This window comes from Pyxidicoccus trucidator (assembly GCF_010894435.1).
GTDB lineage: Bacteria > Myxococcota > Myxococcia > Myxococcales > Myxococcaceae > Myxococcus > Myxococcus trucidator.
On sequence record NZ_JAAIXZ010000004.1, the window covers coordinates 566,482 to 624,152 of the forward strand.

Here is a 57,671-nt window from a genome sequence, read left to right on the forward strand (position 1 = left end):
AGCGGGCCGTAGGGGCCGGGGCCCGGCTGGGGGGCCGTGGCGTAGACGTTCCGCCAGAAGCCGAGGCTGCCCAGGGCGAGCGTGCCGCCTCCGAGGGCGGTGAGGCGCAGGAAGTGACGGCGTTGCATGAGGACGCTTTGTCGCTCAGGTCGAGTCCGCGGGGAAGCCCCTCGCGAGGGACTCGCCAGGTTCGTTGCGGCGCCCCGCGTCAACCCCGCCCGCAGGGCAGGCAGGGGTTCAGGCCCGGCGCATGGCGAGGTGGAGGCAGGGCGGTGCGAAGGGGCCGGGCCGTCAGGGCTCACGGCTCAGCCAGCCCATGCGCTTCAGCGGGCGTGAGGCGAAGGTCTCTGTTCGCGCCGGCCGTCAGGACTCACGGGACAGTCGGTCCACGCGGTTCAGCAGGGTGGGGATGCGCGAGTGCCCGTGCATGCGACGGACGCAGTCCGCGGCGGTGGCGGGGTCGATACCGACGGCGGTGACGAAGAGGGGACGCAGGCTCTGGCCTCGCAGCACGAGCACGGCGGGGCCGGTGGAGTGGTACGCCGTCTTCGCCACGCCGATGACGGGCACGGTGCGGTTGAGCGCCTCGTACAGATGCGCACCCAGGCCGGGCTTGTCCTCGCCGAGCCACACGTAGCCGTCCACGACGATGGCCTCCAGCGGCTCCTGCACACCGGCGAGCACGCGCAGCAGGTGGGGCAGCTCCCGGCGGTAGAACTGGCCGGGCTCGTAGGGCGCGGCCGGAGGGCCCCGGTCGATGAGGTGTGACGCCTCCGTGCCGTGCGTCCATTCGCGGAAGAGGACACACACGGCCACGGTGACGTCGGGTCGGTAGTCCACATCCAGGCAGGCGAGCATCCAGTCTCCTTGGGGGCGCGGCCCCTCTCGCCGGTGCTGACGTGGAGTCGTCAGGCCGGCTGACCGCGAGGACTCGACGGCCCGCCCAGGCAGGTCCCCGGGGCTCGCGTACGCCCCGGAGACGGTGGGACTCTACCCCGGCCCGTGAGGCCGCGGCGTCACAGCTCCAGGAACGTGAGCAGCGCGCCGAGGTCCGCGTCGGACAGGGCCTCCACGCTGTATGGAGGCATGTTGCCGCCGACGCCGAAGAACTGGCCGTGCCGCACCTTCTCGATGACCACCAGCGACGGGGGCACCCCGGGGAACAACTCCCCGTAGTCCGCCGTCACCTCCGGCAGCACCGAGGCCAGCTCCGTCAGCCGACCCGCGCCCGTGTGGGGCTCGCCGTGACAGTCCTGGCACGCCGCGCGGTACACCTCCTGCCCGCGAGTCCTGTCGCCACGCGCCACCTCGACGGTGTTCTTCACCACCGTGAAGGGCAGCGGTGGAGCGTCCCGGTTCGGGCTGATGCTCACGAGGTACTCGTAGAGCGAGCGGCTCTGGGGCGAGTCCTCCGGCAGCGGCGCCACGCCGCGCATGAAGTTGACGTAGCAGAAGTTCACCGCGTCCAGCAGGCGCGTCTCGTACCCGCCCCACCACGTCTTCCGGAAGGCCGAGTCATACAGCGTGTAGCCCGAGTCCATCCGCCCGGCCGGAGGCGTGAGCGTCGTCGCGTGGCACGTGGCGCACGAGAAGCTGTTGAACGCGCTCTCCGACAGCCGCGCGTCGTTGAACAGCCGCTCACCGTACTCCGCCGCGGGCACCGGCCCGTCCTCGCCATCGCAGGCCGACGCCAGCACCACCAGCGCAGCGAGCGCCCCGAGGGCACCACCCACGCGCCTCATGGCTGCCCCCGGAGGATGCTCACCGAGTCCGGGAAGATGCCCACCCGCACCGTGCCCACCACCGTGCCCTCGGCCAGGTCCACCGCGTGCAGTGTGCCCGGACCCTTGTGGTCGCCCTCGCAGACGACGAGCCCATGACGCTCATCCGGCGTCAGCGTCACCTGGTGCGCGTTGAGGCAGCCGGCCGACGCCAGGTCCACCTCGCGCAGCACGAGTCCCGTCGCCGGGTCGATGACCAGCAGCCCGTCCCCGAGCTGGTAGGGCAGGTACAGCGTGCGCCCGTCCGAGGTGAAGGCCCCGAACATGGGCGGGCCGCGCAGCCCCTGCACCGTGCGCGTGGCGTCCATGGTCCGCGTGGTGGGGTCGAGCACCTGCACCTGTCGGCTGGCCATGGAGCTGACCCACGCCTCGCCCGTGGTGGGCGACAGGGTGAGCGCGTACGGCTCGTGCCGAGGGCTCACCGCCGTGCCCGCGTTGAGCGCCACCTTCACCTTCTGCACCCCGGGCGGGCTCGTCGTGAGGTCGACCACCGCCACCTCGTCGGACCAGCACGCGACGTACGCCGTGCGCTCGTCCGCGGACAGGCGCACCGCGTGCGGCGCCGGGCACACGGGCACCATGGCCTTCCGGGTCATCGTCGCCGCGTCGATGATGGCCAGCCGGGCGACCATCTCCGCCTCGGGGCCGCCCCGCCGCGCCACCTCGGCAATCTTCAAGGTGTCGAAGTGCGTCTGGTACAGCGTGCGCCCGTCCCTGCTGACGATGACGTCACCGGGGTTGGGGTCCACGCGCACGGAGCCCACCAGCCGGTTGTCCCGCGCATCCAGCTTGAGGCAGTAGCCATCCTCCGAGCCCGAGCCGTGCGTGCCATGGGGCCCCGAGCCTCCGCCCGGCACGTAGTTGGAGATGCCGACGTAATAGAAGGCGCCATCCGGTGACACCGCCGTGTGGTGCGGCCCCTCCAGCTCGACCGGGTTGAGCCCCACCGGCACGCGCGCCAGCTCCTTGAAGTCGGGCGTGCCCACGGTGTCCAGCTCGATGAGGCTGAGCGTGTCGTCCAGGCTGTTGGTGATGAGGATGCGGCCCCCGGGCCCGGGCGGTGGAACGACGGTTCCTTCCGGCCACGGGTCCGGGTGCGCGTACTCGAGGTCCTCGGGCGGCGTCACCCCGTCCTGCTTCCCCGGGTCCTCGCTGCACGCGGCCAGCGCCAGCGCGAGCGCCGGCACCCACCGGCGGGCCCGCGTCATCGGGCGCCCACCACGCGGATGGTGCGCGGCGCCTCCAGGCGGTACGGGCCCTCGCGGAGCCGGTTCTGCACCAGGTACGCGCTCGTCACCTGGACGGACAGGTCCTGGTCCACGAAGCCACGGAGCGTGTCCCACGTGGCCGCGTCCAGCTGCCACTCCAGATTCGAGGTGAGCAGCTCCACCGGGCACTCGCGCCCCGGCACCGTCACCTGCACCCAATAGATGTCGCCGGTGAAGGGCGGCAGGTGCGCCTCGGCCGAGGGGAGAAGCAGGTTCCCCAGCCACGCCAGCATGGAGCGGCCCCCATCGCGCGGGCGCGACGGCGCTGACGGAGTGCCCTCGGGTTCCAGGCCCGGGAGCCGCGACGCCAGCGGGGACGTCCACCGCCACGTGGGCGGCGCGTCGATGGAGGAGTACGTCTGTCCCTGGGCGGGCGACTCCAGCGTCACCGCCTGCGAGCTGTCCGCCGGCTGGCCCTTCGCGTCCACGAGCGTGCGCCAGGCCTCGTCGGTGGCGTCGCCGCCATAGAGGGGCTCGCCGCACTCCGACTCCGGGTCGTCGTTGTCACAGGCGGGGGCCAGCGCCAGCAGCGCGGCCGAGAGGGACGTCCACAGCAGCTTTCGAGAGAGGGTCTTCATGAGGTGCCTACGCGTCCGAGCGCCGCCGGCCGCGGCGCCACAAGGTGAGGGTCGAGAGAAGTACCAGGGCGGGCGCCGCATTCCCGGACGCAGCGCCGCAGCCACCAGACTTCGCGGGCGGTGACGGCGCGGGCTCCGGAGTCCCCGCGTCGGGCGTGCCCGCGTCCACCGGCGGTGGCGGTGGCGGTGGCGGTGGCTCCTCCACGCCGCCGTCCGGGTACGGCTCCGCGCCGAGCTGGTCCGCGAGCGACGGCCACAGCGCCGGGCAGATGCTCCGCACCGGCGTGCCCGCGGGGCAGTGCTGGGTGCCCTGGATGCCGTAGAGGGTGAACAGGGGCTCCCAGGTGGTGCCCTCGTCGGGGCTGCGCGCCAGCGCCCAGTCGTGCAGCCACGTGGAGCCGCAGGCGTAGAGCGTGCTCCCCGTGCGCAGCACGCACGCGTTGCCGGTGGGCAGCGGCTGCTTCTCCAGCGGGCCGGCGCGGGGGCCGCGGAAGAAGAAGTTGAGGGTGCCCACCCAGACGGTGGTGCCGTCGGCGGACAGCTCCATGTTGATGAAGACGTCGTCCAGCGCGTGCACCTGCGTCAGCGTGCGGCCGCCGTCGTCGCTGCGCAGCAGGTGCGTGTAGCCCTGCGCGGACACCCGCACCCACACCGCGTCCGCCGAGGCGGGGTCCACCGCCGTCACCACCAGGTCATACGGCCGCAGCAGCCCCGGCAGCGTGTGGGGGAGCTCCGTCCAGGTGGCGCCCGCGTCGTCGCTGCGGAAGAGGAGCAGCCGGCCCGCCTCCTCGCCGGAGGCGTAGATGCGCCTCGGGTCCACGGGCGAGACGCGCACGGTGTTGAGCACCAGGCCCACGCGCAGCAGCGGGGTGGGCTCCCACGTCTCGCCCCCATCCCCCGAGCGGTATACCCCGTTGGCCAGCCCCGTCCGTCCGGTGACGGCATAGAGGATGCGGTCATCGGTGGGGTGTGCCGCGAGTCCCGCCACCCAGTTGCTCTTGAAGTAGGGGTGCGTGTTCCAGCTGCACCCACCGTCGGGCGAGCGCAGCAGCGCGCTGCCGGTGGCGGCGATGATGTCCCCGGCCTCGCGCCACAGGAAGGACTCGGGGCGCCAGCCGCCGTAGCCCATGGCGTCCGGGCATATCCACCGCCACGACTGGCCGCTGTCGCGCGAAATCACCGCGCCGAACGTCGCGCCCACGAAGAAGTCCTCGGGGTGGCCGCGGCGCACGGTGACGTTGGACGTCTCCGGCAGGCCCGCGTGCGCGTGCGCGGCCGAAGCGGTGCCCAGGGCCAGCAGCGAGGCGAGGACTCTCCCTGTAACCGTGTTGCGAGAATCCATCTCCAAGACTCCAAGGAAGGTGCCGGCCCCGGGCACCACGATAACGCTCCCCGCGCCCGGGCATAGCGGTCAGCGTGCACGAAGGTCGCGATATGCGCGCGCTCCCCCGCTCGTTCACCGGAGGAGCAGGAAGGACGGACCGCGCGGCCGGGCGTGGCCCCTGGAGCTCGCAATCACCATTGGGAGGAAGGTCGCGATGAAGTCGTGGATGCGAAGCGCGTGGGGCGTGGTGCTGACCGGAGTGCTGGGCGTGACGGCGGGGTGCTCGGGTGAGCTGGTGACACCTGAGACGGTGAGGCCGGAAGTGAAGCCCTGGGTGGTGGACGGCCCGGACTGGGAGCACACGGGGCGCCTGGCCGGGTGCAAGCCGGCGGCGGACACCCAGGCCCCGTGCGGCGCCTATGAGTCCTTCGACCTGTCCGCCTGCAATGTCGCCTCGCTGGGCAGCGTCAAGGGGGCCGGCGTCTACACCGCGCACGTGGTGTTGGACCCGGACACGGCGGAGCCAGACGCCTTCCCGTCCGCGATGCGGGTGAGTACGGACGGCGGCGTCTCCAACTTCGGCAACGTCGTCTTCAGCGAGCAGCAATTGGAGGACAACCGCTTCTACCTGGCGGTGACGGCGAACCTTCCGAACGGAGTCTCGTCGGCGGCGGTGGTGGTGGGGTGCGAGGCCAGCGCGGACGGGCTCACGCTGAAGGGCTGCTACCAGCATTGTCGCAACGGGAAGAACCTCTTCGCCGGCACCTTCGAGGCCGCGCGCTCGGAGCGCAGGGCGGGGGAGCCCGAGGGCTCCGGAATGGCGCTGCTGTCGGAGTCGCAGGTGGGCCCGGGGACCGCCGCGGACGTGTACGTGACGAAGGGGCATGCCTACGTCGTGTCCGTGCCGCTGGGCGCGCGGCCCGGGGGGCTGACGGTGCTCGACGTGAGTGACGCGCGTGCGCCGGTGGTGCGCAAGTCCATTGTCTTCCCGCAGGACAACTACTGGAACGGCGTCTGGGCGAAGGACGACGCGCTGTACGTGGCGAGCGCCGACTCGGGCCTGCTCGTCTTCGACATCTCCCAGCCGGCGGACCCCCAGTTCCTGCGCTCGCTGCCCGGGGACGAGGGGCCCATCGACGTGCACACCGTCATCGTCGAGGGGGACCGGCTGTACGCCATGTCGCCGTACCCCAACGCGGAGACGCTCATCTTCGACGTGAAGGACGCGAAGGCGCCCCGCCTGCTCACCCGCTACACCGTGACGGGGGTGGACCCGTCCCGCGGCGACCAGTTCCCGCATGACGCCTTCCCCTTCGAGGAGCGGCTCTACATCAGCCACTGGCGCGCCGGTTACATCATCGCGGACGTGACGGACGCCGAGGCCGTGGAGCAGGTGGGGCAGTACGTCTACCGGCGCTCCACCAGCCACACCAGCCGGGTGATGCGCCAGGGCAGCCGGCTCATCGCCTTCGAGGGCGGCGAGGACTGGGGCGCGCACCTGCGCGTGCTGGACGTGACGGACGTGACGGAGCCGCGCCTGCTCGGCGAGTACCGGCTGCGGCCGGGCATCTCCATCCACAACATGGAGCTGAAGGGCCACCGGCTGTACCTCAGCCACTACCAGGAGGGCGTGCGCGTGCTGGACGTGACGGTGCCCTGGCTCCCCCGTGAGGTGGGCTACTACAACACCTTCCAGCCGGACCACCCGAAGACGGGCCGGTCCTTCTACGAGGGCGCCATCGGCATCCGCGTGCCGGGGGACGGCCACGTGTACGTCATCGACACCGCTCGCGGCCTGCTCATCTTCCCCGAGGTCTGAGCGGCGCCAGGGGGTGTTTGGAAGGTTGTCCAGCCGTCACAACCCCTGGGGCCAGTCCGCCCCGGGGGTGGTGTGTGCCGCGCGCGGGGCTCGCCTCCCTCCCTCCGGTCTGCTACGGACGCGGGGATATCCGGCACGTGGGCCGCTCCCGGGGAGCGCTCCCGTGGATGTCTTCGGGGGAGTGCGAGACATGGCGGGGTCCACCTTGGAGCCCAGGCTCATCGACGTCGGTGCGGGGCGAGGCGATGTGCCCGCCGGAAGCGCCACGCGTGCCGTCTGGGATGCGGTCATGCAGGGCGCGGTGGACGTGGCCGTCCGGGCCTACGAGGACCTGGCGGCTCCGCAGCGGGAGCGCGTCCTGGAGGAGTCCTCGAGCATGCCCGGACCGACGCGCTCCTCGCTGGTGGACGTGCTGCGGCGGGCGCGCGACTTCGCGGGCGCCGCGCGGCTGCTGGAGGCGGACGGGGCGCACGCGCAGGCCGCGCCCCTCCATGAGCAGTCGGGAGCGCTGCGGCAGGCGGCGGAGGCGTGGCTGCGCGCCGGAGAGCGGGGCCGTGCGGCGTCGGCCTTCGAGCGCGCGGGCGCCCTGGAGCGCGCGCTGGAGCTGTACCAGGCGCTGGACGCGCGCGAGTCCATGGCCCAGTGCCTCACCCGGCTGCAGCGGCTCCTGGAGGCAGCGGCGGTGTACCGCGAGCTGGGCAACGCGCACGCGGAGCTGGAGTTGCTGCGCGCGGTGCCACCCGGGCACCCGCGGCGGCGCGAGGCGGTGCTGCGGATGAGCGCGCTGCTGGACGCGCAGGGAGACTCGTGGCGGGCGCTGGTGCTGCTGGCGGACGCCCTGCGCGAGTCCCCGCAGGCGCACGATGACGGCGCGCTCCAGGCGGAGCAGGCGCGGCTGCTCCGGCAGCTGGGGCTGGACGCGGCGCCGACGGAGCCGGAGCGTGTCCCCACGCCCGCGCCGCCGCCGGACGGCTACGAGTACCTCAAGGCCATCCCCATCTTCGGGGAGCTGCCCATGGAGGACATGAAGGACCTGTTCCGCATGGCGCAGCAGGTGCTCATCCCCGAGGACACCACGGTGCTGGAGAAGGGCGCGCGGGGCACGGGGCTGCTGGTGCTGCTGGATGGGACGGTGGACGTGTACAGCGGCTCGGGGCATGAGGCGCGGCGGCTCAACACGCTGGGGCCGGGCGCGTTCCTGGGCGAAATCTCGCTCATCCTGGACGGGCCCACGTCCGCGCGCGTGCGCTCTCGCACGGCGGTGCGGGCGCTGCGGGTGACACGGGTGGACTTCCAGCACTACCTGGAGACGCACGAGGCCGCCGCGCTGCGCATCTATCGGCTCTTCACGGAGAACCTCGCGGAGCGCGTGCGCGCGCTGAGCGCGTAGGTGGAGGCGGCCATGGCGGACACGCGCGGCGTGAGCAGGGAGCGGGCCGTCCAGCTCGCCAGTGAGGGGAAGCTGGAGGCCGCGCTGGCCGAGTACCAGGGCGTGGCGAAGGCCTCCCCGGACGACGCGGACGTCCGCCAGAAGGTGGCGGAGCTGCAGGAGTGGTTGGGCCATCAGTCGGAGGCGGCGACGGCGTACGAGGCCGCCGCGCTGGCCTGGGCGAAGAGCCATCAACCCCTGCGCGCCGTGGCCGCGTGTGTCGCCCTGTCCCGGCTGGGTGCGTCCTCCACCGCGAAGGGCCACACCGCCCGGGCCCTGGCCGAGCGCTTCGCCCTGGCACCCATGGCCGCGGCGGCTTCGTCGGGTGCGGCGGCCGCGCCGGGGACCATGGCGCCGGTGCCGGACGCCGAGGCGCCGGGCGCGCTGCCCATCCTCTCGCACCTGAGCCGCGAGGCCTTCGTCGCGCTGCTGGAGGTGCTGGACGTGCGCGCCTTCTTCCCGGGGCAGGCGGTGGTGGAGGAGGGGACGCAGGGCGCGTCCATGTTCGCCATGGTGGAGGGCCGGGCGGACGTGCTGCGCACGCTGGAGGGCGGCGAGCGCAAGTCGGCGGGCACGGTGGCGCCGGGGGACTTCTTCGGAGAGCTGGCGCTCGTCTCGCAGGGGCCCCGGCTGGCCACGGTGGTGGCCACGGAGCGGGCCGTGCTGCTGGAGCTGACGCGCGAGCGCATGGAGGCGGTGGCCGTGCGCTACCCCCAGGTGGGCGCCGTGGTGGAGGCCTTCTACCGGCGGCGCATGGTGGAGAACCTGCTGCGCAGCAACCCGCTGCTCAGCAAGCTGACGCCGGAGCAGAAGGCCGCCGTGTCCCGCGACTTCCAGCTGCGCACGGTGAGCGCGGGCGAGGCGCTGCTGACGCAGGGCCAGCCCGGGGACGCCTTCTACGTGGTGCTGCGCGGGCGGTGCACGCCCTGGCTGGAGCAGCCCTTCGGACGGCGGGTGGCGCTGGCGGAGCTGCGTGAGGGAGACGTCTTCGGCGAAATCTCCCTGCTGCTGGACAAGCCCGTGTCCGCCACGGTGTGCGCGGACGTGGAGGGGGTGATGCTGCGCCTGGAGCGCGCCGCCTTCGAGAAGCACCTCCTCAGCCAGCCCGGCCTCAAGGGCATGCTGATGCGCATGGGCACCGAGCGCCTGCAGCGCACGGCGCAGGCGCTGGCCTCCGGCCGCGTGCTGCACGACGGCGATTTGCGCGTCTGACGCGCGGCCCCTCCAGAAAACGAAACGCCCGGGCCCCCTGAGGGAGACCCGGGCGTGGGCACCGCCAGGGGCTCCCCAAATGGCGCGCACCCCGTCGGGCCGACCTCCGTCCCGTCCCGTCACGCCGCCGTCACGCTCGCTTGATACGGAGTGCGGGTGCCTGAAGGCCGCCGCATCAGGCCACGGCTTCGACGGCCTCTGGACAAGACGCTTGCGGCTGGCGTGATTCCACGCACCAGCGAAGCCCTCACCAACTCCCCAAGCTCTCTGGAGCTGTACTCTTAGTGCGTCTGGAATAGGGCGGTTTGAAGTGGCGACACCTTCGGCACCCGGCGATGAGCGTCAGTCGTCAGGTGCCGACCGTGGCGGCTTCCGCCATCTCCGGATGATTCAACGAGGCAATTCATGTCACGTCGTCCGTATCTGCGGTGGAGTGTTGCGCTGCTGATTGCGCTTGCGAGCGCCGCCTGCCAGCCCGAAGAGGAGGCCGCCTCTGAGATGGTGCTGGGGCAGGCCCGATTCGCGTCGGAAAACCAGAGCATCTGCGGCCCGGAGCAGATTTCCTGGCCCCTGCTTCCGGATGGAGGCGCGCCGCCCCAGAAGGAAGGGGTCTGCGAAGGTCCCTGGGAGTACACCAACTATAGCGTTTGCCATGCCAAGACGGTCAGCACCAGCTGCCCCATCTCGGGCTATGGCGAGAAGACCTGCACCTGGCCCAAGTTCTGCCGTCATCCGGACTTTGGTGTCCAGCAATACGAGCAGTCGTTGTTCACCGTGGGGATTACGCCGGATAGCCAGACCGTCCAGGAATGTGGCGAAGACAGTCACGGAAAACCGCACTGCTGGAATGAGACATATTATGACTGGCATGCCCCGTGTCTCAGGGCGGCCCAGGCGGAGAAGGCCAAGGTCGATGACCGCTATGAAGCAGGCGTTACGATATATTCATACGCGCCGAACAGCGTGAATAACACGTGTATGTTCTTGTTGACGGGACTGCCTCTCTATAACGAGCGTTACGATGCGGCGCGCTGTGGAGTCACGCCCTACACGTGCCCGGACCCCGAGGCTCCCATCTATGCGGCATGTCGGCATCCCACTCATGGCCTGGCCGCGACCGTGGAGGAGTGCCATGCCGAGAATCCCACTGCAAGTCAGCTCGAGAGCCCGCGCAGGTACTCGACCCCCGGGCTGACCATCAACAACCTGCGAGCGCTTGCTTCACCCCGCGCGGTGCTCGAGGGCGCTGCCGGTCTCGCGCCGCGCTGCACCACTGCCAACGACCTGCAGATGCGCAACGCGACCGAGGTGCGGACGAAGTTCGACGCCCTCATGTCTCAATTGGCGGCATTGGAGGGTTGGGATTCCACGCCCGCAAGTGCTCCCGCCAATGTCAACCGTCCGGTGCTCCGCCAGCAGGTGGTGGACAACGCCAAGCTGCTCTTCGAGTTGAAGGGGGGCCAGTTCGATGACGCGCCAGCCACCACGAGGACCGAGCAGGGGCTGGAGCTCTATGAAGCGTACCCGGAGCAGGGCTCCCTCAAGCTGACGCGCGTCGACCCGTCCGTGGACTTCTCCTGGGGGGAGCTTGCCCCCGTGCCGGAAGTCGGAGCGGACCACTTCGCGGTGCGCTGGACGGGCAAGGTGAAGCCGCGTTTCACGGAGACGTACACCTTCTACACCCAAAGTGACGATGGCGTCCGCCTGTGGGTCAACGGCGAGCTCGTCATCGGCAATTGGACCTTGCACGGGCTCACGGAGAATGTGGGCACCATCGCGTTGACGGCGGATGAGTCCTACGACGTCCGCATGGAGTTCTTCGACTACGGCAGTGTGGCCACCGCGAAGCTGCTGTGGTCCAGCGCGAGCCAGGCGAAGGAGGTCATCCCCTCTTCCCGGCTGGCGACCGCCGGAGGCAGCCCCGGCCTCAAGGCGGAGTACTTCGACCACCGGCGTGTCGAGAGCTGCGGCAATCCGTGGATGCCCCCGGTGCCCGAAGCCACCTGTCCCGCCTCCGCGGACACCAACGGACTCTTCGCCCTGTGCCGGAAGCTGACGCTGGACCACGTGCCGCCCACCTCCGCGGCGCTGGTGCTCGGTCAATGCATCGAGGCCATCACCCAGGCGCAGGCCAACGCCTGCACCCAGGGGCAGTACCAGGAGGCCTACGACAGCATGATTCTGCCCATGCTCAAGGGGCACCTGGTCGCTCCTCACGCGAAGCTGAGCCAGCCCGCGGCCCTGAACGAGGCCCTCCAGCGGAAGCTGGCGTACGTCGACCAGTGGTACCGCACCGCCCGTGCGCAGGTGTACGGCGGAGACCGGCTGGCCACGCCGCTCCAGCAGCGCGCGAGCCAGGTGCTGGGTGAGTTCTGGCGCGGCGCCTACATGTCCGAGCACCCCCTGGGCATGCGGGACGACGAGCTGGAGCTCCCCGTCGAGGCGGTAACGGCAGACGCCCTGCAGAGCCTCTCGGACGACTACCTGAAGGTGGACCGGGCCGTCCTGTCGGCCGCGTTCTCCAACCGGAGCAGTCCGGCGACGCCGCCCCTGACCTCGGCGCCCCTGGCCCTCGTCGTCGGCGATGCCCTGCGCGGCATGTCACAGCGGCTGGGCCAGGTCGCCGCCGGCCATGACCTCGCCTGCCGCTTCCGGGACTGCTCGGCGGGCAGGGTCTCCTCCGAGGTGAGCCAGCTCTGGCGGTTGATGGGCACCCTCCCCGATGCGAGCTCGTTCACCACGCTGCTCGCGAGCTCCCCGAAGGTCAGCCCGGAGTGGCGCACCACGCTCGGACAGCTGAGCAGCCGCCATGATGTCCTGCGGCAGTCCATCGAGGATGGGCTCGGGCTCTCCCCGGGGACCTACCAGGCCGGGACGCTGGATGCGCGGGCCGCGGAGACCCATCCCGCCCTGCTCAAGGAGCTCGTGGAGCGGGTGAGGGATGCGCGCCAGCGAATCACCAGCTTCGACCAGACGGGCGTCTTCAGCCCCGCGCTGCGCAATGTCCTGCACACCGGCATGAACAGCGAGAAGCAGGCGGAGATCGACGCCAGGCTGAGCAACGCGCTGGATGACCTCACGTCCGCCATCAACGCGTACGAGTTCGGGCGCGAGGGTCTGGTGACGACGTATCTCCAGGAGATGCGCGCCGAGAGTGAGCAGGACCGGACGATGAACCTCATCCGGCAGCGCCTGTTGCGGATGACGCAGCTCGACACGGACCTCGCGGGAATGCGCCACAACGCCCGGACCGCCGACGCCCGCCAGGGCGAGTTCGTTCGCACCTTCGAGACGCTCGCGAGCCTGCCCCAGGTGGCCGACTTCCAGGTGGCGGTCGAGCTCCCGGAGACGGTCTCCGTCTCCGGCCTGGATGCGCTGTACGCGAAGCCCGCGCCCCAGACTCCCGTCATCACCGACAATGTCCGCGCGCTCGCGGCCAAGGGGTGGGTGCGGCAGGCGGAGGCGGGTGACATCCTGCGCATCGAAATCGGCCCCCAGGCGAGCTGGTCCCCCACCTGCGCCTTCCGGGCGCCCCAGGCGCGGCTGCTCCAGCCGGGGACGGGGCAGCTGATGCCCGTCAACATCACGGGCGTCACGACCGGGCCCGAGGGCTTCTCGGTGTCCGAGTCGAGCGGCACGTACACGGCGAAATCCGTGGCCTCCACCAGCCAGAGTGGAACCTATGAGACGCTGGCCGCGACCCAGGACGTCTGCGCCGGAGTCCGCGCCCAGGTGAGCTCACCGTTCAGCGCGATTTCGGGCACGGGGGTCACCGTCTATGCGGAGGCCAGGATGTGCGCGAGCCACTCGAGCTCCGGGCAGTGGTCCGAGACGGAGAGCGAGACCAGCACGGACGGGCAGGAGCGGCGCAGCTCCGCCTCCTTCACCGCGGGGCTGCGGCTGCCCAATACGCCCTTCCCGAGGCTCCCCGCCGGCAGCCTGCTCCTCGTGGAGCTGGAGCGTGGCGGCACCTCGCGAGGCGACATCGTCCAGATTCATCCGCTGCAGCGCTCCCTCAACACCGTCCTCGTCAACAACGCGCAGTCGGACTTCATCCTCGTTGCCAATGACCGGCAGTGCGGCGAAGCCAGTGATTTGTCGCTCGCCCTGACGGTGCACCATACCCGTCCGCTGCTCACGGGGTCGAAGGCCAGGGATTTGCTCGAGGCCATGGCGATGACCAAGACCGCCATGGAGGCGGAAGGAGAGCTGGCGCTCAAGCAGGGACACGTGAATGCCGCGACGCTCGCCAGCATCCGCGGCGGTGCCATCACCACGCTGCAGACGAAGTGCAGCTGCGCGCTGTCCTCGTACCCGGAGCACCTCCAGTCGCTCTTCACGTCGTGGGTGGACCACGAGATTGCCTCGCTGGCCCGTCACGCGGACATCATCGCGGCGGAGCGGGAGCTGGCCCTGATTGCCATCGAGCTCGAGGGGCTCGGGATGGACCTGACGAGCAAGAAGGAGGAGTCCCGCCTGTTGAAGCTGCTGCCGCTGTGGGCGCTGCGCAACATGGAGGGCGCGGAGCTGGCGGAGCGGACGGAGCAGCTGACGGACATCGTCAACTCCTACCTCTTCCCCATCATCCACCTGCGTTACCCGGAGGTCATCAGCAGCCTGTCGTCCAGCGCGACCGCCTCGGGCGAGCTGGCGGCGCTGATTGATGGCACGGACCTGCTGGTCTCACCCTCGGGTGGCACCACGACGAGCGAGACGTTGAAGCCGCACTGGAGTCGCTCGCGACTGGCGACGGCGAAGATCATCAAGTCCTTCGTCACCCGCGTGAAGACGGCCCTGGCCACCGCGCGGCTCGGCTCGGACAACTCCGCGACGACCTTCCCGGTGCTCGCCATCAGCTTCCCCAAGCCCGGGGTCCACGCGCCGGGGTGGACGTCCAACTACAACATGGCGGACGCGCTGCGCTCCGCCAAGGTGTGGGACGAGCTGCTCAATGGCGAGAAGGCCTCGCTCACGGTGCTGCCGGAAGACCTCTACCATGTCGACGGTGGCGAGAAGATGCTGTGCCATCGGGCGTCGATGGTCATCCGCTCGATGACCCTCTACTTCTCCATCCCGGACATCGGCAACTCGGCGGCGACGATGAACAACCTCCCGCAGAGCACGGGGACGTGGGTGGACCCGTCCATGACGTTCGTGACGAAGAGCGGGCCCGAGGAGTATCAACAGCTCAATTCCAAGTGGCTGGGGCCCGTCTTCTATCCGCTCTTCGGAGAGCCCCACGATGCGAAGTTCTGGTTCCAGGGCCAGAACAGCGACAGACGGCAGTTCCGCTCGGGCAATGGGCTGTCGCCGTTCACCACCTTCGACATCAATCCCAAGGCGTTGCGCAACTGGGTCTACCAGCCGCTCGTGTCAGCGGATGAGGTCGTCCTCCTCTTCGAGGTGGAGACCGAGCCGACGTTCGATGGCGGCAACATGACGTGGATCAAGACGTGTCAGCCGTCAGCGAGTCTGGCCGGGGGCGCGTCGGCCAGCGCCGCCGCGGTGGGTTCGCCGCTGTAGTCCCATCGGTCGGACCTCGAGGCGCACGTCGCGGGCCTGCTCGTGCCGCGGCGTGCGCCTTGTTTCAGGCAGTCCATTCATTTCTCAGGTGCGAGACCGGCCCGGCTGAGGACGCCTTGCGTCCTCATGGCAGGCACCGGGCACCACCGGGTCGTCAGGGAGCAGGAACTTGGTTTCAAGACATTCGACGTTGATGAGGGTGGCGTGTGTCGTGGTGGGGCTCGCCGCGCTGCCAGCAGCCGCGCAGACCGCCACGTCGCTGGACGCGAGGGTGCAGGCGCCGACGCTGGCGGCTCCCGAGCGGGGCTCGCTGGCCGGCCAGCTGGCCAGCACCGCCTTCGGTCCGGCGGACGTCAGCCGTGGCGGGTTCCAGCTCCCCTCCGCGCTGGGGCTGCCCGCGGAGCGCGGCGCCCCGCTGGCGAGCATCCTCCCCACCTACTCGCCGGACCAGGGCTGGAGTGAGTGGGGCCTGGGCTGGCAGAGCGCGCTGGCGCTGACGCGCTGGCGCGTCACGGGAGACCTCGACTACGCCACCGACGAGCTGACGGGGCCCTGGGGACGCATGGTGCAGGGCCAGGATGGGGACTGGTACCCGCTGGGCCTGTCCAGCGCGGTGCGACTGCACGCGGAGCCCACGGGCGCCTGGACGGCCTGGCTGCCGGACGGCTCCCGGTGGACCTTCGGGAGCACCCACCGCGTGGACACCCCGAAGGGCACCTATGCCTGGTACCTGGAGGAGGTGGTGACGGCGCTCGGCCGGAAGATGAAGCTGGAGTACGACGTCAACGCCTCGGGGCGGCGCTTCATGAAGGCGGCCCACTACGGGGGCATCGGGGACGACTTCCAGTACCGGGCGGACTTCGTCCATGAGCTCCTCGCGCGGCCTGGGACGGACCTGCGCTCGGGGGAGGCGCTGGTGCTGGACAGGCGGGTGAAGGACGTCATCGCCTTCGCGAGAAACAGCTCCACGGGCCTGTTCGAGGAGCGCTGGCGCGAGACGCTGACGTACGTGGACGACGCGCCGGGCCCCGCCTTCCACCTCACCGAGGTGCAGCGCACCTACGCCTCCGGCCAGCAGCCGCCCCCGGTGCGGTATGGCTACTCCCTTCCGGGGGAGCAGTTGGATGCGACGGCGTTGCGGCGCACGCCCAAGCTGGACGCGGTGCTCTCCCAGTGGGGAGGGGACGCCACGCAGCCCCACCGCGCCGCCGTCCTCGACGTCAACCTCGACGGCCGCCCGGACTTCGAGCACCACCACGACAACACCCTGCTGGTGCAGGAGGACGCGGGCTTCGCGTCCGAGCCGCTGCCACCCGCCTCCGCCACCGTTTCTCCCGCGTGCCGCCGCGCGCCCGGGGCGCTGAACGAGCCTCGCCTGCTGGCGCAGCTGCGCGCCTCCGAGGACGCCTTCCAGGTGGTGGCCCTGCGCGCCAACACGCCTCGGACCCAGACCACCTTCACCGCCTGCGACCGCGCGGGTGAGCCCTTCTCGTCACAGACGCTCACCGGTGACTGGACGGCCTCCAGCAACGTGCGCCTGGTGGACGTCAACAGGGACCGTCAGCCGGACCTGGTGCGGGTGTCGGCAGGGCGCGTCACCATCCTCCCCAATACGAGCGATGCCTCGGGCTTCAGCTTCGGCGCGGCGAAGGTCGTGACGCTCGCCCCCGTCTTCACGCCGAACACGTCCTGGGTGCATGACGTGAACGGGGATGGCGTGGCGGACATCGTCAGCCGTGGCACCGGCGGCTCGGTCTCCGTCTGGCTGGGCAGGGGGCAGTTCGCCTTCGAGACGCAGGCGAGGAACTTCCAGTTCCGCGGCACCACGGGCATCCCGGTCTCCAGCCTCGGGGACTCCCAGCTCACCTTCCTGGATGCGAACCGGGATGGCCTGGCGGATGCGTTGCTGACGCGCACCAGCGGCACGGGCGCCTACCTCTACCTGAACACCGGCACCGGCTTCTCGCAGGTGACGGTGCCTGCCCTGCAGGCCATGACGAGCACCCTGGGACGTCCCGTGGTGGGGGACTTCGCCGGCACCGGGGACACCGAGGTGGGTTACGTCCTCTCCGGCGAGGCCTACAGCCTCGCCCTGGATGCGCCGCAGACGTCGCTCATGCGCTCCGCCGATGACGGCAAGGGGACGGTGCTGCGCTTCGAGTACGCGCGCGGCCCGGCGACCCCGGGGGTCCTCCAGCGCCAGTCCCTGCTGGCCGCGCTCCAGGTGGAGTCCAGCGGCTACGACACCGTCCGCTACACCTACGACTACGAGCAGCCCACGCTGCACAGCGTCGGGCGCTTCCTGGTCGGCTTCGGCGGTGTCACGCGAACGGCCCCTGGAATGGTCTCCGCGGCCAACTTCCTCAATGGAGATGGCTTTGCCGGACTGCCCTCCTCCGCCACGCAGCACGACATCCTCAGCCCCGGGCTGAACACCTACGAGTACCAACAATATGAAGATGCCCTCTTCCGGGGCATCGCCTGGAAGCGGCTCAAGGTGCAGGGCACCGGCTGGAGCCAGTCCGACGGGCAGGCCGTGGGCGCGCGGACGGAGTACACCGCCTATGAGGCAGAGCTGTGTCCGTCGCGGGTGGTGAACCATTCACCCCACGGCACCCTCACCACGGAGACCTGGCGTGCCTCGGTTCCCGGGCTGGCGGGTCATCTGCACTGCCTGAATGCCGGAACGCGGCTGATGGGCAGTCATGCCGACTCCACGCTCGACTTCCAGAACGAGGTGCGCATCCAGCGCAACGCCGTGGGCCTCATCACCCGGGTGGAGGACGTGGCGGCGTCCGGGGATGTCCTGCCCATGCAGGAGGTGGCGTATCGGCCCGACTTCCTCATCGACCACATCACGCTGCCCGGCAAGGGCACCGCGTACTTCGACTGGGAGCCCGGGAGCACGTCGCAGCTCTGGCGCGTCCGCTCGCCTGACGGGCTCGTGCTCGAAGCCACGGCGCGCCACCCTGGCACCGGCGCCGTGACGGCCCTGACGACCCGGCGGGGGAGCCGGTCCTTCACGCGCTTCTCCCGCTTGGATGGCCAGGAGCGGCTGGTGAAGCAGTGGGACGACCTGGAGGGGGCCAGCGAGGCCCTCCCCAACGTGCAGCTGGCCTACCAGTACGCCACCGGGACCCGACCCGGGCGCATCACCACGACAGGCCTGGTGGATGCCCTCGCGGGTGCGTTCGCCACCCGGGTGGAGTGGCAGACGGCCGCGGGGGAGGGCATCGCCAGCGCGGCCCTCATTCCCGACGGCTGGCGGGTCGAAGGGCTCACCACCCGGAGCCGGAACCTCCTCCAGACGAAGCAGTATGTGCGTGCGCCCCTGGGCGTGAGCACCGACGTGACGAGCGTGGACTACGGCGACCTGCTCCTGGGGGCCAACGTGGTGGGCACGCTGAACACCACCGGCCTGGGCTTCGAGTCCGATGCGCTCAACTACCTGCATGCGAACGTGTCCCAGCACGTGGCGACCCGTCTGTCGGTGCAGGACGGCCTGCTGAAGCAGGAGGCGGTGGAGAATGGCACGCACACGACGCGGCGGTTCATGGACGCGGACAAGCGGCTGGTGGCCTACGAGGACGAGGCCGGCACCCGCTACACGTATGGCTATGACGCGCTCGGCCGGCTGCGCGCGGTCCTGATGCCGGGCGGGAAGGGGCACCGCGTCTTCTTCGACTCACATGGGCGCGTGTCGCGCGTGGTGCGGGACGACGTGGCCCAGGTGGCCTTCACCTACGAGCCCGGCACCGGCTTCCTGGCGTCGAAGAGCTTCCTGTCTCCCGCGGGGCAGCCGGTCCGCAGGGAGGACTTCACCTATGACTCCCAGGGGCGGCAGACGCACGTGCTCCACACCGAGGTCGCCACCAGCGCCACCCGCTCGTACCGCTTCTATTACGACGGCGCGACGCCCTCCTCGGGAGTCATCGCGGAGGACGCGGGCCTGCTGACGGCGGTGCAGGGCGAGGGGTTCCTCAAGCTCTTCATGTACCGGGTGGATGGCAAGCTGCTGCGCAAGACGCTGAAGCTGAAGGACTGGCGCGTGGTGGAGCAGGTGCTCACGTACCGGGAGGACGGGAGCGTGCGGCAGGAGGAGTCCTGGCTGCGCGAGGGCGATGGCACCCTGCTGTCGCACAACGTGCTGGCCAATGCGTCGGACGTGCATGGACGGACCGCCACCATCCACCTGGATGGGGCGCTGCTTGCGGACCTGCAATACAGCAGCGACGGCGAGCTGGGCGCCGCGCAGCTCGCCAGCGGGAGCTGGGTGACGTTCTCCCGTGACTCCCTCACCCGGGCCCCCGTGGGCTTCAGCCAGGCGGCCCCGGGCCTGATGACCGCCACCTCCTGGCGCTTCAACGCGCGGAGTCTCCTCGAGAGCGAGACGATGTCCGTGGGGACCGTGACGCTGGCGCGCACCCATGGCTATTCGGCGCAGCGCTTCCTCACGTCGTCGACGGACGCGCAGCACACGTATGCGTATGAATACGACGTGGAGGGGCTGCCGGGCCGTATCGAGGAGAATGGCGCGTCTCGCACCCTCACCCGGCAGGGCAACACGCTCACCGCGGGGAGCACCGTCTACACGTTCGATGACCTGGGCAGGACTGTCTCCATGGGAGACCTGTCGCTGGCCTACGGTCCCGACGGGCACCTGGCGCAGGCCACCCGGGGCACGGACACCTGGGAGTTCCTTTATGACGAGGTCGGCCAGCGCCTGCTGAAGCTGAAGGACGGAGTGCCGCTGGCGGCGTACCTCGAGGGCGGCAGCTGGCTGGATGACAGCGGGCTCACCCGGCCCTTCAAGGTGGGAGGCCAGCTGGTGGGCGTCACCCGGGGCAGCACCTTCACCCCGCTGGCCGCGGACCTGCGCGGCACCGTCCTCTCCGACGATGACGGCACGCCTCGCTTCGCCTCGCCCTACGGCACGCGCACCACCCGCCCTTCCTCCAGCGCCGCCATCGACTACGTGGAGAAGGGGTACGACGCGGACCTGGGGCTCATCCGCATGGGCGTGCGTGACTACGACGCCTCGCTGGGGCGCTTCACCACCCCGGACCCCTACTTCCTCGAGGCGCCCCAGAAGTGCGTGGACAGCCCCGTGGAGTGCAGCCTGTATGGCTACTCGCGCAGCGCGCCGACCCTGTATGCCGACCCCAGCGGGCGTGCAGCCGTGCTCATTCCCGTGGTGCTGTTCTTCCTCCTGGTCCCCATGACGGACCAGGAGGCCTTCGAGACCGCCGGGGAGATGCTCGCCTCCGCGGCGATGCCGATGGTGATGACGGGCTACTACGTCGGCAAGGCCGCGGCGGAGCTGGAGGAGCGCAAGTACACCCAGGCCGGCCTGTCACTCTTCGGCGCTGCGACTGTCGGCTTTGGGCCCGCCATCCTAAAGCGGCTCGGGATTGCGCGCGCGGCACGCGCGGCGGCGCGCGCAGAAGCGGCTGCCGCCAGCGAGGAGGTCAAGGACACCCTGGCCATCGTGAACGCCCAGCCCGGGGACGATGTCGTCGAGCGGAGCGTCAAGGCACTGGCGAAAGAACGGCCCGACAAAGTCGTCGAGATTGGTGACGTGGGGATTCTCGCCAACGAGCAGCGACTGACGGTTGTGGGCCACGGCGACAAGGCGGGCCTTGTTGGCGACATGACCGCCAAGGAGCTCGCCACCAAGCTGAAGGTCGGAGGCTACAAGGGCGGCACCGTCGAGCTGATTGCGTGCAACACCGGGTGTAACGGGTACGCACAGAAGCTCGCGAACGAGCTGGGTATCCCGGTGAGAGCGCCCATGGGCCGGACGAGCGTCACGGATGGACTCCCCGGCGTTCCCCAGGTGGTATCTCCCACCACGGGTAAGCTCATGGAGGCCAGCAAGGGGTGGGAGTACTTCTTCCCCGAGAAGCCATGGTGGAAGTTCTTCTGAAACTGAGTGCCCCACCCAGGCTGGTGGGCTACTGGAAGGGGACCGGCGAGGATGCGCGCTGGCCCCATCCCCGCGACCTGGTCGACCCCTCGTGGGAGAAGGAGCGAAGGCAGCAGATCGTCTCCTATCTCCAGCGCGGGGTCGTCATCCTGGAATGCCTGGGCTACTCCCACTGCCGGTTTCCCGGCGGCCCACCGGGAGCGCAGATGGGGTGCCGGGAGCTGTCGGATGGAGCCTGGTGCTGGCCAGAGGGGCTCGCCATCTACGTCCGGGACTATGACGTCCGGCTGCCGGATGAGTTCGTCGCCCACATGGCCGCCAATGGGTTCTGCGTGCCGGAGGGGCTCGACAGGGCGGAGTTGCTGGAGCTCGGCTACGACCCGCGCTTCTGGATTGAGTGGGCCCGGCGCGAGGTGCCTCCCTTCTGGAGCTGGAGGGGGCTGCGGCGCAGGCTGGGCAGGGCCCGGCGTCCCCGGTGAGGGGTGTTGTTCCGGGTGTTGCCCCCGCCCGGCGGCGGGGGCCACCTGCCTGAAATGAAACGCCCGGGCCTCCCTGAGGGAGACCCGGGCGTGGGCACCGCCCCGGCCGTGGGCCGGGGCAGTCGCCGAGGACTACTGGGAGTAGCCGAGCGTCAGGCCGAACACGTGCGCCTGGCCGTTGTACGTGCCGGGGATGCCCGGCGCGCTGCTGACGTTGTCAGCCAGCCTGACGAACTGGTAGGCCGCGTCGGCGCGCAGCGCGCCGAAGGCGTAGCCAACGCCGCCCGTGAAGGCGAGGCGGTCCGCGTCCGGCAGGTCCGGCGTCAGCGTGTCGTTGGGGCTCGGGGACGGGTCGATGACGAAGCCCGCGCGCACCGCCAGGGCCTCCGTCACGCCGTACTCGGCGCCCAGGTGGAAGTTCCACGTCGACTTCCACCGCTTGGGCAGCGGGTTGTTGAGCGCCGGGTTCTCCGGGAACTCAATCGCCAGCTGCTCGAAGCTGGACCAGTCCACCCAGTTGGCGTCGAACGCCAGCGTCAGCCGCTCCAGCGGGGTGAAGGCGATGCCCGCCGCCACCGACGCCGGCAGGGTGACGTCACCCTGGACGGTGGTGTCGAAGGTGCGCGTCTGGAACCCGTCCGGGATGTCCTGGAAGTCCGCGTCGCCCTTGAACGTGAGGTCCATGGAGCTGCGGAAGTGCACGCCCGCGGTGAGCAGCTTGGGCACCACCACGCCCTGGACGCCGGCGTTGAAGCCCACGCCCCAGGCGCCGCCGCCCAGGTGGACGTTGCCCTCGCTCGACACGAAGTCCAGGGCGCGCTTCAGCTCCAGCGTGCCACGGCCGATGTCGAGTCCGGCGCCCAGGCGGAGGCGCTCGTGCACCTGGTACGCCACCGTGGGGTTGATGTTGTAGACGGCCATCGCCGACTCACGGGCGCGGAAGCGGCCCGAGAAGTCGTCCACCCAGCGGCTCTTCGCGCCGAAGGGCGTGTAGATGCCCAGGCCCACGGCCAGCTTGTCCATGACGCGGTAGGTGGCGAACAGGTGCGGCGGCGGGGACAGCGTCGTCTTCTGGCCCTCCGTCGCCCCGCCCTCCCGGGTGAACTTCAGGGTGGGAAGGATGCCGGTGTCGCCCAACGTCACGTCCAGCCGCTTCACGCCCAGGATGTTGGCGGCGTTGGAGTAGATGGCGGACGAGTCCTCCAGCCACCCGGCGGCTGCGTTGCCCATCGCCGTGGAGCGGGCGCTCTGGGTGTTGATCTGGAAGCCCGCGGCCTGCGTGGTGCCGGCGGCAAGCAGCGCTACCAGAGAGAGTGTCTTCTTCATGGTTTTATGTCCTCTCACTGAGTCGCGTTACGGGAGGGTCGCGGAGCCGGTCTTCAGGAAGCCAGCGATCTGGCCCTGTGCCGTATCGCGGATGGACTTCAGGAAGGCACCCGTCCCGGTGCTCGGGTCCAGGCGCTGGTCGTTGACGGTGAGGAAGTTGTGCTTCGCCCCGAACGTCGTCAGCTGCGGGATTTCGGCCATGTACCACTGCACCGTGTTCGTGGCGCCGGGCCGGTTGGCGGCCGTGAGCAGGTTCGCCGTCACCGCGTTGGGGAGGACCTCGTCGTCCTTGATGTACTGGATGAACGCCGCGCGGCCGGCCGGCTGCGAGGGGGCGTTCAGCAGGAAGTAGCCGTAGTTGCGCGCGTCCGCCGGGTCCAGGATGGTCCTGGCCAGGGTGATGAACTCGTCGAACTGCGGCGTGCCCTCGGGACGCCCGGCGGTCGCCAGCTGCCCCTTGAAGGCCGCGGCCTGGCCAGCGAACGCAGGCGACGTCAGCAGCACGTCCACCAGGCTGCTGCCCGCGGTGTTGAGCGCCACGCGGCGCATGCGGGGGGAGACGGACGCGGACAGGGCACCCTGGAGGCTGCCGAGGCTCTGGCCCACGTAGTCCACCTGGGCCGTGTTGAGGGAGCCGACGCCGTACGCGTTGAGGCGACCGCGCAGGCCGTCACTGCCCAGCACGCGGGCGAACTGCGCGAAGTCCACCACGTGGTGGCGGAAGTTGTCGCGCGTGGCGAACAGGTTGGCGACGTTGATGAAGTTCCACCCGGAGATGCGGGCCGGCATGGGCAGCCCGTCCCCGCCGCTGGCGGCGCGGTTGAAGTCACCGCCCTCGCAGCTGCCCGTGCTCAGGCAGCGGCCCTGGCCCAGCGCCGCGCAGGTGAGGTCACCGTGCGCGACCTCAGGGTTCGCCGGGGTAGTCGGGCGCGGGTCGCACGCGGCGGCCGTCTCGGGAGCGATGCAGCGGCCGAAGGTGGCGCTGTTCACGTTCTGGTCGCAGGTGGAGCCGGCGGAGCACCCCTCGTTCGGGGTGTCGATGGGGTTGGCCGGGTCACTGGACGGGATGGGCGCCGCGGCGCTGATGCCCGCGCAGCTGGAGCGCTCACCGTGGAGCACGGTGTCGATGGCGGCCACCGCGAAGCCGTTGGCGTTCAGGGTGTTGGCGACGTTCATCACGTTGTCGCGGTTGCCCGTCAGGCCGTGGCCGAAGACCACCACGGGGAAGCCACCCTCGGGCGCCGGGCCCGCCGGCAGGAACAGCATGAACGGGAGGCGGTCGATGCGCACCGCGGCGCGGCCGAGCGTGCCCCGGTCGTCGGTGAGCACGTAGGGCGAGAGGTAGCCGCCGATGAACGCACGGTCCACCGCGCCGGTCTCCAGGCGGAGGTTGGCCATGGTGGTCTTGATGCGCGTCGTCTCGTCCGCCAGGAAGAACGGGTCGGCCGGAACGCTCGGCCCCACGGGAGGCGTGGGCGCGGCGTTCAGCTGCGTCAGCACCGAGCGGGTGCTCTGCGTGGTGAAGGCCCACGCCAGGTTCACGTCCTTGCGCTTGACGCCCTGGGTCTCCAGCGCGTCATACAGGCCCTTCATGCCCAGGCGCGCCGGCTCCAGTCTCTCGGCGAGGAAGGTCGGCACCGCGGCCACCGTGCTCTGCTTGTTGGCGTCCAGCAGCGGGGCGCTGCTGCGCAGCAGGGCCTGGGGCGCGGTGGGCGCCACGGTGCGGCCCTTGAGGTCCTTCATGCCGCGGAGGAGGACCACGGCGTACGTGGTGCCCTCGTCCAGCGGCGCCTCGGGGACGATCTGCAGCTGCTGCGGCGGGGCCTTCCCACTGCCGCCGGCTGCCTTGCTGGACATGCAGTTGAGGCAGACCTTGACCTGGGGCTGCGTCCCCTTGTCCAGGTTGGTCAGCTTGAGGAACAGCACCGTCTGGCCCAGCTTCACCGTGTTGGGGTCCAGCTCCGAGCCCAGGTCGATGGCGCCCATGGCGGCGCCGTTCTCCGAGATGATGGGCGCGGTGGTGGACCAGCCGTCCAGCGTGTTGAGGCCGGTGGCGAGGGCCACCTCCTGCCCGTTGGTGGGCGTAGGCTCGGGTACCGGCAGGTTCAGGCGCGCGGGGGTGGTGGCGGTGGCGGGGATGCGCACCAGGTCATTGGGGAAGGGGACGATGGGCGACGCGGCGCCCGGGTCGAACGTGGCCTCCGGGTGGTTCATCACCGTGAAGGTCCACAGCAGGAGGACGTTCTCGCGCGGCACGGAGTACTTCTCGACCGCCAGGTTGATGATGGGCGCGTAGCCGCGGCGCAGCTGCTCCAGGAGGAGCGCGGTGCGCGTCTGGTCCGCGATGCGCAGGGCGGGGTCCGTCTCGGTGGAGGGGATGATTTCGGTGGCCGCGCGGCAGTCGGGCGCCGTCAGGTCCTCGCAGGTGACGAGCGCGTCCGGCGAGCTGGCGAAGGCCCACGTGGCCGAGGGGATGACCTTGCCACCCGCCTTCGCCTGGATGCCGCCCTCACCGCCGAGGATGACCACCGCGAAGCGGCCACCCTTGGGCCAGCCCGTGGGGGCGATGACGTTGATGCGGTCGGTGTCCTCGTTGTACCCGATGACGACGTCACGCGGCACCGGCCGCGACAGCGGCGTGCCCTCGTACAGGTCGATGATCTTGACCGAGTCCGTGTCCACGCTCAGCGGGTCCAGGTCCTTCACCGTCGTGCTGGCGCTGATGGACGCGGGGAAGCCGTTCAGCGTGTTCACGAAGTCGCGCGTGAACTCCTGCTCCGCGGCCGGAGCCGCCGGGTTCACCGGCGCGTTGACCAGTCCCGTGGCGGAGTTGAGCGCCAGGTCGTTGGGCGACGGGACGACAGCCGGCGAGCCAGAAGGGTCGAACTCCGCGACAACTACGGGACTGGTGGGCGCTGCGTCCTTGGCGATTTCCGGATCACACGCAGCCGCACCCAGGGCAAGAGCCCCCAGGAACAACACCTTTTTCATGGGTAACACCCCTCCGCGTCCAAAGTTGGACTGCTGGAAACGATTCCGTGGCGTAGCACGTCCCTTGGTTGGCCGGAAGACAAGCGGCTTGACGCGTCGTGTTAGTCGTGACTTGCGGGCGAGCGGGACGGACTGGGCGTCTCAGGCGCTGCGCGGCACGCATGCGGCGGGTACGTTGCGGGCATGAACCGACTGTTGAGTGTGCTGGTGGTGACCGCGGCCGTGGTGGCTCACGCGGAGGATGCCGGGGGGTTGACGTGGACGGCCCCGGCGGAGTGGACGGCGCAGGGGGAGCGGCCGATGCGTGCCGCCACCTACAAGATTCCGGCGGCGAAGGGCGACGCCGAGGCCGGCGAGCTGGCCGTCTTCTACTTCGGCCAGGGCCAGGGCGGCGCGGTGGACGCCAACGTGAAGCGCTGGGTGGGCCAGTTCCAGATGGCGGACGGCAAGCCGGTGGACAAGGCGGCGAAGACGAAGGCGGAGAAGCTCAACGGCATGCCCGTCACCACGGTGGACGTGAAGGGCACGTACGCGGGCGGCGGGCCGATGATGGGCCCCTCCGCGCCGAAGCCGGGCTACCGGCTGCTGGGCGCAATCGTGGAAGGGCCCGAGGGCGCCGTCTTCTTCAAGCTGACCGCGCCCGAGAAGACGGCCGCCGCCGCGGAGAAGCCCTTCCGCAAGCTGCTGGAGTCGGTGAAGAAGAAGTAGGCCGCGCGGGCTACTTCTTCCCCTTCGCGGGCTTCACGGCGCTCTTGGGCGTGGTGGAGTCCGCGAGCGCGCGCTTCACCACGGCCGTGTTGCGCTGCTTGGGCAGGTCCGGCATCAGCAGCACCTCGATGCGCCGGTTGCGTGCGCGGCCCTGCGGGGTGGCATTGCCGGCCACCGGGCGCATCTCGCCGTAGCCCGCCGCGACGAGCCGGCGCGCGGGCACGCCGCCCTTGTCCTGGAGGAAGCGCACCACGTTGACGGCGCGCGCCACCGACAGCTCCCAGTTGGTGGGGAAGGTGCCCTGCAGCTTCTGCGACGGCGGCGAGTCGTCCGTGTGGCCGGACACCTGGATGAACTTGTCCTCCACCTTGGCCAGCACGCCGCCCAGCCGCGTCAGCACCTCCTGGCCCCGGGCGCTGATGCTGGCGTCGCCGGAGTCGAAGAGCACCTTGTCCACCAGGTCCACCTGGATGCGCCCCTCGTTCTGGGACAGGCGGATGGCGCCGTTGGCGATTTCCGCCTTCATCTTGTCCTGAAGGTCGTCGTAGGTGGCCTTCAGCTTGGCCAGCTCCGCCTCCTGCTCCTGCACCGTCTGGCTGAGCTGCTCCTTCTCGGTGCTGAGCTGCTCCTTCTCGGTGGTCAGTTTCGCGCGCTCGGCTTCCGCGGCCGTCAGCTTCTCCTCCATCAGCTTCCGCGCGGCCTCGGCGTCGCGGGCGCGGCTCGCGGCCTCGTCGGCGGCCTGACGCGACTGCTCGGCCAGGGCCTGGGCCTGCTGCGAGCTCCGGTGCGCGAGGAACAGCACGCCGCCCGACAGCAGCACCACCAGCGCCGTCACCAGCCAGGGCACCCAGGCCCGCCCCTGCTCCTGCCGCCCGTGCTCCCGAGGGGACTCCGTCATGTCGTGACCTCCAACGCGGCGCCGGGGGGCGCCCACGTCTGGAAAGTTGAGGATGTACGCCGGGTCACCGTAGCGACAGCGCCCGGGTGCGCCTCAAGGCGCCCCGGGTGCGTGCAGGTATCTGGAGGTTCAACGTTGCAGCGACGTCAGAACGGGAACCAGGAGGGACGCACGCTGCGTGGGTCGCTCAGCGCATGGGAGAGTTGCGAGCCCAGGTCGCCGAAGGCCTTGTCGTCCAGCCACATGGCTTCAATCTTCTGCTTCCCGAGCTTCACCTCGTGGCGCTTGCCATTGGCGGCGGTGGCCACCACGGTGTCGCCGCCGTTGTACGTGACGCGGAACTGCTCGCCCCAGATCTGCACCGGCTCGTCGAACTTCATGTTCGCGGGCACCTGGGTGGTGAGGTTGGTGCCGCGCGAGCCGGGCACCTTGAGGTCGTCCATCAGCTCGCGCAGGAAGTCCCGCGTCACCTCGCGCGTCTGCTTGTCGAGCGTGGGGTCCACCTTCGCGTCGTAGCCGAAGCCGAGCATGCTGTTGCCCTGCTTGGGGTTGGTGAGGTCCCACGTGGGCACGCTGAGCATGAACTGGTTGGCGCCCGGCTGGGTGCGGTCCCTCCAGTCCTGCGCGTTGGTGGCGTTCTGCTTCAGCATCGCCACGCCGTTGAAGGCGTTCCACACCACGTCGTCCGTGTCGAGCTGGCCGGTGGGCAGCGGCTTCGCGGTGCCCTGGCCATTCACGGGGTGCGCGTTGCCGCGCGAGTAGAGCGACGCGCCAATCTGCGGCAGGTCGTTCTTGTTGTAGCCCATGGGCAGGTTGTCGAGCGTGCCGCCGTCCACGAGGTGGAGGTTGCGGCCGGTGGTGGGGTCCACCACCTGCACGGGCTCGAAGACGCCCGGAATGGCCATGGAGGCGCGCATGGCGAGCGCCACCGGGGTGTCCGGCGTCGTCTCCTGGCTGAAGACGAAGATGCGGTCCTTCGCGCTCTTGAAGCCGTCCTTGCCCACGGCGCTGTCGTACGCCTTGGCGGCCACCAGCTGCAGCGGCACCTTGAGGTCCGCGAAGGTGACGGGCCGGTCCGTGATTCCGGTCAGCTCGCGCAGCTTCTGGTCGAAGAGGTCATACGCGGCCTGCCCGTCGAGGAGGCCGCCGTCCTTCATGTCCAGGTCCAGGTCGTAGAGCTTGCCCAGGCGCGGGTCCTTCGCCACGTCCTCCAGCTGCTTCGGCGTGCAGCCCGTGGCGGCGAAGGCCGCGGCGATGGAGCCCGCCGAGGTGCCCGTCAGGCTCACCGGCACCACGCCCAGCTGCTGCATCTCGCCAATCATCGCGGCGTAGCGCTTGCCCTTGCCGCCGCCGCCCTCGAGGCTCAGGTGGACGCCGATGGGCTCTCCGCCCTTCACCGGCATGCCGGCGTCCTCGCGGGCCTTGGCCACGGAGGCGGTGTACTGCGCGGCCTTCTTCGCGTCGCCGCCGGTGAGGAAGTCCAGGGGCGCGGGCGGCTTCGTCACCGGGGTGCCGGTGGGGAAGCGGCTGGCGTGGACCTGGCCGTTGGGGAGCTCCTTGGCGAGGAACTGCGGATCCAGCCACAGCGAGCCCGGGCGGGGCGCGTTGGCGCGGGTGTAGCCCGTCGTCTTCGTCAGCTCGGCCTCGGCCTTGCCGAGCGCCGCCTTTACCTCCGCGTGGCGCGGGTGCGAGGGCGGCAGCAGGTCCAGCTCCAGCGCCAGCGAGCGCACCTTGCCCAGCGTGTCGCGGAAGCCCTGCGTCTGGGCGATGAGCTGCTTGCCCTGCGTGTCGTCGATTTTCGGCGGGAGGACGCGCTCCAGGACCTTGCGCAGGTCGTTGAGGTCTACGTCCAGCAGCTTGTCGAAGGGAATCTGGAGCGGCTTGCCGGTGAGGGTGATGCCCTCCCACGGCTTGCCCCCGGTGCCGGCCAGCTTCGGCAGGCCCAGGCGGCCCAGGTCGGGCAGGCGCGCCTCGAAGCCGTCGACGAGCTGATCCGCCTTGCGGGCGACGTTCTGGAGGCCCTGGCCCAGGCGGGCGAGGACGTTGGTCTTCTCCGCCTTGGGGGCGGGGACCTCGGGAGCGCGACGGGGAGCGACCGGGATGGGAGACGAGGTGTTCTTGACGCTCATGGGCGGGGGGCTCCGCGGATCAACCGGGGGGAAAGTCGATTGTAGCGGGATTATCGCGCGCACCATGTCGCAGGTTGTGTGTCCTGCTGTCGCGGCGCGCGCTTGGGCCGGCAAGCCCCTTGCTAGGGATGATCCACGGAGGCGCCCGGCGCCTTCGTTTCAGGAGGCAAGCCGTGACGACGTGCCGCAGTCCCCAGCTCCAGTCCTTCGTAGCCCGCGCGGTGACGCTGTTCCCCGAGGACACCGTCCTCGCCGCACTCCAGGTGATGCACCGCCATGGAGTGCACGTGCTCCCAGTGGTGGATGGCCAGGATGGGGAGCTGCTGGGAGAGGTGACGGAGGGCGAATTGCAGCGCCTGTTCGCGTGCGCCCCCCTGGCCCGGCTGGCTGAAATTCTGACCGCGAAGGCCCTGACGGGCACGGAAGAAACGACGGGAGTTCCGTACGAGGCGCTCATCCCCGAGTCCGCGCGGCCCTGGCTTCACTGAACCTGGGTGCAGCGCCGCGAGCAGGAAGCGGCGTGCGCGTCGGGCAACGGTATGGTGCACGAGGGCCGCCCCGTGGGGACAGTCAGTGGTTGGCTCCGTGGCGTGCACGGGGGGCTCGCGCATGGGACAGCCCGTCGACGGGACGTAACACTGTGGCTGGTACGCGCCGGATAAGGAAAAGCGCTTCGAGCGTCCGCCCAGTGGATCCGCGCATGGGGACGACGTGTGGAGCTTCGAGGGCTACCCGGGCTCGGATTCGGAGCCCTTCTTCGAGTTGAAGCTGCTGCGCGAGTTCTACGTAAAGGCCCGCACGGACTACACGGGGCGCGTAACGGTGCCGGTGCTGTGGGACAGGCAGTTGGAGACCATCGTCAACAACGAGTCGCGCGAGCTGCTGCCCATGCTGGACACGGAGTTCGACGCGTACGGCGACGCGTCCATGCAGCTCACGCCCCCGCACCTACGCCCGCAGGTGGACGCGACGCTGGACGCCATCTACCCGTCCATCAACAACGGCGTGTATCGCGCGGGCTTCGCGAGCAGCCAGCCGTCGTACGCGGTCGGGATGGTATCCGCTTGGGCTCGCCGCTGGTTGACATCATCGGGGCGAGGACCGTGCTGGGGAGGACCTGCGGTGACGACCTCATTTTGAACCCACCAGGGCAGCGAGTTCTCTCGTGTATTGATGGTCAGGTCCGAGATGGGTAAGGAAGACTTGGTAGGCGTGCTCAAGGAGTTCGTACGCGCGGCTGTCCTCCTCGCCCAATTGTCGCAGGAGCAGTGCAAGGTTCATTTCCGTAACCGCTGTCGAGGGATGTTCGGAGGTACCGTAGAGTCGGGCTTCAATGCGCAGCACGCGCTCCAGGCGTTCCCGTGCACCCGCCAAGTCTCCCTGGGCGTGCAGCACCCCCGCCAGTGCGTGCAGGGACGCAGCTACGTCGGAGTGCTCCTCGGTGCTGTAGAGTCGGGCTTCAATGCGCAGCACGCGCTCCAGGCGTTCCCGCGCGCCCGCCAGGTCTCCCTGGGCGTGCAGCACCCCTGCCAGTTCGTGCAGGGACGCAGCCACCTGGGGGTGCTCCTCGGTGCCATAGAGTCGGGCCAGGATGCGCAGTACGCGCTCCAGGCGCTCCCGCGCGCCCGCCAGGTCTCCCTGGGCGTGCAGCACCCCCGCCAGCGCGTGCAGGGACGCAGCTACGTTGGGATGCTCCTCGGTGCCATACACTCGGGCTTCAATGCGCAGCGCGCGCTCCAGGCGTTCCCGCGCGCCCGCCAAGTCTCCCTGGGCGTGCAGCACCCCCGCCAGCGCGTGCAGGGACGCGGCCACCTGGGGGTGCTCCTCGGTGCCATAGAGTCGGGCCAGGATGCGCAGCGCGCGCTCCAGGTGTTCCCGCGCGCCCGCCAAGTCTCCCTGGGCTCGTAGCACGCCCGCCAGCGCGTGCAGGGACGCGGCCACATTGGGGTGCTCCTCGGTGCCATAGAGTCGGGCCAGGATGCGCAGCACGCGCTCCAGGCGTTCCCGCGCGCCCGTCAGGTCTCCCTGGGCGTGCAGCACCCCCGCCAGCGCGTGCAGGGACGCGGCTACGTCGGGGTGCTCCTCGGTGCCATAGAGTCGGGCCAGGATGCGCAGCACGTGCTCCAGGCGTTCCCGTGCGCCCGCCAAGTCTCCCTGGGCCTGCAGTACCCCGGCCAGCGCGTGCAGGGACGCGGCCACGTCGGAGTGCTCCTCAGTGCCATGGAGTCGGGCCTTGATGCGCAGCGCGCGCTCCAGGCGTTCCCTCGCGCCCGCCAGGTCTCCCTGGACTTGCAGCACCACCGCCAGTGCGTGCAGGGACGCGGCTACGTCGGGGTGCTCCTCGGTGCCATAGAGTCGGGCCAGGATGCGCAGCGTGCGCTCCAGGCGTTCCCGTGCGCCCGCTAGGTCTCCCTGGGCTTTCAGCACGCCTGCCAGCGCGTGTAGGGACGCAGCTACGTCGGGGTGCTCTTCGCCTGTCAGGCTCACTGCCAGCGCTAATGACTTCGTCAATACTTCTGCTGCCTCCGCCACGCGGCCTTTCCACATGAAAAGGCCTCCCAGTTGATCGAGTACGAAAGACTTGTCCGTATCATCAACCAGACCGACGGCTTCCTTGAGCCTCTCCTCCGCATTCTTGCGCACCTCACCACAACGCATCTGGAGTTGGACTTCGAACGCAAGTGCATTTCCTCGAATAGCGCCGCTGACACCGGCAGCCAGGGCTCGTTCCACCCAGCCCAGTGCCTCGCGATATCTGCCAGCACCACGTAGAGCCAACAGAACCTGTTGTGCAGGTGCCCATGCGTCGTTGCCTACGCTCGCGGAGCACAAATGCCGTGCCGCACTGGCGGCAAGTCCAAGGGCCGTTTCCTGCCCCTTCCACTGCCGCTTGAACCACTCCCCGAGCCGACGGTGGGCATCAAGGCAGTCCCGTCCCTCCAGCCGCCTCACAGCCTCCACGACCGTCCGATGGGGTGCCCATCGTGGCTCCCCCCCATAAGGAGGCTCGAAGGCGCTCAGCAGACCCGCCAGAGCAAGTTGCTTGCTGCTGCCCTCCTGGTCCTCTAGTGCCTTTACAGCTCCCCAGGGCGCAGGTTCTTCCAGTACGCCGCAGCGGCGGAGGTGCGCCTTGGCTTCTCCTCCTACCGCGTCGAGCAACCATGGGAGCACCAGATCTGCGCTCAGCTTCACGTTTCGCGAGGGGAGTATCGACTCGATCAGGTCCTTTGTGACGAGCCCTGCATACGCCAAGCCAGGGGCTGCGAGACCTGCCTTGTCCACCTTCTCCCGTACGAACCCATCTAGCCATTCGAGACTCCGTGGGTGTCCATCCACTCGCTCCGCGAGCCAGGCGATATCGTCCGCGAGAAGTCCACTGAATGCAGGCCACCAGGGAATCAGGCGCACGAGGTCTATCTCCCGCATGACCGGCAGCGGGTAGCACGCCGATTGCGGTGTCTCCTCTGGCACGTAGCGCGTCGAGGCCAGCAGCGCGAAGCGCTCCTCTCTCTCGGAAGCATCGAGCAGGGCCTTCCAGAACTCCTTGAGCGCTGGGTGCTTCCACACGCCCAGTTCACCCTGGCTCAGTGGCTGCTGAAGACTCTCGGCATCGTCAAGATAGACGAGCAACCCGCCTCTCTGCCGCCCCAACCACACGAGCGCGGCCACCAGGGCCGCGCCCGTGAGTCCATCACGTTGAAGGTTCGCCAGGACCTCGTTCCAGGCAGCCCCTTCGCCAAATTGCTGCACCTGCTCCCACAGGGTCGTGACCGGTTCGCTACGCTCACCCGCGAAGCGGCCATCGAGCACGACCGCATGCGCCGGTAACGGTCGGCCTCCTGCATCTCTGCTCCCCAGTGCACGCGCCAGGATTGGGACCAGCTCGGCACACAGCGCCGTCTTGCCGAGGCCACCCAGGCCGTGGACTATCAAGGCCCTCTGGCCATCCTGGCGGAATCGGCGGATGAGCTCGGCACGCACCGTCCTCCTGCCCACGAAGCCGAACTTCAACCGCTCGACGCCTCCAGGCCTGCTGGACCGACTTTCATCACCCGGTGAGGGCTCCATCCGGTCGAGCCGCTCATGCAGGCGCTTGCGCTCACTACGGCCGAGGTCGGAGCCAACCTTCGTCGCGGGAAGTGCCGTGGGCACGTCCTCTCCCCGGTGGTAGAGCACGACCTGCGCCCAGCCGAGCGGATAGGCATGCGTGGCGTCCGCACCATGGCGCAGTGGCTGGCGACAGTGCTGCCGCACCTCTCGCACCGCTTCGCGCGCGGATCGACCGCGAACCAGCGCGGCATAGAAGACCTCTTCGGCACGCGTGCATTGGGCATCGCCGACAGGCCCCAACCATGCGACCACCTGATGAATCCCCTCGCGGTGCAGTTCGGCTGCGGACGAGGACGCGGGGTCCAACTGGACCACCGCCGGGTCCACCATTCGGTGGTCGCCGGAAGCCGGGGCGGAGCGCTCGATGGATGCGCTGTAGCAGGACGCGAGGAACGCAAGCCGTGGCAGGCGGTGGATGCCACTCCTCAGGCGTGCGACAAGGTCGCGGACGGGGAGCGGTGCAGTGCACGCGGCATCGTCCTCGAAGAACAGCGTTCCCGGGTCGCCGTGTCCCGTGAAGTGCAGGGCCACGGGCTCATGGGCCTTCAGCGCATCAATGAGCGTCTCCGCAGTACCCGTATCGGTGATGAGCAGCCGGCGCTCCTCCTTACCCATGGCCCGCCAGAGGCGATAGCACTCGTGCTCGTAGTCGAGCCGGACAGCGTTGACGGGCGCGGCGACCGTGGCGACGACGGTGAGCTCCCGGTCGGGAGGCTCCAGCCCTTCGGTCTTTTCAACGACTGCCTCGCGAGCGATGTCGAGCGCACTGCGCTCCACGGGAAATTCACCATTGAGGCGCAACAGCTCCCATGGAAGGGCGAGGAGCCGGTCTGCTCTTCGCCGCGCGTCGTCGCTGTGGTCTTCCGCGTGGACCCGTAGCTGCAGCAGCGGAGGAGCGCCGCCCGTGGAAGCGTTGAGTGTGGCCTGGAGCCGCGCCCGTGACTGAACCGAGAGCAGTGCCTCTGCGAGCGCCTCACCGACCCGCACCGAGAGCGCACGCAGCTCCGTCTCGATGGCCTTTGCCTCCGGCCTGATGTTCCCACGAGCATCGGTAGGTAGCGCTGTGTCCGCGAGCACACGGAGGCGGTTCAGGTCGCGCGCGAGGTTGGGGTCTGCCAGCGGGTCGCTGGGGGTCCAGTCCGCACAGCCCTCCGTCGAGGCTCTCAGCCCATGGTCGGTGTAAAGGTTGATTTCGAAGCGTGACGATCCGAGCGGCACACGCACAGCGGCGAGCTCACTGAGAAGCCGAGGGAGCGCGTCATGGTCTTTGATCAGGATGGGCCTGAAGTTGATTCTGGCCAGCAGCTCCCGGGCATTACGCTCAATCCCGCCGTCCTGGTAGCGGTACTTGAGGACGGCATCCCAGTCGGATTGGGTGAGCAGGGCACTCCAGACGTGAAGGCTCCGGGCGGCATCGTCCGGGAGCGCGGCAATCCAGTTGAGGATGCGCGGGTCCTGTAGCGAGCAACCGGTGAAGAGCAAGGGGCGCTGGCGGAGGAGCACGTAGAGCTGCTTCTCCAGGAAGGGGTAGCGCTGACCGAACTCGGTATAGGCCTGTCCGGAGAGGACAACCCTCTCCCAGTCGTCATACGAGCCGTGGATTTTCAGGATGCGGAGAGCACCCTCGCCGGTGATGGGGGCATTGTCTTCCAGCGGCTGGAGCACATGGCTGATGCCCAGCTCGTTGAAGGTATGTTCGATAAGCGGGTCGTAGTTCGTTGTGACGATGGCGTGGAAATCGCCGGCTCCCGCGAGGCGTGCCAGCGCTCGGTGCGATGCCGTGGGTCGACGGGGCTGACCTAAAGACTTCTGGAGCAACTCCCCCAAAGTCGCTTGCCCTTCAGCTGCGAGAAAGGCGTCCGCGACTTTGAAGAATGGAAGCGACGTGTCGATGGAGTCAGAATCGAGGGCGACCTTCTTCATCGCCTCGACGAGCTTCCAGGTAGACGGGTAACCCGCCGCGACTGACAGGCCGGCTCCGACCCAGAGAACCGGCTTCCGCTCAAGCAGCTTTGCGAGCGTGTCGGGCTTGGGTTCAATGGGCTTGAATCCACTGGTCCGGTCTGCCGACATGAGGTGCCCCCGTGTGCGTGTCGAAGAATACCACCGTCCATGTTCTTCGTGCGCGCTGATGGATGAGGCAAAACCGACTCTGGCACGCGAAATCATCAAGGCTGCATCGGCATGAGATACTGCTCGCTCGATTCGTGGTGTTGCCTATTGGGCTTGTTCGCTGCGAGAGCTGGAAACGTCCATGTTCATGCGTCCTCTCCATCCTCCTTTGCGGCTCCTTTCGTTGATTGCCTTGCTGCTGGCGTGCGCATCTTCACCCCCTGCGCCGAGCGTCGAGGCACGCGCGGACGTCGCCGCCACGTGTGGCAGCCCGGACGCGGACCAGTGCATCACCCTCGGCTGTGACGAGGGCTGGTGTGCCTTCTTCCGCTGTGAGGACATCTCGCCCCAAGTGGAGCCGGCGCTCATGCCCGCCGCCCGGCCTCCGCTGCGTAGGGGCTGGGGCGCCCGCCTGGGTATCCGTGGCAGCGCCCGACCGGTGATGACGTTCCAGTGGTACCCGAACGTCCAGGTGCGCCCTGTCTTGCAGCTTCCGGCGGGCCGGTACGTCAGGCACCACGTCTTTCCCCAGGCACCCGACCTCGCGCTCTACTTCCAGCGCGCTGGCATCAAGCTTCACGACTTCACGTTGGTCATCCCAGAGCACGTCCACAGGTACATCCATGGTGGCGGCCCTCGTGGCGGTCGCTGGAACGACGCCTGGGCGCAGTTCATCCAGGCCAACCCCAATCCTCCGCCACCCGAGGTCATCTACCGTCATGCCGGCGAGCTCATCTTCCGCTTTGAGCTGACCGGGAAAGTCGTGCCCTACTACCGCCGTTGAGGGCAGCCACGCGAGGAGGCAGGGCGCTTGAAGTTCTACCGGGTCGAAGAGGACAGGGCGGCGGGCTACACGGGGAACCTGCGAGCCGTCCCCCGGTGGGGGTTTCCGGGCGTCACCGCCTGCGTCGTCTGTGGCGTTGGAGGTGGCCAGGCGGGCCTCCAGTACCCCTGTGTCGACCTGTCGGGCCTCCCCAAGCGGAAGGAGCTTGAAAACCCGGGCCGGCAGGTCAGCTTCGAGGAGTTCAGCCGGCTCCGGGAGTTGGTACGCCCGTTCGTTCCTGCCTGGGCCCGCCTGGAGCCCGGAGCCGACCTGGGGCCACTGACGGGCACGGCCACCGGAAACTTCGGCCAGCTCTTCATGCAGAACCCGTGGTCGCTCTACCTCCGCCGCGAGGCGCTGGAGCGACTTCAAGGCTCGGACGTGCAAGGTCTATCCGGTTGCCCCATCGATGTGCGGTTTCGTGGGAAGAACCCGCCTGAGCTGCTCGCGATGCAGCTCGAGCTGCACGGACGCTTTCATCCGGACTGCTTGCCGCCGGACCGGGCTCCTCCGTGCTCCAGGTGCGGAAACGCCCGTCACGCAATGCCGGAGCCCCCCATCCTCGATGCCGCGGCTCTGCCAGCGCACACAGACCTGTTCCGGCTCTCCGACTGGCCGACGATGATTGTCGCAAGCGAGCGCATGGTGGACTCCACGCGGAAGCTCGCGCTGGATGGCGTCGGCTTCCGCGAGCTGGCCGTGCGCTGAAGCTCGGTGCCCAGTGTCGACCGACGCCCTCTCCGCGCGGCCCTGGCCCCACTGAACCCGGGCGGCACGGTTCGGATGAACGGGGACGCGCCCCCCTCAGCCCCCGTACGGCGCGGCGAACTCCGCCCACCGGTTGTTGGGCTGCAGGCCCGTGCCGGGGTTCTCACTCCGGTTGGCGGCGGTGCGCAGCTCGCGTGCTGACGCGGCCAGGGTTTCGATGGAGCGCACCCGCGCGTTGATATCCGCGTCCTCCGCGCCCTCCAGCCGCGCAATCCACGTCCGCATGAAGCGGACCGCGTAGAGTACCTCCGTGCGGTCGAAGACTTCGCCCGTCTGCCGCAGGTCCTCCTCGACCAGGTAGATGAACATGCGGGCGAAGTTGGCGAACATCCGGTCGTGGACCGGACGCCTGCGGTCACCCGTGGGCGGCGGGCTGAAGTTGTCGCGCAGCTGCTTGAAGCTGAAGGTCCGCACGCTGGCCAGCTTCCCCGTTCCGGCCCGGAAGCCGGGCGCCTCCATCCACCCCTGCGCCGCGGACTTCTCCACCGCCATCTTCGCGACGATGAAGGCGTGGTGGACGTCGTAGGAGGGCAGCAGCACCGACTCCAGGTAGTCCCCGATGAAGGTGGCGAAGCTGTCGCCCTCGTAGAGGAGCGCCGGGTCCCTCAGGAACGACATCACGAACCACGTCTGCTGGAAGACCTGGCTCTGCTTGATTCGGGCCTCCGTGTACGACGGCGTGTCGTGGATGGTCTGGTCGATGATGGGCGGCAGCAGCGTGCACGGGTGGTTGGTGGTGTTGCAGGCCGTCTGCGCGGGGCGCGCCAGCGGTTGGATTCGCAGATGGTCGCCCGTCTCCCAGATGGGGTTGCGGGCGATGACCTTCGCCAGGTGGTCGGGGATGCGGGGCGTCCCGCCGCCCGCGCCCACGTCCGCGAGGAAGTCCGGGTAGCGGTGCGTGCCCTGCCGCAGCATGTGCTGGAACACCTGGAGCGAGCGGTACTTCAGCCGCATCCACTCGCACGCCTGCGGGAAGTCCTCCAGCCGCGCACCGCCCAGGTCCGGATTGCACTCCGTCATGTCGTGCGCGGCGTCGTAGTAGCCCCACAGGTTCAAGTCGGTGGGGTTGGACAGGTAGGCATCCACCCGCTGGTACCACTCGGCGCGGGCGGCGGCGCGCGGGCTCGACGCCAGGTCCGGGAACCACTCGAAGACGGAGCGGTGCTCGTTGCCGTGGAAGCCGTCCTCGGCGAGGTGGTCGAAGGGCAGCCCCATCCGGAGGTGCCGCAGGTCGATGGCGTGCAGCTCGTCATAGGCCTGGCGCGCCTTCGCCAGCGAGTCGATGCGCCCGGTGGCCCACAGCAGCCTCCGCTCGTTGACGAGGTGGTCCATGAAGGCCTCGTCCCGCTCGCTCTGCGCCGTCGAGTCATGGACGGGCAGGCCCGGAGTCCGCGTGGGGAAGGGCTCGTAGGCGGGCTGGAGCGGCCGGAAGCGCGCCGGGTGGAGCAGGCGGGTCATCCCATGCCGCTGGCGCAGCACGCGGACCAGTTCGACGATGGCGTTGGCCCGGTCCTCGTCCACGTGCGTGCGTGCCCGGCGGCGGAGGTCCGCGTCCGTGTATCCCACGCGCGCCAGCTCGATTCCGTCCGGGCTGTGGCAGCCGGCACACGCGCCCCGGGTGCCCTCGTGGCGCCAGGCCGTGAGCCCCGCCGAATAACGGGCCGCCAGCTGCTCCTCGGTCAGCGCGTTGGCCGGCACGTAGGGCGCGCCGCACCGGGCGTCCGTACCGGGCGGCTCGGGGCAGAGCAGCGACTCCGGATACGCGACGGCTTCGGGCACCGGCTCCCCCGAGGGCGGCGGGGGCAGGGGGATTTCCGGCTCGTCCTGGGGTGGGGCCGCGGGAGGGCTGTCCTCGCTACAGGCCAGCAGGGACACCATCGTCCCCAGCGCGAGGAGCCACCTTGCTGCCTCGCTTCGGGAGGGACCGCGAGCGTGGCTGTCTTTGACGGAGCGCATGAGCCCATTTCACCACGCGCGGGGGGCCGCCGTCCGCTTTCGGGGGGACTGGCACCCCGGTCGGAGCCCCACGCTCAGGTGAGGCGCACTACGCCGCCGGCGCCACGCCCGCCACGCGCCGCACCGCCGCGGCGATTTCCTCCGGCACCTCTTCCTGGAGGAAGTGCCCGGCCTGCGTCGCGGTGACGCGGGCGTGTGGCAGCGCCTCACTGTGCCGCTTCAGCGCGCGGCCCAGAATCGGGTCCTTCAGTCCCCAGACCAGCTCCGCGGGCCCGCGGAAGGCGCGGAACCACGCATCGCCTTGCGCCAGCTCCGCCACGGTGGGGTGGTCCTCCCGGTTGGGCACCATGCGCGCCAGCGCCAGCGGCGCGGCCCGGTCCACCACGTTCCGCAGCGGCCAGGCATACGCCTTCGCCACCTCACCGGAGATGGAGCGCGCGTCTCCCTGCGTGCGGCCCAGCATCGGCACCGGGAAGTTGAAGAGGCGGAAGGCCACGTCGCTCACGCCCGGCAGGTGCGAGAAGCGATGGAAGGCCGTGGTCCGGAACGCGCGCGGCGTCAGCACCGACGTGTTCATCACCACCAGCCCCGTCACCCGCCCTCCCGAGCGCGCCGCCATCCATGCGCCAATCGGCCCGCCCCAGTCCTGGATGACGAGCACCACGTCGCGCAAGTCCAGCCGCTCCACCAGGTCCAGCACCGCCTGCCCGTGGTTGTGCAGCGAGTGCCCCGCCAGCGCGCGCGGCTTGTCGCTCAGCCCCAGGCCGATGAGGTCCGGGGCGACGAGCCGCAGGCCGCTGCCCTGCAGCCCCGCCATCACCTTGCGCCACAGGAAGGACCACGTCGGGTTGCCGTGCAGCAGCAGCACCGGCCGGCCCTCGCCATGGTCCAGGAAGTGCATTCTTCGAGGCTCGGAGCCGAAGCGCACCGGGGCGAAATGGGAGCGGAAGGGGAGCAGGCGCGCGAGGAAGTCGGGGAGTGCGCTCATGATGGATGGTGGACGTATCACCGCACTGGAATCTCCTCCACCCAACACCCCTCCCGAGTGACTGGCGGCTGGCTGACGGGTCGCACCCGGGGGCGGGCTGCAATCCCTGAAGAAGTCCACAGCCTCTAACGGGTGGCCCCCGGGCCTGCTGGCATTCAATTCTTGGGGGACGGAGGAGGCGTGGCATGAAGGCAGTCGCAATCATCCTCGCTGCGGGAGAGGCCCGGCGGATGGCCCATCCCAAGGCGCTCATCGAGCACGAGGGAGGAAAGAGCTTCCTCCAATCACTGGCATCTACATTCGGAAAGGCGGGTTGCTCCGTCATAGGAGTCGTGGGGAAGGACTCGGAAGCCGTGCGTGAGCAGCATCCGGGCCTGGAGTTGGTGGAGGCGGAGCGGTGGCAGGAAGGGCCACTGGCCTCGGTGAAGGCGGGGCTCGACGCCGCGCTGGAGTCCGGGGCGGAGGTGGTGCTGCTTCAACCCGTGGACATGCCCGCGCTGCGCGCGTCCACCCTCAAGTCGCTCCTCAAGATGATGAGCGAGGGGGACGAGTTCCTGCGTCCGGAGTTCGAGGGGGCGCCTGGCTGGCCGCTGGTGCTCTCGAGGGGCGCGGCGGAGCGGCTGCGGGCCTCGGAGGGTCTGCTGCTGGAGCCCGCGCTGGCGGTCCTGAAGCTGCGGCGCGCTCCGGTGAAGGACCCTGGCGTGGTGGTGAACATCAACACGCCGGAGACGTACGAGCGGCTCTTCGGAATGGCGCCCCGGCTGGCGCCTCCGCCGAAGCGCCGTGGCAAGCGGACGACAGGTGGGGCCACGACGGTGGGGGAGCTGGGGGGCTCGGCGGCGCCCATGTCCGCCGCGTCTGACGAGTAGGTCCCCGAGGGCCGGAGCTCCCCTGTCAGGGTGGCTCCGGCCCGGAGTGTCTGTTGTCGACACGCGAGCTCCGCGCCAGGCTCCCTGGCGGGAGTCGGGTCAGAACGTCAGGCCCAGGCCGGCGTAGGGGCCGCCGAAACCCTCGGCATGCACCACGCCGTCCACGTGGCCGGCGTCGTTGAGGTACAGCCCGCGCCAGCCGCCGCGCATGTTGAAGGAGCCCACGTGCACGGCGAGGCCGGCCTGCATGTCCACCTGGCGGTGCGGGTAGGGCGTTGCATGCAGGCGCGCTTCCAGGTCCACGGGGGAGCGGCCGATGCACGCCTCCACCGAGGCGCCGAAGCTGGGGCCCACGAAGATGATGTGCGGCGCGTGGGTGCTGACCACGCCCGCCTCCACGCGCATGCGGCCACGCTCGCCTGCCCACAGCGCCGCGGTGGCATGCGCGCTCAGCAGGGTGATTCGGTCGATGTCGTTCGAGCCGTCATCCGCCGGCAGCGACAGGCCGGTGATGCGCGTGTCCACGCCCAGGCGCCGGCCCTCCATCGCCATGAAGAGGCCCATGGCCCCGCCGTTTCCGAGCAGGTCGCCCTGCACGCCCATCCGCACCAGCAGGGGCACGGGCTCATGCCGCTCCCTCACCACCCTGCGGTTGAGGGGGGCCACGGTACGGGGCCGGGGCGCGGCGATGATGGCGCCGGCGACGATGACCTCCGTGAGCGGGCGGCGCACCGCCCGACGGCGACGGGGCGTGTCGTCGTCCTTCGAGGGCTCCTTGTCCACGGGCGTGGCCCGGTGCGTGCGCGGCCGCTCGTCACGAGGGGGGCGCGAGTTGTTGTTGTTGCCGGAGTTGGAGTTGGAGTTGGAAGAGGAGCGCTTGCCGAAGCGGGCCTCGGCGGTGGGGGAGCCCAGCAGGACACTGGCGGCAATCGCGGCGCACAGCACGGACTTCTGAGAAGGCACGGTCCACTCCTTCGCTGGGCGGGTGCCAGGGGAGGGTGATTCAACCGCCTTCACGGGTCGGACGGCCATGGGCCTCCGGGTGGGGGGTGTCGTTGGCCAACATCACCTGTGCGGCGCTCGACACCCTCCCCGCCGGAAGCCCCGCGCGGCGATGACGGGTGGAACATCAACCCCCGCGCGAGCACGGGGCGCTGCCCCCTTCGGGACGGGCGCGGCTCCAGCGGCTGGCCCTGGCGGGTGCCCGCCGTGGCTCATCCCCTCAGCGCATGGGAAACCAGCCGGTAATATCTGCATGCTTCCAGCATGCGGATGCTCATGCTTTGACACTGGCGCACGCGAGGGCCGTGCGAGCGCACGACTCTCGTGTTTCTCGAAGAAAGAGCAGCTAGGGTGACGCGTGTGACCCACGCTGTGGCTCGGCCCCTGGTGCTCCTGCTGGAAGGCGACCCTGACATCCAGGGCACCATGGCGGAGGCCCTCCAAGATGAAGGCTACGAGGTGGCGCAGGCCCTCAATGGGAGCGAGGGGCTGCGCGTGCTGGAGGCGCTGAATGCGCCCTGCCTCGTGCTGGTGGACCTGGAGATGCCGTGGGTGGATGGCATCTCGTTCCTCGCGCGGCTGAGGGCGGACGCGCGCTACGCGGCCACGCGGGTGGTGGGGATGTCGGGAGAGCCCGGGCCGCTGTTGCCCGGGTTGGCGGAGAAGCTCCGCAAGCCCGTCAAGCTGGCGACGCTGCTGAGCGCGGTGGCGCGGCACTGCCCGCGGCCGGAGACCTCGGGCTCGTCCGGGTCCGGCACGCAGGTGGGTTAGTAGGTGAGCCCCAGGCCGAAGTACGGGCCATGGAACGCGTCCACGTGGGCGACGCCGTCCACGTGCCCGGCGTCATCCAGCACCATGCCGCGGTAGCCGCCACGCAGCACCACCGCGCCCAGGTGCAGCGCCAGCGCGGCGCTCGCGTCCACCTGGCGGTAGGGGAAGGGCGTCACCTGCATGCGCGCCTCGAAGTCCAGCGGGCCCGCCATGCACGCCTCGAAGGACATGCCCAGGCTGGGGCCGACGAAGGAGATGTCCGGCGCGTTGGCGCTGCTGATGCCGGCCTCCGCGCGCAGCCGCGCCCGCTCCAGGGAGACGAGCGCCCAGGTGAGGTGAGCCTCCACCAGTGAGATGGTGTCCGTTTCCCCCGAGCCATCGTCCGCGCTCAGCCCCATGCCGGTGATGCGCGCGTCCACGCCGAAGCGGCGCCCCTCCAGGCCGATGAAGAGGTCCACCGCCCCGCCATCGGTGATGGGGCCGCCCTGCATGCCCAGCCGGAAGGACAGCGGCGCCGCGTGACGCTCTCCGCGCAGCTCGTTGTCCCGCCCCCGGCGGTCGTCCACCACCAGCCGGTGGTTGCCGCCGGAGAAGAGGAAGTGGAAGAGGCCCACCGCCACATCCACGTCGCTGTGATGGCTCACGTAGCGGCGGCGCGGACGGTCGTCGTCATCGTCGTTGTCGTCGTCGTCGCCGCCCGAGTCCTCCTGGCCCACCGGAGTGGCCTCGTGCGTCTTGTCGTCGTCCTTCTTCGAGTCGCTCTGGCCAGGCCGCGAGCGCTTGCCGAAGCGGGCCTCGGCCGGGCTCGGGCCCAGGATGAGCCCGAGTGCGAGAGCTGCACACAGCACTGCCCGGAGTGGCGACACGGTTCTGCTCCTCGGTGGGGACCGGGAAAGGGGCTAACGGGGAACGTTGACGGCCGCCTGCCCGCTTTATTCATTCCTCCCCAGCAGCCCCCGTGACGTCCCGGAGCCCCCCCGCTCCGGTGCCCTCCCCCTCGCTGCTGCTCCCGGAGGCCCCCCCGACACTCCGGTGCTCTCCCCTCTCGCTGCCGCCCCCGGAGGTCCCCCCGCCACTCCAGTGCGCCCCCTCGCTTCCGCCCCGGAGTCCCGGTGTGGGGCGTGCTCCGACTCCGCCTCGCGGGCTACTTCTGGCCCTTGCCGGGGCTGTACTTCTGGACGCACTCGCTCGGGGACTTGAGCCGGCACTTCGTCGTGCAGTGGGTGGCCTCGCACGTCGTGGTGCACACCCGCCGCGCGCTGGTGGGCAGCAGGTCGCAGGGGCTGCGCAGGTAGACGGTGATGGGCTCGTCATGCCCGATGCCGGACTCGTCCCGGCAGGACTCGAAGTCGCCGTCTCCATACACCTTGGAGCCGTCGTTCACGTTGCAACTGGGCGGGAGGCTGCTGGTGCTGCCCGGCTCGCAGGGCCCCACCGTCCGGGCCAGGCAGGCGAAGCCGGTGTCACCGGAGACATTGGTGTTGGCGCAGATGCGCGAGCCGAGGTGGCTGTCCCCGGACACCCAGTCCCGCGAGTAGCAGGCGTAGACGTTCTGGTACGGGTAGCCCTGGAAGCCCGGCTTGCTGAGAGAGGGCTTCCAGGTGTCCTTGTTCAGCACCACCTCGACGGCCAGCGCCTTGGCGTCGAAGAGGTTCCCGTAGAAGGCGCCCTCGCGGAAGGTGAAGGCGCCGAAGGCGGCCGCGGGGTACGTGCCCGGCGAGGTGGAGTACGCCTGGGACCACACCCACGAGCCGGGCGCCGTGGCGCGGTTGTACGGCGCGGACATGACGCTGTACATGCCGCTGTCAGGGCAGGTGAAGGTGGCGCTCGGGGCAATGCCGCCGCACGCGTTGCGGTCCGCCTCCACAATGCGGTCCCCCCGCTCGCAGCCCGCCGGGTCCTTGCACACGCGCAGCACCCGGTCGCCACCGATTTGGCCCAGCTGGCCCGTGCACGTCCCCGGGTACGGCGCCCCCGCGGCCACCGTCACCGTCTCGCGCGGGGTGCAGGTGCCCACGCCCTCACCCACCCAGCCGCACTCGAGCCCCAGCCCCGAGCCTCCCGACGGGCAGGGCAGGAACATGGGGCTCCACTCCACGGAGGCGCCGGACGGGTTGAAGCGCCTCGGCTCGCGCGGATCCTCGGCGCGCATGGACAGCTCCACCTCGAGGCCATACGCGTTGTTGCGCGCCAGCAGGCACGCCGTCACGTAGCCCAGGCACGTGGAGTTGGGCGCGCCGTACTCCCACTCCGGGCACAGGCCCGCGCCGCCTTCGAATTTGTGCGGCACCCCCGCCACCGGGTCCATCCACTCCACCGCGCTGCCCGTGGGCAGGGCGCACTCCACCAGGTACTCCATGACGCGGAAGGCGGCGCCGTCCCGCAACTGGTTCTTGAGGCGATCATCGACGGCGAAGGCCTTGGTGCTGAGGGGCCCCGAGGTGAGCGCCTGCAGCGACTGGCGGTTGGTGGTGAGGGCGTTGAGGGCCAGGTCCCGGGTGTCGAGCGAGTTCAGGATGCGGATGCCAGGCTCGGCCACGGCCTGGGAGGCCGGGAGCAGCAGGGCGAGCATGCAGGTGAGCAGGGCCAGCGCGGGCCGCGAGGAAGCACGGAGGACGAAGGGAGCCATTCGGGACGGACCTCGACGATGAAGGGAACGTGACTCAGCGGTTAGCACGTGGCGGGCCGGGCTCCGGGCCTCGTGCTTTCGCGGGGTTGCACGTGCGCCAGGCGTCCCGTGTTGCTCCCCGGTCCACAGCGCCGGGTGGCGTGTGGACTGGAGGACAACGCCCCTGGCGGGGGTTCTTCAGCGCCTTGCGACCTTCTTGCCGCGGACGGGCGCCTTGCCGGCACGGCGGTGCTCGGGGCGGCCCTGGGAGGCGGGCGGCTCGGGCGACGCGGCGCACGCGGCGGTGGCCGTCAGCGCGGCCTGCGTGGCCTGGTGCTGTTGCTCCAGCGTCCGCAGCCGGCGCGACTGGGCCTCGCGCAGGGCCTGCAGCTCCGCCACGCGCGCTTCCGACTCGGCCGCCTCGCGCTCCAGTTGGGTGTTGCGCTCCACCAGCGCGGAGATGGAGCGCGAGCCCGCCCAGGCCCCCGACGTGGCGAGCAGCACCGCGCCCGCCAGCAGGCCCCAGGGCAGCCACGCCCGGCGCCGTCGCGCCGACTCGCTCTGCTGCGTCGCTTCCATGACCCGCAAGGCTAGCGGCCCTACCGGGGTAGGCCTCAAGGCCACCTCCACCCCGGGGCCAGGCCAGGGCCGTCAGCCGCGCGGCAGCCGCAGCACGAAGCGGGCGCCGGGGCCGTCGGACGGGTCCTCCACCGTCAGCTCGCCGCCGTGGGCGCGGGCAATCTGGCGGGAGATGTAGAGCCCCAGGCCCAGGCTGGCGTGGGCGTGCTCGCCGGTGGCGCGCTCGAAGCGCTCGAAGATGCGCGCCTGCGACTCGTGGGAGATGCCGGGGCCCCAGTCGCGCACGGCGATGACGGCCGTCGCGTCCTCGGAGTCCACGGACAGCTCCACCGGTTGGCCGGGCGCGTACTTCATGGCGTTGGACAGCAGGTTCATCAGCACCTGCTCCACCCGGAGCTTGTCCACCCGGGCCCGCACCGGCGCGTTCGCGAGCACCGCCACCGCGCTGCCCGAGGCGGCCAGCGAGTCCTCCATGCGCGCCACCAGCCGGTGCGCCAGCGCGGCCAGGTCCACCTCCTCGTGCTCCAGCTCCAGGCGCCCGGTGCTGATGCGCGTCACGTCGAACAGGTGCGTGACGAGGTGGCCCAGGCGGTCCGCCTGGCGCCGCGCGCTGGCCAGCCCCTGCTTCAGCCGCTCCGGGGGGATGGGCGTGTCGCGCTCCGTCGCGCGCTGGAGCGAGGAGAGCTGGAGCTGCAGCGCGGACAGCGGCGTGCGTAGCTCGTGCGTGGCGATGGCCACGAACTCGTCGCGCGCCGCCACCGCCCCTTCCATCTCCCGGTACAGCCACGCGTTGTCCACCGCGAGCGCGGCGCGCGCCGCCACGTCCTCCAGGAAGACCAGGTCCCGGCCCTGGTAGCGCCGGGACGGCGTCTGCGAGGCCACGCTCAGCACGCCGAGCGTGCGCCCCCGCGCCACCAGGGGCACGAACATGACCGAGCGCGGGCTCAGCGCCTCCATCAACTGGCGGTGCTCGGGCGACACCGCGAGGGCGTCCAGCCACTTCGGGCCCAGCTCCGACGCCAGCTCCGACTGCCCCGTCTCCAGGACGCGGCGGATGGGCGAGTGCATGCCGGGCGGCGGCGGGAAGCGCCGGGACTCTTCCAGCAGGTGCTGGGTGCGGGCATCGCTCGCCAGGGCCTCCACCCGCTCCAGCCGGGCCCCATCCGGCGTGAGGATGTCCACCGTGCAGTAGTCCGCCAGCCCTCCCACCAGCACGCGCGCCACGGTGCTCAAAGTGGTGCGCCAGTCCAGCGAGGTGGACAGGCGCGCGGTGGCGTCGGCGAGGAAGCGCAGCCGCTCCTGCTCCCGGAGCTGCTCTGTCACCTCCCGCACCGTGGCACCCACGCCCAGCGGCTCGCCGCCCAACTGCACGGGGAAGTAGCTGGCCAGGTAGTGGCGCGGCTCGCCCGGGCGGGGGTCCTGCACCTGAAGGTCCACCACCGGCTCGCCCGTGCGCAGCACTCCTCGCAGCAGCTCCGCCAGGGCCTCCGCGCCGGGCCCCAGCACCTCCATGGGGGTGCGGCCCCGGTGCTCCTCCGGCGTCGCGCCGTTGATGGCGGCCAGCACCGGGTTGATGTGCACGTAGTGCAGCTCCCGGTCCAGGAAGCCCATGCCGACCGGCGAAGCGGCGAGGAAGGACTCCATCAGCGTGAGGGAGGTGTCCCGGGCCCGCAGTGCCTCCTTCGCCTCGCGGTACAGCCGCGCGTTGTCCACCGCGAGCGCCGCGCGGCGGGCGAACTCCTCCGCGTAGGTCAGGTCCCTCGGGGTGTAGCGGCGCGCGAGCGAGGTGGAGATGAGGGTGATGAGGCCGAAGCGGCGCTCGCCCCTCACCAGCGGCAGGGCAATCATGGAGCGGGGCGCCAGCTCCTCCATCATCCGCAGGTGCTCGGGTGAGCGCGCGTGGCGCTCCAGCCACTCGGGGGTGATGTCCGGCACGAGCAGCGTGCGCCCCGAGGCGATGGCCCGCGACATCACGGTGTCCGTGTCCAGCCGCGCCGGATACGGCAGCGCGCGGTTCAGCAGCTCCTGGCGCCCGGCGTCCCGGGCGAAGAGGGCGAGCCGGTGCAGCGCGCCGTCCTCGCCCAGCACGTCCAGCAGGCAGTAGTCCGCCCACTCGTGCGTCGCCAGGCGCGCCACCGCCGTGAGCGTCGTCTCCCACTCCAGCGACTCCGCCAGCAGGCGGCTGGCCCCGGAGATGAAGGCCTCCGCGCGCTCGGCCACCTTGCGCTCGGTGATGTCGACGGTGACGGCCACCGCGCCCAGCAGGGCGCCATCCGCGCTGTACAGCGGGGTGGCGGAGTTGAGGATGGTGCGCCGCGAGCCGTCGAACGCGACGATGTCCAGCTCCTGGTTGAGCACCGTCTCCCCTTGGCGGAGCGCGCGCGCCATGCCCCACTCGTGCGCCTCCAGTCGCCGGCCGGTGTCCGGCCACCAGGCCTCGTACTGGTCGTAGGCGGAGATGTCGTCCGCCCGAGGCGTCCTCCCGCCCCAGAGGGACTCCGCGGCCGCGTTCGTCTCCACCAGCCGCCCGCTCGCGTCCGCCAGGAAGACGCCCACCGGCAGCAGCCGCAGCACGGCGCGCAGCCGCTCCCGCTCGGTGGAGGAGGCGACCTCGGGGGCGGTAGGGAGAGACTCGGACATTCGGGGAGGGAGGGCCTGGGCCCGGAAAGCGACCTTGGGGCCCGGTGCCCCCCGCTGACAACCCTGGCCCGCGCGCAACGTCCGCCCCTGGATTTACATGGCTATCCCGGAATCGTCTGCTGTTGGCCGTCGGGGCGGGCTTGATTCCGGGACGGTGGCGGGGCGTCATCCGGGGCCTTTCCACAACTTCTGGAGCCGATGGGCTGATGGCGATTGCTTGCGTGGTGCTGGACTTCGACGGGACCTTCACGGACGTGGCGGCGGAGAGCGCGCCGTTCCTGCAACACTTCCGCGACGGGCTGGCGCGGGTGCTGGGGGAGAACCTGGAGGCGGCGTGGGAGGAGGAGGTCGCCGCGCTGCGCGCGGGGGCGGACGCGCTGGGGTGGGATTTGGGCGGCAGGGTGGTGGCGCCGGCCACGGCGGACCCGTACCTGACGGCCACGTGCGCGGCGCACCGGCTGCTCCAGCGCTTCGGCAAGGGCGCGGACGAGGCGGTGCGCTCGGAGGCGGTGCAGGGGCTGTACCGCGAGGCGTATGCGTACTCGGCCACCGCCTTCAAGCCGGAGGCGAAGGAGGTGCTGGAGGCGCTGCTGGCCACGGGCCTGCCGGTGACGGTGGTGACGAACGCGCACACGGACCTGGTGGAGAAGAAGCTGGACCAGCTGGCGCCGAAGGGGCGTGAGCGACTGAAGGTGTCCGGGGACGCGCGCAAGTTCCTGTTGGACGCTCCGGACGGGCCGGACGCGCGCTTCGCCGCGGTGCCGGAGACGCAGGTGCTGGACGGCGTGCTGCGCCGCCCCATCTACCTGCGCCGGGGCCGGTACTTCGAGGCGCTCAAGCGCGTCTGGGACGCCACGGGCACGCGGCCGGAGGAGACGCTGGTGGCCGGTGACATCTACGAGCTGGACCTGGCGATGCCGGCCGCGCTGGGCGCGCACGTGCAGCTGGTGGCGCGCGACAACGTGCTGCCCTACGAGCTGAAGGCGATGGAGGCGCTCGGTGCCCGCGGCGGCGTGGACCGCAGCCTGCGCGCCCTGCTGCCCCGCCTGCGCTGACGTCCCGGGCGCAAAGGGCCGGGCGTTCCGCGTAACGCCCGGCCCGATATCCCCGCCCGGGCGGGGCGTTGATTACGACGTCCGTCGTACTCTGACGTCTCCAGGTACGGCGCGTGTCGTCGTCCACCCTCCTGGAGAGTGCCATGCCCGTCCGTCTCCGCTTCCTCCTGTCCTCGCTCGCCGGGGTGGGCGTGTCCGCCTGCGCGGCGGCGCCGGTGGTGGAGGAGCCCGTCGTCAGCACCTTCGTGAAGCTGCCGCCGAAGCCGTGGGGCTGTGCCTACGAGCTGTTCGAGGACCGCGAGCCGTCGCGGCCCTACCGGGTGCTGGGGACGCTGCCGCTGAGGACCAACGAGTGGCTGGGCGCGCGAAAGCGCAAGGCGCTGCTGCGCAGGACGGTGTGCGAGGCCGGCGCGGACGCCGTCCTCCTGCCGCGCCCGGAGGAGCGGGTGGTGGGCGACATGAACGTGCGCGAGTACACGGCCATCTTCATCGCCTACACGGACGTGCCCGCGCGGACGGAGCCGGACGCGGCGCCGCCCCCGCTGCCCCCGCCTTCGGGCGAGGACTACACCGTGCCCATCAGCGAGGAGGTGATGGGTGACACCGAGGGCACCGAGGTGCGGCAGGAGGCCACCGAGCCGGACTGGGAGTCGCCCTGAAAACACGAAGCCCCGCGTCCCGGTGAAGGGAGCGGGGCTCGAATGCGTCGGTGAAGGCGCTTAGACCTTGGCGCCCGGCGTCGGCTGGAACACCTCGTTGAACTCGGTGATGGCCTTGTTCAGCGCGGTCTTGATTTCGTTGGTCAGCTCGCGCTTGGCCTGGAGGTCCTTGGCGACGTTCGGGTGCTTGCCGTCCGCGAACTCGAGGAACTCACGCATCCAGCGCACCACGTCGGCCACCGGGATGTCGCGAATCCAGCCGCGCTTCTTGGGGTCGTCGCGGTTGATGGCGGCGTACAGCTGCATGACCTGACGCTCGACGGAGAGGGGCTCGTACTGGCCCTGCTTGAGCACCTCCACCATGCGGGCGCCGCGGGCCAGGGTCTCCTGGGTGGCCTTGTCGAGGTCCGAGCCGAACTGCGAGAAGGCCGCCAGCTCGCGGTACTGCGCCAGGTCCAGCTTCATGGTGCCGGCCACCTGCTTCATGGCCTTGATCTGCGCGGCGGAACCGACGCGGGACACCGACAGACCGACGTTGATGGCGGGGCGGACGCCGGCGAAGAAGAGGTCCGTCTCGAGGAAGATCTGCCCGTCGGTAATCGAGATGACGTTCGTCGGGATGTACGCGGACACGTCACCGGCCTGCGTCTCGATGATGGGGAGCGCGGTCAGCGAGCCGGCGCCCTCCTCGTCGGACAGCTTGGCGGCGCGCTCCAGCAGGCGGCTGTGGACGTAGAACACGTCGCCCGGGTACGCCTCGCGGCCCGGCGGGCGGCGGAGGAGCAGGGACAGCTGGCGGTACGCCACGGCCTGCTTGGACAGGTCGTCGTACACGATGAGCGCGTGCATCTTGTTGTCGCGGAAGTACTCGCCCATGGCCACGCCGGCGTACGGCGCGAAGAACTGCATGGGCGCCGGGTCGGAGGCGTTGGCGGCCACCACCGTGGTGAACTCCATGGCGCCGTGGCGGGCCAGCTTCTCCACCACCTGGGCCACCGTGGACTGCTTCTGGCCGATGGCGACGTAGATGCAGTGAACGCCCAGGCCCTTCTGGTTGATGATGGTGTCGATGGCGACGGCCGTCTTGCCCGTCTGGCGGTCGCCGATGATGAGCTCGCGCTGACCGCGACCCACCGGCACCAGCGCGTCCAGCGCCTTGATGCCCGTCTGCAGCGGCTCGTGCACGCTCTTGCGCTTCACGATGCCGGGCGCCTTCACCTCGAGGCGGCGCGTCTCGGTGCCGACGATGGGGCCCTTGCCGTCCAGCGGCTTGCCGAGCGGGTCCACGACGCGGCCCAGCAGCCCCTTGCCCACGGGCACGGACGCAATCTGCTGGGTGCGCTTGACGACGTCACCCTCGCGGATGGCCTGGAAGTCACCCATGATGGCGACGCCGACGTTGTCCTCCTCGAGGTTGAGCACCAGGCCCTGGACCCCGTTCGTGAACTCCACCAGCTCACCGGCCAGGGCGCCCTCGAGGCCGTAGATGCGGGCGATACCGTCACCGACGGACAGCACGGTCCCAGTCTCCGCGACGGTGACCTTCTTGCCGTAATCCTTGATCTGCTCCCGGATGATTCTGCTGATCTCGTCGGCGCGGATTTCCATGGGCGTTTCGCGTCCTTGCACTGGGGCGGCCCACGTGGGGAAGGCCGCCGAAAGCTGGAAGTGGGGGCCCCTTACCATGCACACCCCCCCGCTGCAATGCGCACGGCATGGCTCGCGCATGAGGGAGATGATGGCCCCGGTAAGGGAGGGGACAGCCCCGGGCAGGGGATTCTTCCCCCCATGCCCTCCGTGAAGGCGCGCCACTTCTGCCGGGCATCAGCGCGAGCCCCGCTGCCCCTCGGACTCCGCTGCCGGCACCGGCGGGAGCGCGGCCGGGCGGACCGGGGCCCGGCCTCCCGTGTGGAGGGCTGCCCGGGCTGGTGCTGAAGGGGGATTCGGAGGCGGCTCGGGGGAGGCTCGCGCCGTCAGGGGACGGAGGCCTGGCGGGGAAGCCAGACGAGGAAGCGGACGCCGCCGCCGGTGCGCGACTCCACGGTGAGTCGGCCTCCGTGGGCGAGGGCAATCTGCCGGGCGATGTAGAGCCCCAGTCCCAGCCCGTCCGGGCTGGCGGAGCGGCCCCGGCGGAAGGGCTCGAAGAGGGCGGCGTGCTCCTCGGCGGGCACCACCAGCCCGTCATTGAGGACGGTGAGGGTGACGCCGCCCACCGCGCCGGTGAGGCGCAGGGACACCGGGATGTCCTCGGGGCCGTGCTGGAGGACACTCCCCAGCAGGTTGTCCGCGAGCTGCGCCAGCCGGGGCGCGTCCCAGTTGCCGCGCAAGTCACCCTCCAGCTCCAGGTGGATGGTCCTCCCGGGGTGGGCCAGCCTGCGCTCCTCCACCACCCGCGTCACCACCGGGTCCAGCGTGCCGGGCTCGGGGCGCACCACCAGCCCGCCGGCCAGCCGCTCCCGGGTGAAGTCCAGCAGCTCGTGGATCATCCGCTCCATGCGCCGGGCCGCCTGGGCCAGGTGGCCCACCAGCCGCCGCTGGGGCTCCTCCAGCCCGCCCATCCGCTGGAGTGAGCCGGTGCCCAGCTGTATTGCTTGCAGGGGGGTGCGCAGGTCAGTGCCCATGACGCCCAGGAACTGGTCCCGGAAGTGCTCGGTGCGCGCCACGCGCTCCTCTTCGGCCTTGCGGCTGCTGATGTCCCAGATGCCGGCCATCCGGACCTGCCGGCCCTCCCACGTCACGTAGCGTCCCAGCACCTCTATGGGGAGGCGCGTGCCGTCGCGCCGCACGCACACCACCTCGTACGGCGTCTCCACGCCCCGGCCCACCGCCGCCATCACCGTGGGGCGGAACTCCGGCGCCACCCACTCGGTGAGGTGGTGGCCGATCAGCTCCGAGGCCGACGCGTACCCCAGCAGGTTCGCCAGCGCGCGGTTGGCGTCGAGGATGATGCCGTTGTCGTGCAGGAAGTACCCGTCGCACGCCACGTCCGCCAGGCCGCGCAGGTGCGCTTCACGCTCACGCAGCCGCTGGGCCTCCTTCACGCGCTCCGTCTCGTCGCGCACCCACAGCACCACGCCGGCCAGCACGCCTCCATTGAGCGCCGGGCACATGCGCACCCGCAGGTGGCGCTCCCCGGCCGAGGCCGCCAGGGTGCCGCTCACCGGCGCCTCCGCCACGTCCTCGCCGGACTGTGCCCGGGCGAGCATGGGCGACAGCATGGGGGCCACGTGGGGCCACAGCTCCAACAGCGGACGGCCAACGAAGGCGCGCGCCTCCACCCCCGACAGGGACGCCAGCGCCGCGTTCACCCACACCGGCCGCAGCTCCCTGTCCAGCAGGGCGAGGCCACAACCCGCTGCGTTGAGCAACGCGCCCAGGAAGGGCCGCGCTTCCTCCGGCGCCGCCGACGATGAGGCCGCGCCTTCAGGAAGCCTTTGGAGCAGGGACTGCGGCATGTTCAGGTCGTCCGGAGAACGCGGATTTATCCCGCGTCACCGGAGAGTATACCCCTTCCCAAGGCCCGCTGGAAATACCGGTTAGCCCTGGACTGCGGGGTGAGATTCCGACCTGGAAAGTTGGCTGCCCGACGGGCGGCCAGGCGTCAGCGCTGCTTCAAGTCCCGGCGCATCTGCTCCAGCTGGGTGCGGAGGCTGCCGTCATACAGGAGGCTGCCCACCTGGGCGGAGACACCCCCCAGCAGGGCGGGGTCCACGCGCGTCTCCAGGATGACGTTGCGCTGGGTGAGCTGCTGCAGCGTCTGCTGGAGGCGGGCGAGGGCGTCCGCGGCCATGGGGGCGGCGGTGGTGACGCGGCCCCGGACGCGGCCGGCACGGGCATCCGCCATGTCGCCGAAGAGGCGGGCGATATCCGTGAGGTAGTTCAGGCGGCTGCGGTCCACCAGCAGGCGCAGGGTGCTGGCCAGGATGGGGTCCGCACCCCCGGGGAGGGCCTTCATCACCCCTTCCACCACTTCCCGGCGCTGGGAGCGCGAGTAGACGGGGTTGAGGAGGACGTCCGTCAGCTCCGGGTTCTTCGCGAAGACGCTGGCGAAGGCGGTCAGCTGCTCGGCGACGGCGTCGGTGCTGCCGGCCTCCGAGGCGACGTCGAGGAGCGCACGGGCGTAGCGGCGGGCGATGGACACGTTCACCATGACGGTCGCGCCCTTAGCATGGTGTCCCGCCTCGGGCAACGGCCGTGGCGCCCTCCCGCTCCACCCCCCACGCAGCGCGTCGGACGGCCTGGAGGGCGGGGAGGCGGCGGGCACACGGGGAGTATTATGGGGAGTAGGGGACTTGGCGAGGTGGCCGGAACACCCGTAGCGTGGTGTCCTGACAACCCCCCATGCACGACCCTGTCATCGGCATCGACCTGGGCACCACCAACAGCGCCATTGCGACCGTCGAGGACGGTCGCCCGCGCCTCATCCCCTCACGTGCGGGTGGTCGGCTCACGCCTTCCGTCCTCGGTGTGACGAAGGGTGGTGAGCGCGTGGTGGGGCAGGCCGCGCAGGCATTGGCGGAAGAGCACCCCGACTCCGTCGTCTGGGCCACGAAGCGTTTCCTCGGGAGGCGCTACACCCCGGAGCTCATCCAGCAGGCGAAGGCCCTGGTTCCCTATCCATTGGTAGCGGGCCCCTCGGGGGACGTGCGCGTGAAGCTGGCCGGGCGCGTGCTGCCCGTCACCCAGGTGTCGGCGATGATTCTGGGGGAGCTGGCGCTGGACGCGCAGGCGCACTTCGGCCGTCCCGTCACCAAGTGCGTGATTACGGTTCCCGCCAACTTCGACGACAACCAGCGGCAGGCCACGCGCGAGGCGGCCACCATTGCCGGGCTGGACGTGGTGCGGCTGGTGAACGAGCCCACCGCGGCGGCGCTGGCCTACGGCCTGTCCCGCGGCTTCGAGGGCAACGCGCTCGTCTTCGACTTGGGCGGCGGCACGTTCGACGTGTCGATTCTCGAGGTGAAGGCCGGCGTCTTCGAGGTGCGCGCAACGGGTGGCGACCCGAAGCTGGGCGGCGAGGACTTCGACCAGCGCATCGTCCAGTGGCTGCTGGCGCAGGTGGACGATGACCTGCGCCACGTGGTGTCCCAGGACGCGCAGAGCCTGCGCCGGCTGAAGGTGGCCGCCGAGGCCGCCAAGCGCATGCTGACCGAGTCCGACGAGGCGACCATCTCCGTGCCCGGGCTGGGAGACCACAACACCGCGGGCCGGCGGCTGACGGAGCTGGAGACGGTGCTGACGCGCTCGTTCTTCGAGACGCTGTCCGAGCCGCTGTCGCGCCGCTGCCTGGAGGTGTGCCAGGGCGTCATGCACGAGGCGAAGATGGACCCGCGCTCGGTGGACGTGGTGCTGCTGGTGGGCGGCATGACGCGCGTGCCGCTGATTCGGCGGCTGGTGGCGGACTTCTTCGGCCGCGCGCCGTCCACGGACGTGCACCCGGACGAGGCCGTGGCGCTGGGCGCGGCGGTGCAGGCGGACGAGCTGCTGCGCCAGTCCGGACAGGCGCTGCTGCTGGACGTGGCCAGCCAGAGCCTGGGCGTGGGGGTGATGGGCGGGCGCGTGAAGCGGCTCATCGCCAAGAACACGGGCGTGCCGGTGGTGGCCCGCGACATCTTCTTCCCCGGGACGTCCGGACAGAACGAGGCCCGCATCCCCGTGTACCAGGGGGAGAGCGAGTTCCAGGACGAGAACTACAAGCTGGGCGAGGTGGTGCTGAAGAACCTGCACGTGGCCGCGCGCGGCGAGGTGCCCCTGGAGGTCGTCTTCGAGCTGTCCAGCGAGGCCATCCTCGCGGTGAAGGCGACGGACCTGACCACCGGCAACGTGGAGTCGGTGCGCCTGGAGGCGCGGCCGGGCATGGCGCAGAGCGAGGCGGAGAAGCTGGGCGCGGAGCAGGCCCACTACGCGCAGGCGCAGGGCGTGGTGGACGCGAAGCGCGCGGAGGAGCTGTTCCGCAAGCTGCTGGAGCGCGGCGACAAGCTGGCGCGGATGCTCCAGAAGAGCGCCCAGGAGAACCCCAGCGCCGAGGCGCAGGCCGCCGTGGGCACCGTGCAGCAGCTGCTGGACGGTGGGCGCAACGCGCTCAAGAGCGGGGACGCGGCGCAGTGCGCCTCGATTGCTCGCCAGCTCACGCAACTGCTGTCCGGCCGGCAGGAGCCACGCGCCTGAGCGTCCACCCCCGAACGCTGGCCCGAGGGGCCCGTGGTCGTCCTTCCTCCTTCTCCCTATCCGTGAGCCCATGACTGTCCCCCCTTCCGCCGCGCGCGACACCGTGTTCGTGGTGGACGACTCCCGCACCGCCCGGGAGGTGGTGCGCCTGCACCTGGCGCGGCTGGGCTGTGAGGCCGTGGCCATGGACGGGGGCGAGGCGTGCCTGGCCGAGCTGGCGCGGCGGGCCCCCTCGCTCATCCTCCTGGACCTGCGCATGGAGCGCATGCAGGGGGACGAGGTGTGCCGGCTGGTGAAGGCGCACCCGGCGGGCCGCAACGTGCCCGTCATCATGTTCACCTCCGCGGGCGAGCCGCATGAGGTCATGCACTGCTGGCGCGCGGGTGCGGACGACTTCCTGCCCAAGCCCGTGGCGCTGGAGGCGCTGGAGGCGAAGCTGGCCGCGGTGCGAGCGGCGCGGGAGCGGGCGCAGGGCGCGCCTCGCGGGCGCCGCGTGCTGCTGGTGGAGGGCGGCCGCTTCCTGCACACCTTCCTGGGCGGCGCGCTGGAGCAGGAGGGGCTGCACGTCCTCTATGCGCGCGACGCCGAGGACGCGGCGCGCCTGGCCGCGCTGCACGGCTCGCAGCTGGATGGCTTCGTGGTGGACGTGTCGCGCGCCCCGCGCGAGGCGCTGGCCCTGGCCTCGAGGCTGCGCGAGGTGCACGCGCGCAAGCCGCTGGTGCTGCTGTCGCGCGCGGAGGAGTCGGCGGACGTGCTGGCCCGCGCGCAGGCGCTGGCGGGCGCGCCGCTGCTGGAGAAGCGGCACCTGGGCGCGGACGAGCTGCTGGGCCGCGTGCTGGGGCGGCTGGTGCCGGGGCTCGTCCCGCTGCGCGCCGCGGAGCGCGTGCCCTTCTTCACCGTGGTGGAGTTCGCCACGGCGGGCGGCGCGGCCATGTCCGGCTTCAGCCATGACGCCAGCCCGGAGGCCCTCTTCGTGCGCACCCTCACCCCCGCGCGCGAGGGCGCCCGGCTGTCGCTGAAGGTGCTGCTCGCCGGCCAGCGCACGCCGTGCACCGCCGAGGCGACGGTGGCCTGGGCCAACGCGCCGCACCCCCAGGGCCCCTTCCGCGCTCCGGCCGGCATGGGCCTGCGACTGGAGCGCATGGACGCGTCGCTCACCCAGCAGTTCGTCC

38 protein-coding genes (2 of these 38 only partly in view) are annotated in these 57,671 nt (G+C 70.4%); 17 read left to right on the top strand and 21 right to left on the bottom strand.

The annotated features are described in order from the left end of the window. The 6 genes from G4D85_RS15615 to G4D85_RS15640 all read right to left on the bottom strand — a co-directional run. Positions 1 to 128 carry the 5' portion of an alkaline phosphatase PhoX gene (locus G4D85_RS15615; RefSeq protein WP_164012605.1) on the bottom strand. Its footprint begins 1,033 nt before the window's first position, so the window shows 128 of its 1,161 coding nt (coding positions 1-128); its start codon is at positions 126 to 128; its stop codon lies beyond the left edge, outside the window. A 235-nt stretch (positions 129 to 363) separates the two neighbouring features. After that, positions 364 to 858: an endonuclease V gene (locus G4D85_RS15620; protein ID WP_164012607.1), complete on the bottom strand. Its 495-nt coding sequence runs from the start codon at positions 856 to 858 to the stop codon at positions 364 to 366. Between the two features lie 158 nt (positions 859 to 1,016). Then, a complete protein-coding gene (locus tag G4D85_RS15625) occupies positions 1,017 to 1,742 on the bottom strand; it encodes a c-type cytochrome (RefSeq protein ID WP_164012609.1) in 726 nt (241 codons plus the stop codon). Then, complete coding sequence (locus G4D85_RS15630; protein ID WP_164012611.1) at positions 1,739 to 2,989, bottom strand: YncE family protein; 1,251 nt, start codon at positions 2,987 to 2,989, stop codon at positions 1,739 to 1,741. The genes G4D85_RS15625 and G4D85_RS15630 overlap by 4 nt, the downstream gene beginning before the upstream one ends. Further along, a complete protein-coding gene (locus tag G4D85_RS15635) occupies positions 2,986 to 3,627 on the bottom strand; it encodes a hypothetical protein (protein WP_164012613.1) in 642 nt (213 codons plus the stop codon). The genes G4D85_RS15630 and G4D85_RS15635 overlap by 4 nt, the downstream gene beginning before the upstream one ends. Positions 3,628 to 3,634: 7 nt before the next feature. After that, positions 3,635 to 4,969, bottom strand: coding sequence for a WD40/YVTN/BNR-like repeat-containing protein (locus G4D85_RS15640; RefSeq protein ID WP_164012615.1), 1,335 nt, complete (start codon positions 4,967 to 4,969; stop codon positions 3,635 to 3,637). Positions 4,970 to 5,165: 196 nt separating this feature from the next. On the opposite strand from G4D85_RS15640, the gene G4D85_RS15645 reads away from it, so the two are divergent. The 6 genes from G4D85_RS15645 to G4D85_RS15670 all read left to right on the top strand — a co-directional run bounded on the left by G4D85_RS15645 (position 5,166) and on the right by G4D85_RS15670 (position 21,339). After that, the gene (locus G4D85_RS15645) at positions 5,166 to 6,770 is read left to right on the top strand and encodes an LVIVD repeat-containing protein (RefSeq protein WP_240359293.1); all 1,605 of its coding nucleotides are present in this window, start codon (positions 5,166 to 5,168) and stop codon (positions 6,768 to 6,770) included. Between the two features lie 190 nt (positions 6,771 to 6,960). Beyond that, positions 6,961 to 8,160, top strand: coding sequence for a cyclic nucleotide-binding domain-containing protein (locus tag G4D85_RS15650; RefSeq protein WP_164012617.1), 1,200 nt, complete (start codon positions 6,961 to 6,963; stop codon positions 8,158 to 8,160). Positions 8,161 to 8,172: 12 nt separating this feature from the next. After that, a complete protein-coding gene (locus tag G4D85_RS15655; protein WP_164012618.1) occupies positions 8,173 to 9,411 on the top strand; it encodes a cyclic nucleotide-binding domain-containing protein in 1,239 nt (412 codons plus the stop codon). Positions 9,412 to 10,389: 978 nt separating this feature from the next. Beyond that, on the top strand, positions 10,390 to 14,934 hold the full coding sequence (locus tag G4D85_RS15660; protein WP_164012620.1) for a PA14 domain-containing protein: 4,545 nt from the start codon (positions 10,390 to 10,392) through the stop codon (positions 14,932 to 14,934). A gap of 169 nt (positions 14,935 to 15,103) precedes the next feature. Beyond that, a complete protein-coding gene (locus G4D85_RS15665) occupies positions 15,104 to 20,860 on the top strand; it encodes an FG-GAP-like repeat-containing protein (RefSeq protein WP_164012622.1) in 5,757 nt (1,918 codons plus the stop codon). Next, on the top strand, positions 20,842 to 21,339 hold the full coding sequence (locus G4D85_RS15670) for a hypothetical protein (RefSeq protein ID WP_164012624.1): 498 nt from the start codon (positions 20,842 to 20,844) through the stop codon (positions 21,337 to 21,339). The genes G4D85_RS15665 and G4D85_RS15670 overlap by 19 nt, the downstream gene beginning before the upstream one ends. 132 nt (positions 21,340 to 21,471) lie before the next feature. On the opposite strand, the gene G4D85_RS15675 is transcribed toward G4D85_RS15670, so the two are convergent. Together G4D85_RS15675 and G4D85_RS15680 are read right to left on the bottom strand one after the other, a co-directional pair. Beyond that, positions 21,472 to 22,665: an OmpP1/FadL family transporter gene (locus G4D85_RS15675; protein ID WP_164012626.1), complete on the bottom strand. Its 1,194-nt coding sequence runs from the start codon at positions 22,663 to 22,665 to the stop codon at positions 21,472 to 21,474. Between the two features lie 27 nt (positions 22,666 to 22,692). Further along, positions 22,693 to 25,656: a hypothetical protein gene (locus tag G4D85_RS15680; RefSeq protein WP_164012628.1), complete on the bottom strand. Its 2,964-nt coding sequence runs from the start codon at positions 25,654 to 25,656 to the stop codon at positions 22,693 to 22,695. Positions 25,657 to 25,839: 183 nt separating this feature from the next. Between G4D85_RS15680 and G4D85_RS15685 the strand changes: the two genes are divergently transcribed. Further along, the gene (locus tag G4D85_RS15685) at positions 25,840 to 26,364 is read left to right on the top strand and encodes a hypothetical protein (RefSeq protein WP_240359294.1); all 525 of its coding nucleotides are present in this window, start codon (positions 25,840 to 25,842) and stop codon (positions 26,362 to 26,364) included. Between the two features lie 10 nt (positions 26,365 to 26,374). Here G4D85_RS15685 and G4D85_RS15690 read toward each other — a convergent pair whose 3' ends face one another. Beyond that, positions 26,375 to 27,262, bottom strand: a complete 888-nt coding sequence (locus tag G4D85_RS15690) for an OmpA family protein (RefSeq protein ID WP_164012631.1) — start codon at positions 27,260 to 27,262, stop codon at positions 26,375 to 26,377. Between the two features lie 146 nt (positions 27,263 to 27,408). Further along, on the bottom strand, positions 27,409 to 29,391 hold the full coding sequence (locus G4D85_RS15695; protein ID WP_164012633.1) for a patatin-like phospholipase family protein: 1,983 nt from the start codon (positions 29,389 to 29,391) through the stop codon (positions 27,409 to 27,411). A gap of 173 nt (positions 29,392 to 29,564) precedes the next feature. Between G4D85_RS15695 and G4D85_RS15700 the strand changes: the two genes are divergently transcribed. Both G4D85_RS15700 and G4D85_RS15705 read left to right on the top strand, forming a co-directional pair. Further along, a complete protein-coding gene (locus G4D85_RS15700) occupies positions 29,565 to 29,879 on the top strand; it encodes a CBS domain-containing protein (RefSeq protein ID WP_240359295.1) in 315 nt (104 codons plus the stop codon). A 223-nt stretch (positions 29,880 to 30,102) separates the two neighbouring features. Then, entirely contained in the window at positions 30,103 to 30,531 is a 429-nt protein-coding gene (locus G4D85_RS15705) for a glutathione S-transferase family protein (RefSeq protein ID WP_240359296.1), read from the top strand. Here the strand turns inward: G4D85_RS15705 and G4D85_RS15710 are convergent. Next, entirely contained in the window at positions 30,523 to 35,574 is a 5,052-nt protein-coding gene (locus G4D85_RS15710) for a tetratricopeptide repeat protein (protein ID WP_164012637.1), read from the bottom strand. The two genes, G4D85_RS15705 and G4D85_RS15710, sit on opposite strands and share 9 nt — an antisense overlap. A 187-nt stretch (positions 35,575 to 35,761) precedes the next feature. Between G4D85_RS15710 and sitA6 the strand changes: the two genes are divergently transcribed. Beyond that, complete coding sequence (sitA6, locus tag G4D85_RS15715; protein ID WP_476705374.1) at positions 35,762 to 36,397, top strand: SitA6 family polymorphic toxin lipoprotein; 636 nt, start codon at positions 35,762 to 35,764, stop codon at positions 36,395 to 36,397. Between the two features lie 27 nt (positions 36,398 to 36,424). After that, a complete protein-coding gene (gene sitI6 / locus G4D85_RS15720) occupies positions 36,425 to 37,144 on the top strand; it encodes a SitI6 family double-CXXCG motif immunity protein (protein ID WP_164012641.1) in 720 nt (239 codons plus the stop codon). Positions 37,145 to 37,240: 96 nt separating this feature from the next. Here the strand turns inward: sitI6 and G4D85_RS15725 are convergent, their stop codons facing one another. Both G4D85_RS15725 and G4D85_RS15730 read right to left on the bottom strand, forming a co-directional pair. Continuing rightward, the gene (locus G4D85_RS15725) at positions 37,241 to 39,160 is read right to left on the bottom strand and encodes a hypothetical protein (protein ID WP_164012643.1); all 1,920 of its coding nucleotides are present in this window, start codon (positions 39,158 to 39,160) and stop codon (positions 37,241 to 37,243) included. A gap of 88 nt (positions 39,161 to 39,248) precedes the next feature. Beyond that, positions 39,249 to 40,148: an alpha/beta fold hydrolase gene (locus tag G4D85_RS15730; protein ID WP_164012645.1), complete on the bottom strand. Its 900-nt coding sequence runs from the start codon at positions 40,146 to 40,148 to the stop codon at positions 39,249 to 39,251. A gap of 185 nt (positions 40,149 to 40,333) precedes the next feature. On the opposite strand from G4D85_RS15730, the gene G4D85_RS15735 reads away from it, so the two are divergent. After that, positions 40,334 to 41,017, top strand: a complete 684-nt coding sequence (locus tag G4D85_RS15735; RefSeq protein ID WP_164012647.1) for a nucleotidyltransferase family protein — start codon at positions 40,334 to 40,336, stop codon at positions 41,015 to 41,017. 99 nt (positions 41,018 to 41,116) lie between these two features. On the opposite strand, the gene G4D85_RS15740 is transcribed toward G4D85_RS15735, so the two are convergent. After that, a complete protein-coding gene (locus tag G4D85_RS15740) occupies positions 41,117 to 41,980 on the bottom strand; it encodes a porin family protein (protein ID WP_240359297.1) in 864 nt (287 codons plus the stop codon). A 390-nt stretch (positions 41,981 to 42,370) separates the two neighbouring features. Here G4D85_RS15740 and G4D85_RS15745 point away from each other — a divergent pair, with 390 nt between their 5' ends. Further along, positions 42,371 to 42,790 (top strand): response regulator, encoded by a 420-nt coding sequence (locus G4D85_RS15745; protein WP_164012649.1) that lies wholly within the window; start codon positions 42,371 to 42,373, stop codon positions 42,788 to 42,790. Here G4D85_RS15745 and G4D85_RS15750 read toward each other — a convergent pair. The 4 genes from G4D85_RS15750 to G4D85_RS15765 all read right to left on the bottom strand — a co-directional run bounded on the left by G4D85_RS15750 (position 42,787) and on the right by G4D85_RS15765 (position 48,617). Then, positions 42,787 to 43,656 (bottom strand): hypothetical protein, encoded by an 870-nt coding sequence (locus G4D85_RS15750; protein ID WP_164012651.1) that lies wholly within the window; start codon positions 43,654 to 43,656, stop codon positions 42,787 to 42,789. The genes G4D85_RS15745 and G4D85_RS15750 overlap by 4 nt on opposite strands. A gap of 278 nt (positions 43,657 to 43,934) precedes the next feature. Continuing rightward, positions 43,935 to 45,419: a hypothetical protein gene (locus tag G4D85_RS15755; protein ID WP_164012653.1), complete on the bottom strand. Its 1,485-nt coding sequence runs from the start codon at positions 45,417 to 45,419 to the stop codon at positions 43,935 to 43,937. A 177-nt stretch (positions 45,420 to 45,596) separates the two neighbouring features. Continuing rightward, a complete protein-coding gene (locus G4D85_RS15760) occupies positions 45,597 to 45,977 on the bottom strand; it encodes a hypothetical protein (RefSeq protein ID WP_164012655.1) in 381 nt (126 codons plus the stop codon). 72 nt (positions 45,978 to 46,049) lie between these two features. Next, positions 46,050 to 48,617: a PAS domain-containing protein gene (locus tag G4D85_RS15765; protein ID WP_164012656.1), complete on the bottom strand. Its 2,568-nt coding sequence runs from the start codon at positions 48,615 to 48,617 to the stop codon at positions 46,050 to 46,052. 206 nt (positions 48,618 to 48,823) lie between these two features. Between G4D85_RS15765 and G4D85_RS15770 the strand changes: the two genes are divergently transcribed. Both G4D85_RS15770 and G4D85_RS15775 read left to right on the top strand, forming a co-directional pair. Then, positions 48,824 to 49,672 (top strand): HAD family hydrolase, encoded by an 849-nt coding sequence (locus tag G4D85_RS15770; RefSeq protein WP_164012658.1) that lies wholly within the window; start codon positions 48,824 to 48,826, stop codon positions 49,670 to 49,672. A 143-nt stretch (positions 49,673 to 49,815) separates the two neighbouring features. Then, positions 49,816 to 50,331: a hypothetical protein gene (locus G4D85_RS15775; RefSeq protein WP_164012660.1), complete on the top strand. Its 516-nt coding sequence runs from the start codon at positions 49,816 to 49,818 to the stop codon at positions 50,329 to 50,331. 60 nt (positions 50,332 to 50,391) lie between these two features. Here G4D85_RS15775 and atpA read toward each other — a convergent pair whose 3' ends face one another. From atpA to atpH, 3 genes are all read right to left on the bottom strand, one after another. After that, entirely contained in the window at positions 50,392 to 51,939 is a 1,548-nt protein-coding gene (atpA, locus tag G4D85_RS15780; RefSeq protein ID WP_164012662.1) for a F0F1 ATP synthase subunit alpha, read from the bottom strand. 365 nt (positions 51,940 to 52,304) lie between these two features. After that, on the bottom strand, positions 52,305 to 53,786 hold the full coding sequence (locus tag G4D85_RS15785) for a sensor histidine kinase (protein ID WP_164012665.1): 1,482 nt from the start codon (positions 53,784 to 53,786) through the stop codon (positions 52,305 to 52,307). 146 nt (positions 53,787 to 53,932) lie between these two features. After that, positions 53,933 to 54,481 (bottom strand): ATP synthase F1 subunit delta, encoded by a 549-nt coding sequence (gene atpH, locus G4D85_RS15790; RefSeq protein ID WP_164012667.1) that lies wholly within the window; start codon positions 54,479 to 54,481, stop codon positions 53,933 to 53,935. Between the two features lie 191 nt (positions 54,482 to 54,672). On the opposite strand from atpH, the gene G4D85_RS15795 reads away from it, so the two are divergent. Next, positions 54,673 to 56,499, top strand: a complete 1,827-nt coding sequence (locus tag G4D85_RS15795; RefSeq protein WP_164012669.1) for an Hsp70 family protein — start codon at positions 54,673 to 54,675, stop codon at positions 56,497 to 56,499. 70 nt (positions 56,500 to 56,569) lie between these two features. Then, positions 56,570 to 57,671, top strand: the 5' portion of a protein-coding gene (locus tag G4D85_RS15800; RefSeq protein WP_164012671.1) for a TIGR02266 family protein. The gene runs 62 nt beyond the window's last position; 1,102 of the gene's 1,164 nt are visible here — the first part of the coding sequence; its start codon is at positions 56,570 to 56,572; the stop codon falls past the right edge of the window.

Coding starts and splice junctions, on each gene's coding strand:
- G4D85_RS15620 (WP_164012607.1), bottom strand. CDS start 858: ATGCTCGCCTGCCTGGATGTGGACTACCGACCCGACGTCACCGTGGCC.
- G4D85_RS15655 (WP_164012618.1), top strand. CDS start 8,173: ATGGCGGACACGCGCGGCGTGAGCAGGGAGCGGGCCGTCCAGCTCGCC.
- G4D85_RS15710 (WP_164012637.1), bottom strand. CDS start 35,574: ATGTCGGCAGACCGGACCAGTGGATTCAAGCCCATTGAACCCAAGCCC.
- G4D85_RS15675 (WP_164012626.1), bottom strand. CDS start 22,665: ATGAAGAAGACACTCTCTCTGGTAGCGCTGCTTGCCGCCGGCACCACG.
- G4D85_RS15650 (WP_164012617.1), top strand. CDS start 6,961: ATGGCGGGGTCCACCTTGGAGCCCAGGCTCATCGACGTCGGTGCGGGG.
- G4D85_RS15660 (WP_164012620.1), top strand. CDS start 10,390: ATGTTCTTGTTGACGGGACTGCCTCTCTATAACGAGCGTTACGATGCG.
- atpH (WP_164012667.1), bottom strand. CDS start 54,481: ATGGTGAACGTGTCCATCGCCCGCCGCTACGCCCGTGCGCTCCTCGAC.
- G4D85_RS15795 (WP_164012669.1), top strand. CDS start 54,673: ATGCACGACCCTGTCATCGGCATCGACCTGGGCACCACCAACAGCGCC.
- G4D85_RS15645 (WP_240359293.1), top strand. CDS start 5,166: ATGAAGTCGTGGATGCGAAGCGCGTGGGGCGTGGTGCTGACCGGAGTG.
- G4D85_RS15775 (WP_164012660.1), top strand. CDS start 49,816: ATGCCCGTCCGTCTCCGCTTCCTCCTGTCCTCGCTCGCCGGGGTGGGC.
- sitA6 (WP_476705374.1), top strand. CDS start 35,762: ATGCGTCCTCTCCATCCTCCTTTGCGGCTCCTTTCGTTGATTGCCTTG.
- G4D85_RS15730 (WP_164012645.1), bottom strand. CDS start 40,148: ATGAGCGCACTCCCCGACTTCCTCGCGCGCCTGCTCCCCTTCCGCTCC.
- G4D85_RS15735 (WP_164012647.1), top strand. CDS start 40,334: ATGAAGGCAGTCGCAATCATCCTCGCTGCGGGAGAGGCCCGGCGGATG.
- atpA (WP_164012662.1), bottom strand. CDS start 51,939: ATGGAAATCCGCGCCGACGAGATCAGCAGAATCATCCGGGAGCAGATC.
- G4D85_RS15680 (WP_164012628.1), bottom strand. CDS start 25,656: ATGAAAAAGGTGTTGTTCCTGGGGGCTCTTGCCCTGGGTGCGGCTGCG.
- G4D85_RS15760 (WP_164012655.1), bottom strand. CDS start 45,977: ATGGAAGCGACGCAGCAGAGCGAGTCGGCGCGACGGCGCCGGGCGTGG.
- G4D85_RS15785 (WP_164012665.1), bottom strand. CDS start 53,786: ATGCCGCAGTCCCTGCTCCAAAGGCTTCCTGAAGGCGCGGCCTCATCG.
- G4D85_RS15630 (WP_164012611.1), bottom strand. CDS start 2,989: ATGACGCGGGCCCGCCGGTGGGTGCCGGCGCTCGCGCTGGCGCTGGCC.
- G4D85_RS15765 (WP_164012656.1), bottom strand. CDS start 48,617: ATGTCCGAGTCTCTCCCTACCGCCCCCGAGGTCGCCTCCTCCACCGAG.
- G4D85_RS15755 (WP_164012653.1), bottom strand. CDS start 45,419: ATGGCTCCCTTCGTCCTCCGTGCTTCCTCGCGGCCCGCGCTGGCCCTG.
- G4D85_RS15670 (WP_164012624.1), top strand. CDS start 20,842: ATGGTGGAAGTTCTTCTGAAACTGAGTGCCCCACCCAGGCTGGTGGGC.
- G4D85_RS15625 (WP_164012609.1), bottom strand. CDS start 1,742: ATGAGGCGCGTGGGTGGTGCCCTCGGGGCGCTCGCTGCGCTGGTGGTG.
- G4D85_RS15635 (WP_164012613.1), bottom strand. CDS start 3,627: ATGAAGACCCTCTCTCGAAAGCTGCTGTGGACGTCCCTCTCGGCCGCG.
- G4D85_RS15685 (WP_240359294.1), top strand. CDS start 25,840: ATGAACCGACTGTTGAGTGTGCTGGTGGTGACCGCGGCCGTGGTGGCT.
- G4D85_RS15770 (WP_164012658.1), top strand. CDS start 48,824: ATGGCGATTGCTTGCGTGGTGCTGGACTTCGACGGGACCTTCACGGAC.
- G4D85_RS15640 (WP_164012615.1), bottom strand. CDS start 4,969: ATGGATTCTCGCAACACGGTTACAGGGAGAGTCCTCGCCTCGCTGCTG.
- G4D85_RS15695 (WP_164012633.1), bottom strand. CDS start 29,391: ATGAGCGTCAAGAACACCTCGTCTCCCATCCCGGTCGCTCCCCGTCGC.
- G4D85_RS15725 (WP_164012643.1), bottom strand. CDS start 39,160: ATGCGCTCCGTCAAAGACAGCCACGCTCGCGGTCCCTCCCGAAGCGAG.
- G4D85_RS15690 (WP_164012631.1), bottom strand. CDS start 27,262: ATGACGGAGTCCCCTCGGGAGCACGGGCGGCAGGAGCAGGGGCGGGCC.